The sequence below is a fragment of the Maritimimonas sp. 2210JD6-3 genome, assembly GCF_056591795.1.
The window spans coordinates 1-57,671 of record NZ_JBWQOJ010000012.1 but is presented as its reverse complement, the minus strand read 5'-3'; the positions used below and the strand labels follow the sequence as shown (position 1 = coordinate 57,671).

Below are 57,671 nucleotides of genomic sequence, written 5' to 3'. Positions count from 1 at the left end.
ATGATGGTGGTTATAAAGATTATACTAACAAAGTAGCTACCGTTTCAAGAGGGGGTACTCATACTTTAACCATTAGCGCTGGATTTAGAAGTTCTTCATATACTGAATATTGGGCAATTTGGATAGACTATAATCAAGATGGTGACTTTACAGATAGTGGAGAAAAAATTGCCTCAGGATCTTCGTCTAGTTCAGGAAATTTAACAGCAAGCGTTACCATTCCTTCGAATGTCGTTCTCGGAAATACCAGAATGCGAGTTTCTATGAAATACAATGCTGCTCAAACTTCATGTGAAACTTTTGCTGACGGTGAGGTAGAAGATTATACTGTAAACATTACTGCTAGTAGTTCTTCTTCGCTTTATACGACATTTAGCGAAGTTTCTGGAGATGTTTTAGGAAATGAAGATCCCTTTAATTTAGCTGTATATCCTAACCCAGCAACCAACAGTATTCGAATAAATTTAAATAAGGTTGAAGATATATCATATAGACTTATCGACTATACTGGAAAAGTTATAAAAAGAGGAAATGTTTCAAATAATGAAATAAATATTTCATCTTTAAAACCAGGATTATACTTATTAGAAACTAATGATGGTCAAAAACCATTTAGCATAAAGTTTATCAAACAATAAACTATTTGATAAATAGTAAAAACCCGAGCAATTAGCTCGGGTTTTTTAGTTTATTTGCACTATGAATTATCTGTCAATTGAAAACATATCAAAAGCGTATGGTGAACGTCTTTTATTCGAAAATATATCTTTTGGTATTAATAAAGACCAAAAGATAGCCTTTGTTGCCAAAAACGGAACAGGTAAAACTTCACTTTTAAATATCCTCGTTGGTAACGATAGTCCTGATTCGGGACAAATTGTATCTAGAAATGGGTTACGTATTGCTTTCTTAGCTCAAAACGATAACCTAAACGCCAATTTAACTATAGAGGAAGCTATTTTTCAATCAGACAATAAAACTCTAGAAGTAATACAGCAATATGAAAATGCTTTAAAAAATCCTGAAGATTCAGAGGGATATCAAAAAGCATTTGAACTCATGGAACAGTATAATGCTTGGGATTTTGAAACACAATATAAACAAATACTCTTTAAGCTTCAATTAGAGAACCTATCTTTAAAAATAAGCGCATTATCTGGCGGACAAAAAAAGCGGCTTTCATTAGCAATTATACTCATACATAAACCTGATTTACTCATACTTGATGAGCCTACCAATCATCTAGACTTAGAAATGATTGAGTGGTTAGAAAACTACTTTTTAAAAGAGAAAATGACACTTTTTATGGTTACGCATGATCGTTATTTTCTAGAACGTGTATGTAATGAAATTGTCGAATTAGATCAAGGTAAATTATACACTTACAAAGGTAATTACTCTTATTATTTAGCGAAAAAAGAAGAACGCTTAACGATAGAGAAATCAAATTTAGAAAAAGCTAAAAACCTTTACAACAAAGAGCTCGATTGGATGCGCCGTCAACCCAAAGCACGTACCACGAAATCTAAGTCTAGAATTGATGATTTTTATCAAATAAAAGAAAAAGCTCACCAACGACGAAAAGACCATAAAGTAACCCTAGAGATAAATATGGAGCGCTTAGGAAGTAAAATTCTTGAGCTGCATAATGTTTCTAAAAGTTATTCAGAAAAAGTTGTTCTCAATAAGTTTAACTATGTATTTAAGCGTGGAGAGCGTATTGGTATTATTGGTAAAAACGGAACAGGTAAATCTACTTTTTTAAACATTATTACTTCACAAATTCAACCTGATTCAGGAAAAGTTATTGTAGGAGAAACTGTAAAATTCGGTTATTATACACAGCATGGTATATATATTAAAGAAGGACAAAAAGTAATAGAAGTAATTAAAGAATATGGTGAGTACATTCCGTTAACAAAAGGGAGGAAAATATCGGCAGGACAATTATTAGAGCGCTTTTTATTTGACAGGAAAAAACAATATGATTATGTAGAAAAGCTTTCTGGTGGTGAACAAAAGCGATTGTATTTATGTACTGTTTTAATTCAGAATCCAAATTTTTTAATACTTGATGAACCTACAAACGATCTAGATATTCTAACATTAAATGTTTTAGAAAGTTTTTTATTAGATTTTCCAGGTAATCTCATCGTAGTTTCTCATGATCGGTATTTTATGGATAAAATAGTTGATCATTTATTTGTATTAGAGGATAAAGGAACTATAACTGATTTCCCAGGAAATTATTCTGATTACAGAGCTTATGAAGACTCGCAGCCCAAAGAAACTTTCACTAAAGAAAAGAAAGAAGATACACGTGTAAAGTCAGCTTCAAAAGGAAAGCTATCCTATAGCGAAAACAAAGAATTTCAAAATTTAGAAAAGTCGATCGCAAAATTAGAAAAAGAGAAAATTGTCATTGAAAAACAATTTGAAAATGATGAAATCCCTTCGGATCAAATTGTTGAAATATCAAACAAACTTCAGGCAATTATTAATGAAATGGAAACAAAAGAAGAGCGCTGGCTCGAGCTCTCAATGAAACTAGAGGGCTAAACGGTAATAATTTCTTGTTCTGTTAACAATTCTAAATTATTAAATCGTAATAGTACTTGTGCCACAGCTATAGTATCCTTCTCACAATAATTAATAATTTTTTCAAGGTTATTTTCTTTATAATATACCCGTGCAACGTCACTACCATCAATTTCATCTTTGGGTGACGGAATATTTAGAATATTTGTAAGTAATCTTAACGATGTATAATGCTTATAATCACCAAATTTCCATAGCTCGAGCGTGTCAAGGTGCGCAACTTCCCATGGTTTTTTACCAAATAAATTCAGGTTTGCTGGTAATTCAATTTGATGTATAATCATGCGACGTGCGATGTACGGAAAATCAAATTCCTTACCATTATGGGCGCATAGTAGATGTTGCGGTTTATTAAAATGATTATCAAGCAGCGATTTAAAAGCTACTAAGAGCTCTTTTTCATTTCCCGCAAATGACTTCACTCTAAAACTTCTATTGTTTTCTAAACTCACAAAATAGCCGACAGAAATGCATATTATTTTACCAAACTCAGCCCAAATACCCGCCCGTTCGTAAAATTCTTCAGGAGAAATTTCATCTTTGCGTTGGTATTGGGTTTTTAGCGCATATAATTCTTGTTTTTCTGGCGTTAAATCAGAGAAATGCTCAATTTCTGGAACTGTTTCTATATCTAAAAACAAGATGTGCTCTATGTTAATTTTGGTAAGCATAATTTAAAGATACTAAAAACTTAGGCATAAAAAAAGCGAGTAAAAACTCGCTTTAAAATTAGGTTTGGTTTATATTATTTGATCACTAATTTTCTAACTGCAGATTTATTATTTTGAACTACTTTCAAAATATATACTCCCGACTTTAAACTCGAAACGTTAATATAATTCCTCGTTATTTTTTTGGTGAGAACTTTCTTTCCTAAAACATCAAAAATTTCTATCTCTTTTTCAAAATTACTTGTAGTGGTAACAAATAAATTTCCATCTGAAACAGGATTAGGATACATTTTAAAGCCTACAATTTCTTTATCTTTAGAGAGCTCATTTCTGTCTATTTGTTCTTCTTGAGAATTTTGAGCAAAGCCACTAGCCAAACCTATAAATAAGAAAACAAGAAAGTAAAGTTTCTTCATATTAGTCTTTGTTATGGCTAGTAATATTTAGTAAAAATACTAAATTTTCTTTTTAAAAAAACCGTTGGTAACGTTAATTTTCTAAAATTATTGTGTCTCAAATATAAAAACCTTGTTAATAGCTTGCATTATTGTTGTGATCAAATTATTACTTAGTAGTTACATACAGATTTAATGGTTATTTTTGAACATCAATAAATGTACCAATGAAGAAAAAGGATATTAAAATACTATTAGTAGATGATGAACCTGATATTTTAGAGATTGTTGGATACAATCTTAAAAATGAAGGCTATCAAATATATACCGCTTCTAATGGAGTTGAAGCAGTTAAAGCAGCCAAAAAAATAAACCCACATCTTATTCTTCTTGATGTGATGATGCCTGAAATGGATGGTATGGAAGCCTGTGAAAAAATTAGAAACTCTAAAGGTTTAGAGGATGTAATCATTGCATTCTTCACTGCTAGAGGAGAGGATTATTCTCAGGTAGCAGGTTTTGAAGCTGGTGCTGATGATTATATAACAAAACCTGTGAAGCCTAAAGTATTAGTGAGTAAAGTGAAATCATTATTAAGGCGCTTAAAAAAGGATGCAGATCAGCAAGAAAGTATTATCACTGTGGGTGACATTACCATAAATAAAGAAGAATACTTTGTAAAGAAAAAAAACACCACAATCTCACTACCTCGCAAAGAATTTGAATTGCTGGTTTTGCTAACTTCTAAACCAGGTAAAGTTTTTAAGCGTGAAGTTATTTTAGAAACTGTCTGGGGAAATGATGTTGTAGTAGGTGGCAGAACTATAGATGTTCATATACGTAAACTTCGGGAGAAAATTGGTGACGATTATTTTAAGACCGTTAAAGGTGTTGGGTATAAGTTCAACATCTAATGAAACTGCGCCGTACATATAAATTTGCACTAAAATCATCGCTATTATTAGTAGCAGTCGTTTTTTTACTTGTCACAGTTTTATCATTTGTTTTTTTTAAAGAGATTCATTTTCTCTTTATTTTTTTGGTTTCATTATGTTTTTACATTCTAGCATTTGTAATTATTCAGTTTAGAGTTGAACTTTTTATTTATAAACGGGTTCAAAATATCTATAAAGAAGTAAAACTTTTAGATGTAAGTGATTTAAAGAAAAAAACAATCACTTCTGATATGGAAACCCTATCAAAAGAGGTAAAAAAGTTTGCCGAAGATAAGCGCTTAGAAATTGAAATGCTTCAGATTCGTGAAGAATACCGCAGAGAATTTTTAGGAAACGTAGCGCATGAACTAAAAACTCCATTATTTACTGTACAAGGCTATATTCTTACGTTAATCGAAGGGGCTGTTAACGATAAAAAAATTAGAGATAAGTATTTAAAACGTGCCAATAAAGGTGTAGAAAGGCTTATTGATGTGGTGAAAGATCTTGATATGATCTCTAAGTTAGAATCAGGTAATTTAAACCCTATTCTAAAAAAAATAAATATTATTGATCTTATACAAAGTGTTTTTGATTTGTTAGAAATCAAAGCAAAAAAACGACAAATAGCCTTGTCTTTTGACAAGATCTATCATACACCCATTTTTGCTTATGCTGATGTTAACCGAATAGAACAAGTACTGATAAACCTTATTGAAAATTCTATTAAGTATGGTAATATTAACGGTAAAACAATAGTCTCAATAAGCAATTACGATGAAGAAAGCTTTATCATTAAAGTTATTGATGACGGAGAAGGAATAGAAGAAGCCTATTTACCACGACTTTTTGAACGTTTTTATCGTGTAGATAAAAGTCGTTCAAGAGATCAAGGTGGGTCTGGTCTTGGGCTATCTATTGTGAAACATATTATAGAGGCACATCATCAACAGGTATTTGTAGATAGTGAAGTTGGTGTAGGTTCAACCTTCTCGTTTACGCTTAAAAAGGTTCAATAGTTCTGTATTAAAACCCATACCCATTTTCTCAAATCCAGAAAAAAATGCTACGCTGTTTAATGCTTCTTTAGTGAATTTATGTTCAGAACAATAGGGTGCTATTTTTTTCTCTTCTAAGTATTTAGCTAGATATTCTTGTTCATCTTGACCTGTAGTTGGTATGAAGAAACATTTTTTACTTAATGTAGCTACATCCATAATAGAAGAATACCCTGATCGACAAATAATTAAGTTTGATTGATTTATCTCTTTCTCTAATTCATTTGAAAGTAAATAATTAATCGTTTTAATATTTCCATTGTGGAAGGTTCTTTGCTTTTTTTCAATAGTACCTTGAATTAAAGTAATTCTTCTCGTATCATCCTTAAAAATCTTCGTCAATTTCTTTTCTAAAAGTGATCGATTGGGTTCCACGCCCGATAAGATAATTAGTATATCATTACGTATCACCATTGGTTTTTTTTCTAGCCTACTTAAAATACCGCAATATTTTACCGGAATCTTTAAGGTGTGATCTAAGGATAGTTTTCCTGATAAATAAGAACCTTTATGATCTGGAACCCAACATTCATCAAATTTTTCAATAATGCTTTGATGTACTTTGCTTGTTAAAAAAGTACTCCATCCCGACAAGACGTTTACTTGGTGAGTTATGTATATAGACACAATTTTTTTGCTTCGAACCCCAAACCTGTTATCTGAAATAATTCCGACAAGATTGTCATTTGAGGCTATATATTGCTGTATAACTCTTTTTTCTCTTTTGATTGTCTTTACTATCGCCGGAGTTTGCTTTAGCAAACTAGCTTTTAAATGTTTCCCATAGCGAATGTTATAGGAAGGTAGTTCGACAACTTCTAACTGAGGAAATTCTTGACGTAGTAGTGTAAGCGCGTTACCATCTGAAGCGATAACAGGCGTATAACCATTTATCAGCAACGCTTTGATAATTGGAATACAACGTGTAGCATGCCCTAAACCCCAATTTAACGGCGCGATGATGACTTTCTTTTCTTGCATGAGGTTAATTCTGAATCGAAGATTCAGCGAAGTTAAACAGATTCTGAATGATGTTATTTCAAATCAAATCCGATATCCCTACGATAATATTGTTTATCAAACTCGATCTTTTGTATATTGCTGTAACAGCTTGTTAAAGCTTCATTCATGGTATCTCCGAATGAAGTAACCGCTAGTACCCTTCCTCCATTAGTAACAATTTTTCTATCTATTACTTTTGTTCCTGCGTGATAGACAATAGCATCTTCTATATTCTCTAAGCCTTTTATTTCTTTGTTTTTTTCATATGCTTCAGGATAACCTCCAGACACTAACATAACGGTCGTAGCTGTTTGCGGATTAATATCGAACGATTTCTCATGAAGTGTTTGTGTGGCTACACCTTCAAACAGTTCAACCAAATCAGACGTTATTCTAGGAATCACCACTTCTGTTTCTGGATCGCCCATGCGCACATTATACTCAATTACATACGGATTTCCTTTTACATTCATTAAACCAATAAAAATAAATCCGCGATAGTCTATAGCATCCTTTTGTAATCCTTCTATTGTGGGTTTAATAACACTTTCTTCCACTTTAGTTAAAAATACATCATTCGCAAAAGGAACTGGTGAGATGGCACCCATACCTCCTGTATTTAATCCTGTATCTCCTTCACCTATGCGCTTATAATCTTTAGCAGAAGGTAATATTTTATAGTTCTTACCGTCGGTCAAAACAAAAACCGAAAGCTCAATACCGTCTAAAAATTCTTCGATAACTACCGTTGCAGAGGCTTCTCCAAACTTTTGATTGGTAAGCATTTCTTTTAGCTCTTGTTTAGCTTCAATAATATTATTGAGAATTAAAACTCCTTTTCCAGCAGCCAATCCATCTGCTTTTAAAACAAATGGAGGTCTTAACGTTTCTAAAAAGGTATAACCTTCATTTAGTGTATCTTTCGTAAAAGATTGATAGCGTGCTGTTGGGATGTTGTATTTTTCCATGAATTGTTTTGAAAAATCTTTACTTCCTTCAAGTAAGGCACCATCTTTTTTCGGGCCTATTACGGCGACATCTTTCAGTTCTTCATCCGACAAGAAAAAATCGTGAATACCGGCTACTAGAGGTGCTTCGGGACCCACAACAACGAAGTTAATTGAATGTGTTAGCACAACTTGTTTAACAGCATTAAAATCAGTTGGGTTTATATCGATGTTCGTCGCTATCGTTGAAGTTCCTGCATTACCTGGAGCGACATATAAATTATTTATCTTTTTACTTTCTGATAGTTTTAAGGTAAAGGCATGTTCTCTACCACCAGAACCAAGAATAAGGATGTTCATGTTGTGTTATTTGCATGCAAATATAATTAAGAGTATTGTATATCCGTTTTATGTCATAAATATATTTTAAAGCGTCATTCCGAATTTATTTCGAAATCTCATCATTCAATAAATCAAGTATTTACAATGAGAACCTGAAACAAGTTCAGATTGACGAACACCTTTTATGACTCTTTACGGATAATCAATTAAGAGTATTATAAAAATAATTATTAATATGCCTTAATAAATTTTGCCTCACCATTTTCTAAAACATTAAATTCCCAATACCGATGATGCAAACATCCTGAGGGGCAACTCCCGTAACCTATACTGAATGTAATTATAGCTGAGTTATTATTTCTAGATAGTGTTATGTTATTTCCATCCCCAAAACATCCTTTATTAAATTCAGCAACTTCTATAGATTCAATTTTTGTGAACTCCTTTTCTATAGGAATCATATTATATTCATTATCAGAATAAATAGTTAACCAAGGAAAGTTCGGGTAATCGTAAGAAGTTTTTACTGAATCTAGCTTATAATTATTTAAAATAGCATCTAAAGAAGTTTTTTCAGTTGGAATTATATTGTTTGATAAATTTTGTATTTCAGGTAGTTCCGTTTTTACTTTCAAACTAATAGCATTTAAGCTATAACAATAATAACCATGTATTTTATAAATTTCAAAAACAGTATCTCTCTGAGGAGATTTAGAATTAAATACTGCTTGAATAATTTTTAGAATTTTAGTTACTTCATTATTGTCAATAACAGGATTATTGTAATTCTCATGAGTTTCATTTTCAACTATTTCATGAAGATATAACTGTTTTGCATCATTAGAATAATTTTCAATTATAAATTCTTCTAGCTCTATTTTGTTAAACTTGTTTACTTCGTCATCTGAACAACTTAGAAAAGATAGTACTAAAACTACTAAAAGCCATATTTTTTTCATAAAGAATATTTTTAATTAAATGCTTTTATTTATAAATAGTTGCTTAAATCTAATTTTGTTTAATGATCTTACCTGTATAGATTTTGTCTTCATTTGTAATTTTTACAATGTAAATACCGTTAGGAAAATTAGTTAAATCTGCTTGAAAATTAGCAACATTCTTTTTATTGTAATCTGATGAATGAACCAATCCTCTACTTAAGCTATAAATTTCAACCTTAAAATTAGAAATATTTTCGGGTAAATTAATATTAAAAATACCATCAGTTGGGTTAGGAAATACCTTAAAACTTACATCTGTCTTTCCTTCTTTAAAATAAGTGTTTACTCTACTTTTAGGTGTTTTTATATATTGTGCACTTTTTTGTGAATTAGAATTTAATGAACAATCTTCAATAAATGCTTTAAAGGTTGAGCCTGTTTTAGCAATGAAACCATTTCTTAATATTACTTGTTGACCTGCATTATAATTAGCTAATGCACCATTATTTATAATATTTTGAGCAATAATAGTATTTTCAGCTTGTTTATTATCTGTTTGACCAGATGCGATGTCATTATTTATTGTTAAACTATCTTCACACCCTCCTAAAACAAAAGGAGAGGTATAAGATAAAGTTTGACCGCTTCTATTGTCCGTCCATACAGGATAAACTCTACCATCTCTTGAAGAAATTCCTAGATAATCTCCCATATAACCACCTGCTAAACCAGGAATTGGGCTAGGGGTAAATGAAACATCACTAACTCTAAATTCATCCCAGTTATTTCCACCATCAGTTGAGTTTGTAACCCAAGCCTCAACTTTAGCCCCACCTACATTCCTATCATCGTAAAAAATTACACTTAAATTACCAGTTGTAGGATCACAAGTAATCCATGGAAAATACTGTTTATTTCCTAAATTATCTTGATTTATTCTTTTAGGTGTTGACCATGACACACCTTTATTTGTAGATTTAATTAAGTAAACACTCACATCTGTACCAGTGTTAACACCGGGTGTACCCATGTTAGACCAAACCACATATATTGTTCCATTATTAGGACCACCACTTATATCGACTGCCATAGAAGGAAAAGAATTTGTACGCATGTTTTTACCATGAGGATTTTGAGAAGAACTAAAATTTCTTGGATCCCACCTTATACCTTTTATATTGTTTATAATTCTAGTAGCAGAAGAAAAGCTACTACCTCCATTTAAAGATTTAGAAAACCCTAAAGCTTTTTCTTTTGCTGGCCAACTATCATAAACAGCCCATACAGCATAGACTTCACCATTCGGTCCTGTTTGAATATTTACACCCTGATTATGGCTACCTGCATTTATATTGTTACTTATTGATATAGGTGATGACCAGCTACTACCGTTATTTGTAGATTTTGAAATTTCAATTTGTGTGTTATTACTGTTTCCATTTCCTAGAGGTGTCCAAGCACTATAAAGATTATTTTTGTATGTACTAGAGTTAGAATTATCAACCCACATATGGTTTTTATCTAAAAGTACTCCAGAAGGGTTAGAAATTGTAGTTGTACTCCAACTAGTACCGTTATTAGAGGAGATTGCAATTCCTTGTCCTCCTGTACTTGTTATGTGACCCACAAAGTATTTCCCATTTAAGTTGATAGCTACAGCAGGATCACCTAAATTAGTGCCTCCTGCTCCATTTACACTTCCAACCCAAGTGGCTCCTCCATCAAAAGAAAAAAGGGCATTAGTTCCACTTAGGTTTCCTCCTAGTGTAGAATTATTAGAAACTAATGATATTTGATTATCAATAGGATTTACAAAAACAGAATTTTCACTTTGAGTGATTGAACTACCTGATATTAATAGTATGTCTGGTGAATCAAAATTATAGTTTTTAGCGTTAATTATTGTTCCTTTAAAGTTTGCAGGAGCAGGCGGTACATTTGGATTAAAAGGTATGATATTTTGTTCTGCTTTTTCTTTCCAATACCTCCAGTTATCTATTCGTCCATCAATTTGCCCCCAAATACCAACACAGAAAAACAGTAGCGTGATTAGAGACAATATATATTTTAAATTTTTCATTTTTATTCATTTAAATTTTGTTTTCGTATTACTTAGTTAAATTCAAGCAATATCTAGCTACCTTAAGCTAAGCTTAAGTTTAAAAAGTCTTTAAAAAGTTCAAAATTAATCCCTTACAAATTCAATTACTGTTCCATTTAAAGCAGGTTCGTCAGATAAAGTCAATTTATCTTTATCTACACTATATGTATAGCCCCTTAATAGCACAAGTACCCTACTCTCATTTATCTCAATTTCATAGGTGCCTGTTTCAGGAAGCGTGTGCAAATCTTCATTTATAGTGTTTTCTACCGTTACCTTATTCTCTGTGGTATTGAAGGTCCAAATGTGAGCTCCTTTAGCTAGGTCAATGGGTTCACAAAAACATCTAACAGATATTAAATTCCATTTACCGTCTAAAGGGTGGTTATCTTCATTATCATCATCACTACAACTTAATTGTAGTACCAATACTGTTAAAAGAAAGAAATATGTTTTGAACTTTAACATCTAATTTATACTTTGTATTAGTTCTTTTCAGAAAGCTGTTTTTCCAAAGCTTTTATACGCTTTTCCTGCTCAATAGTATATAGCGTTAGCTCTTCTATTTTTTGTAATAGCATAGAGGTCATTTCTTTTAAATGTAAACCTTCTTTTTGTATTTGCTTTGCTGAAGGCACATTGGGTAAATGGTGGTTTGCTTTTGTATAAGCTTCTACTTCTTCTAAAGTAGGCAATTCATAATCTTCTTTTAGTTTAGAAGCACCTGTATAGTATTTTTCAAATACATAATCTGGTGGTACATTTAAATCTACACGTACTTCTTCGGCATGTATTTTACCTTTTACGGTGAGTTTTTCGTCTGTATTTGTTGTACCAATTCCTACGTCCCCATTATTTCTAATAGTTAATATTTTATTATCTCCAGGGTTATTCCCATGAGAAAAATATAAGCTATTATTTAATCCGTGACTTATATGAAACCATGAATTAGCAATATTGGGTACGAATGTTATTGAAGATTGGTTATTTCTGTTTAAAATAATCCTCATCTCATTAGAACTTTTTGCATCAAAGACTCCTTCGGGAATGTTATTACCTATTCCTATCCCCATATTCCCACTAAAATTTACAACTCCTGTAGGTCTAAATGTTACCTGTTTCGACCAATCCCAATTCCCATTTATTTTTGGAGCAAAATGTAAATTACCACTTGTTCCTGAAACATCTGGTGTATGTAATATCCAAGAATTAGAACCTCCACTTATTAAATCTTGTCCATGCGTTTTAACCACAAAAGTTAAAACAAAAACTAGTAAAATAATTTTTTTCATGATAATATGTTTTTAAGTTAATATGTTAGTTTTTAATAATTTTTTTTAAAGAAACAATCCGCCCTCGCTTTTTTACTTTTAAAAGATATAATCCAGCGGGTATTTTTTTTATTGAAAATATTACTTCTGTATCAGGTTTAATTTTTTCTTCTAAAACTGAGTTTCCATAAAGATCTACTATTTGATAACCTGTTAAATTAGGTTCAGTTGTTTTAATGGTGATGAAATCTTCTGCCGGGTTAGGAAAAATCTTAAACACTTCTTTTAAAACAGACTGTTTTGTAAATAAGTCTTTACCTCCGTCATTATCGTCATTTCCCACCTTAGTACTATGTTTTAATCCTAAAGATTTGTCATCTTCGGTACTAGGCACTATCCTCACTCTAGAATGCCCAGGGATAATCCTTGTTGTTTTAGAATTGGTAATAATACCACTAATGATGCTACCTGTTTGCCCATCTTCAGCTAATGAAGTAATTAAAATATCTTGATGGCAATCCATATGTACATCTTGATTACCATGTAAGGGTTGATCACATGGCCAATTATTTTGAGAATAACTTACTAGTATTGTAAAAAATAGTACAACTATTAATGGTATTTGATTGCTTTTTAACTGTTTTATTGTTTTCATACCTATACAAATTTGAAAATTAAATACTTATTAAAAAATACCACGATTATGGTATATTTAAGCATTGATAAAAATAATTCGCTCTTGAATTTACTAAAGATAATTTTTTTGTGGTTTGCTATTATCAGTTCTTTATGTTCATATAGTCAACAAAAAGATGATGTTATTCAGCTACATGCTGAGTTTGAGGATCTACTCTATAACGACTTTAATGCAGCATTAAAAAATGCACAAAACGCTTTTATAAAAAGCAAAAAATTAGATACGGTTCTACTCGTACAATCATATTGTAACTTAAGTAAAATTCAGTACCTGTTAAAGAAAAATGACGGCTGTGAAGTAAGTTTAAAAAAAGCCAAAATTCTAGCTGAAGCGATTAATGATTCTTTACAATTAGGTGTAATACATACTTATTTAGGTGCCATTGAACAGCGAAAAAACAATTATACAGCTTCTCTTACTTATCATGAAAGAGCGCTCACCTATTTAAAAGCTAAAACCAAAGCGTATTATCAAGTTCAAAACAATTTAGCAAGACTCTACCGACGAATTAACAATACTCAATTGGCACAAAACATTGTTAAAACTACTATTAAAGAAATCAAAAATCATGGGTATTATAATGAGTTAGCCAATGCCTATAATTTAAATGCTATTTTAAACGGTAATAATAATGAGTTAGCCGTAAGTTACTATAAAAAAGGGCTTGAAGCAGCCCAAAAAGGAAACAATGTTTACTTACAATGTTTAATTAATTCAAACCTTGGTGATCGATATAGAAAAAATGAAAAATATAACTTGGCTCTAAAGTATTTAATAAAAGCTAAAGAAAAAGCTAAGCTAATTAATGATAATTCTAGTTTACATTATATTAATTTATCATTAGGAATTTATTATGAGCATTTGGACGATCTTAATCGTGCAAAACAATATTATAAAAAAGCGATTGATACTTATGGAGGCTTTGTAGATGCTTATCAAAAAGCTAAAGCCTATTGGATAGCCTCTGGTGTTTTTTACCATACAAACGATTTTAAACAGGCCTATATCTATCAAGAAAAGCACGTATTATTAAAGGACAGTCTTTTTAACATTGATAAAACTAAAGAATTTGAAAAAATTAGAACAGAATATGAAGTTGAGAAGAAGAACAATAAAATAAAGCTACTAGAAAAAGAACAACAATTGGCTGATAACAAAAGGAGAACAATAGTATTAGGTTCACTTTCTGTTATAGGATTACTTGGTTTATTACTTTTCTTACTCATTCATAGAAATAAAACCCAAAAAATTATACGGAGTAAAGAACAGAAATTACACCAACAAGAAAAAGAACGATTAATCAACCTTCAAACTATTAAACATATAGAAGGTAAAATAGAAGGACAAGAAAAAGAAAAAAACAGGATAGCTCGTGAATTACATGATGGTATTGCAGGGCAATTGGCTGGTATACAACATTTTTTAAGCTCATTCGACAACAGTAAAAAAACGCAAAAAGTAGCAAAGACCATCACTGCAGTAACTGAAGAAGTGCGTATGCTGTCGCATAACTTAAGTTCGAATTTTATCTCTAATAGAACCCTTGATGTATTATTAAATGAATTAGCTAGTTATTACATCACTAATTTTAATTTAAAAATTAACCTTTCTGTTTATCCTAAAGGTTTCTTAATAACAATTTCAAACGAATTAAAACATACTTTATATCGTATTATTCAAGAGCTTTTAAATAATACATCAAAACATGCTAAAGCTTCATTAGTTTCTTTATCTTTTACGAAACATAAAGATCATTTAGTATTTATATTTGAAGATAATGGAGTTGGTTTTGATCTTACCAAAATTAAAAAAGGGATTGGATTAAAAAATATTGAAGAACGTGTTGTGCAATGCAATGGCGTTTTAAAAATAGAAGGGGGTAAAGGAGCACACATTATTATACAAATACCTATAAATCAATTATGATACGAATTCTTTTAGTAGATGATCATCAGTTGTTTTTAGATGGATTTAAGCAAGTATTAAACCTAGAATCAGACATAAAAATTGTTTCGATATTCAACAACGCTAAAGACGCTCTTAATTATATTGAACATAACCACCATACCTTAGATCTCCTAATCACAGATATATCAATGCCTAGCATGAATGGTATTGAGTTTATTAAAATTATCAAAAGTCACTATGTAGAGTTAAAAATACTCGTCATTAGTATGTACAAACAAATTGAATTTATAAATGGTATTCATGGCTATTTGCTAAAAAATAATAAAAGTTCTGATATTATTACAGCTATAAGAGAAATTGTTTATCACAATAAAGTTTACTTTACTACAATTATTAAAAAACAAAGAAATAATTATACAAATACACTTGCTACTGTACGAGAAAAGGAAATTATCAATCTAATTGGAAAAAATTTGACTGTAGAGGAAATTGCAAATAAATTACATATAAGTAAGCATACCGTAGAAACGCATAAGAAAAATATTTATCTAAAGTTAAATGTACATTCGGCTACCGAATTACTAAAAAAAGCCATTTCTTTAGGATATATAGAATAATTAGTAAAATATGAATACAACGACTTTATACTACTCCCCACTTTTTAAAATATTCAATACTTGATTTTACATGTGTAAAAAACAAGCGGATATTTTTTGAAGATTCTTTTTTAAGTTTCTATTTTCAAGGACAACTTAAAAAACACCCACATAAATAACCAAAAAAGTACTAAAAAAACAAAGGCTAAAATCCAAAATTCATTAATTATAGTTGTTAAATAAATCAAACTAATAGAAACTAATAGGCTAATTGCACTTATTAATATACTAGATTTAATATGTGAATTACCTAAATCTAATAAAACATGGTGGGTGTGATTCTTGTCTGCTAATAACGGATGCTGCTTTTTGCTTATTCTTACCAAAACTATTCTTATCATATCAAAAATTGGAAAAATAAGTATTGCTAATACGACAAAAACTGAGTTTTCTGGTATAAAATTTATTTTTTCAATAGTAAAATTGTCCAATGATAGAAATTTTATTATCATTATCACTATAATAAAACCCAAACATAAAGAGCCTGTGTCACCCATAAATATTTTATTTTTAGAAGACAAATTAAATCTTAAAAAAGCAATTAGTGAGCCTACTAAGGTTACACAGATTGCTGTAAAATAATAACTTTTTACGGTATAAAAAACAATTGCAAAAATTGACAATATCGAAATTGCTGTAGATGATGCTAAACCATCTATACCATCTATTAAATTTATAGCATTTATTATTGAAATAGAAATTAAGATCGATAATATCGCTCCAATCCAAAAGTTAAGTTCATAGAAGCCTAAAAAACCATGTAGGTTTAGATTATAGAGACCTGTACTTAATAAAAAAGCTAGGGTGGCTACAAATTGACCTAATAGTTTTGTTTGGTATGAAACAACAACTAAATCGTCTTTTAAGCCTATAAATAATAGAATTGTTAATCCAGTAATAATATTTAAACTTATTTCACTCTCTTCAAAATTGTCGATGAGAAATAATGTTAAAACAATTACAATGTAAAATGCTATTCCGCCAAAAGTTGGAGTAAGTTTTTTATGTGAACTTCTATGGTTAGGAGTGTCCATTAAGTTTTTATGATTTACCAATTTAATAATCTTTGGAATTAAGAAATAAGTAAACAAAAAACTAAATAAAGATAAAAGGATAAGTGACTCGTTTATGTTAGATTTTAACAACTCTCTCACTTAAAGTTTTTGTTAGTGATTTTCCATTTGTAAAAGTATTGAAAAATAGATTTTAAATGATAGAAGAATAGTTTAATTTTTTTTGAAGATCCTTTTTCAAATTTATGTGTAATTTTTACCATTGGATAGTACAAATTCTTTTTACCAATTACAATACTTTTTCTACAAATATCTACATCTTCCATATACATAAAATATCGTGAGTCGAATCCATTTAATTTAACAAAGTCTTTTGTTTTGTATAGTTGAAAACACCCTGAAAGATATTCTGCAAAGAATGGTTGAGAAAGGTCTTTATCTTTATATTGCCCTTTATTAATTAACCTTTTAAATAGTGGTTTTAAAAAAGAAATTCTTCTAACTATCAGCTCAAAAAAAGAGGGAAATCTGCGACAAGAATATTGATGTGAACCATCTCTATATTCTACTCTTGGGGCAATCATAGCTGTATGTTTTTTAGGTTTCAAAACTTCCATCAGCTTAATTAATACTTGTGGTTCAAAACTAATATCTGGGTTTAGTATTAAATGAAATTCTGAATAGTTTCTAATTTTCTCGATTACATAATTGTGGCCTGAACCAAAACCCATATTTTTATTCAAAAAAATATAGTCTATATCTGTACGTTTAAATGCTTCTTTTAGGTTATTTGAAGGAGAGTTGTCTATTAAAAAAAGTTTTTTGTCTATTGGTGTATTAAGAAAACTATCTACGGCCTCTTGTAGTACTTTTATATCATTATTGTATAAAACAATAGTCGCTGTTAATGTTATTCTGTTTGACTCGTTAAAATACATCTCTTTATAAAAAGGGAATTAAAAAATGAATAGAAAACTACACCGTTGATTCTAACCAATAGGTTTTCTGTTAAAAAACATATTAATATTAAAGACATGAAAGCTATATACAAATAATCGCTTTTTATAATTGCTAACTCAACTTGTTTGTACATCGCCAAAACAAATAGAAAAAAACCAAAAAAACCACTTGATATCAAATAATGCAAATATTGATTGTGTGTGTTATAATTCGTAATGCCATAAGCATTGGTATTAAATTGGTTATAACATTTATTTAATTCGTTTTGAACATTCCCTAAACCTATTCCAAATAACCAGTTCTCTTTAACTATTTGTAAACTACATTGATAAATACCTACTCTTATATTTGTGGAGTTATGTTTAAGTCCTACAGGAGGAACTAACTTCGTTTCTTTTATTTCATCAATCAACCTAGATTTTAAAAAAGGATTTGTGAGCACCGAAATTACAAATACCCCTAAAGTAACAAATACAATTAAAAATTTAGATCGTTTATTTTTTATTTTAAAAAGTAAATACATAACTAATGCAAAAACAAATGCGATAAACACAATTCTTGCAGATAGCAATATTGTTGTTATAAGTAAAAAAATTGTGACGATTATACCAATAAAAACGATCCGTTTGCTCAGCTTTGTTAGATTATTTATGATATAATCTATTAAGAATAAAAAACTGTACATAAACCATATACCAACATACGTTGGATGTAGTTCTTTAAAAGTGTTTTTTTCTAATTGTTCACGTATGGGTAAGTTCCAAAAAGTGACCTCATTTAAATCGGTATAAACATTTTTAGAAATAAGATAGTAATGAATATATAATGCAAGGGTAGTTGATGCTAGTACAAATATAAAATTGATGATATTAAATACTTTTTTAGGAATTCTTGGAAGTGCTATAAGTATTACAACTGGTATAATAATTAAGCTTAAACTACTTTGTAATTTTTTTAATCCAAACAGCATATTATCTGAATATAGTATTGCAATTACGTTCCAAAAATAAAATGCTGTTACAAGTAAAAACCATTTTTTTCCTTTATTAAGATCTTTTTCATTTCTTTTAGAGGTATAAAAAAAATAAACTCCAAGAATTATTATTAAAAAAATGGATATCGAAATCATTCCCATTGTTAAAATAGGAAGCAAGGCAAGTGGTATTAAAAACCAAAATTTGAGATTAATCTTTTTTAGCATCTAAGTTATTTAGAATTTTATTAAAAAGATCTTCCCAGTTTTGCGAAAAAGGTTCTTTTATAAAAAGCTCTATTTTTTTAGAATAGTTAACTTTGCCGTTCACAAAATCAGTCATTATACATGCTAATTCTTCATAAGAATATGGGTTGAAAAACTTGGCTTTATGATAGTTTCCTAAAGTTTCGTGAGCATATGGTAAATCTGCTAAAAAAATTGGTTTGTCAAAACTTTTAAACTCTGTTATAGGCAAACCCCATGTTTCTAATCTGGAAGGGAAAAGCAATCCATCTACTTTAGCGTAATATTCAAAAACCTCTTCTCTAGATAATAAACCAATGAACCTAAGACCTACAAGATTTTTGTATTTTCTTACTATTTTTTTAGCATAAGCATTCAAATCATTATTAATTGTAAGGTAAATTATTAAATTTTTCTGGATAGACTTAGGCAAAGTACTATATGCTTTACAAATTATTTCAAAATTTTTAAATGATCTTGGGTAACTTGGAAAAAATAGAGTCTTGTAACCTAAATCAACCGTTAATTTTTGAGACTTATTAATACTATTTTTTTGGGTGTCGGGATGTGCTACAATTACATTGTTAATGTTAAACGTTCTTTTGAATTCTTCACGAATCCAGTCTTGTTGCACGATCACATACTTATTTTTTTTGATATTTATTCTATATAAATGCTTGTAACAAAATGAAAACAGTACTGGCACAAAACCATAAATAACATCACTAATTTTAGGAGTAAAAAAAGGCGAAGGATTATGACAATAAACAAATTGGTGCCTGCTCTTAACGTTTGGTGTAATATCATGCATAGATAACCAGTATTCGGCCTGTAACGAAATAGAGAGTTTTTTAAAATAGTAGTATTCATAATATAATCTTAATAACCAATACTTTCTAGACTTTGGAAACTCTAAAAACTCTATATTATCGAAATTCTTGTAAAGACTTTTTTGATGTACAAGTGCAATAATTTCAAAATAATCAGAAAACTGTTTGGAAAGAATAGATAATGCTTCTTGCATAATAGTTAACGGACCTCCTTCAAAAAGGTTTATGCCGCTTACAACTAATATCTTCTTTTGGTCTAAAATCATTTATTGATCAAAATTATTTGCATAAAGCTTTAACTCTTTATATGTATAGTAATACAGCAATAAAAACAACGAAAAACCCATCATTGTGTAATGTCCTTGCCTTAACAATCTAATTAAAATTAGCACAAAAATTCCATTGCTTATCAACCATAGTTGCGTTTTACTGATGGTTTCTGTATTATCAAAATGATTTTGTTTGCATCTCTTTGAGAAAATTAAAAACATAAAAAAGAATGTGCCAATAAAGCCTATTTCAGCTAGCATTCTAAACAACATACTATTAGCATCACTTCTATTAATCTTGTAATACTTTCTGAAATTATTACTCGGCACTACTTTGTATAAATACCTATCGTAATTATATTCATAAGTACCTAGTCCTGTGCCAAATAAAGGATTGTTTAAAAATGCTTCTTTTGTGACTTTGTAATTGCTATACAAAGCATACGTGCTTAAATTGGTTTTTTCTATATCATCACTAGATATCTCTTCATCAAAAAATAGTTTTAATGTATCATCTACTCTAAACTTTATATCTGGTACTGTATATAAATAGAATGAAGAAATAAAAAACAAAAGCATTGAAATAACTACAACTCTTGGTGATTTTAAAACTGAATACTTATAATTGACAATGAAAATTATAGAAATGAGTAAGCCGAGATATCCTATAGCAGATCTTGATAATAAAAATATAACTAGGATTAATATACCTCTTCTAATTGAAACTAAATCAGTCAACTTAAAAAACCTAGCAATTATAATAAAAATTACTGGCATAAAAGCGTAAACGAGAAAGGAGGGTTCGTAAAACCAAGATTGGATTCTTGCAAAAGTATCTACTTTATATACACCCATATCAAAGCCTAAATAACTATAATCTGAACCTAGTTTAAAGCCCAAAGATTGAGATAGAAGTTGTATTAATCCAACCACTGCAGCTAAATAAATAAATTCTATATAGTCTTTAATAATTTTTATAATATCGTATTTGTAATCATTTAATAATACATAGGAAACAAAAAAGCTGAAATATATGAGAATTGCTTGCTTAAAAACAAGCATCGTTGGTGATCCTTTTATTATAGAAATTAGTAAAGACGTTGCTATAAGTAAGAATGAACCTGTTAAAAAATTTTTATTGAAGTAAATTTTTTTATTTACATATAGAGAGTTTATTATGTAAAGTATATAAACGATATAATTTACCCTAAAATCAAAACCTAGATTTATCGGGATAAATAGATTATCTAATAGGAAGAAAAAAAGGATTAATTTTTTAACTTGAAACTTCACTGAATAAATTTCTGATTCTGTTTATTAATAATGCCTGATAGTAAAAATAAATGCTTAAAAAACTATTATATTTATTTTCTACTCTTACTAAGTGGGCTTCTAACAAAGCTTTATTTATCTGAGTTGTACTAACACCTCCATGAGAAAAATTTGTAATTGTTTTATCTAAGTATTTGATAGTGTAATTTCCTTTTAATATTCTTAGAAGAAAATCATAGTCTGAACAAATATCATACTTAAGTGAATAGCCTTGTAGTTCATTATATACTGATTTTTTAATAAATGATGTAGGGTGAAAAAAAGTCATTTTTTTAATCATAAAAATTTTAGCAGAAGGTTTTATTGTTTTTAAAAAACGATTGGTCTTAGAGTAAACATTCATATTGCCATGTATATAGTCATATCTTCCGCTGTCATAAGCGTTTTCAATACTACTTATGGCTTCTTTTTCATACCAATCATCACTTCCGATAATACCAATTAATTCACCCGTGGCTAGATTAATTCCTTTATTTAAAGCATCGTAAATACCATTATCTGGCTCGCTTATATATATATATTGCAAATTGGCTTTCTTAAACTTCTGATTGTAAGACTTTATGATTTCAAATGTCTTATCTTTAGAATTTCCATCTATTACTATGTATTCTATATTATTCGAATTTTGATCTAATACAGAATTTATAGTTCTTTCAATGGTCTTTTCAGAATTAAGACATGCTGTTATAATTGAAATTTTTATAGGCATTTAAAATCTTATGTGATTGAATTGGTAAAAATATAGTATTGATTAGTATACTACATATTGTACCTATTATTATTCCTGAGCTTCCTAATCCAAAATTCTTTACTAAAAAAAATGATACTGGTATATTTATAATGGCTCCAAAAACATAAAGCCACATTTGTAAATTTATTTTGCCAATACCATTTAAAAAATACATATAAATTAAACCATAAACTCGTACCATAACAAAAATACCCATAGAAATAATCAAAAGATTTTCAATGTAAAACATCTCACCTATCCAAAATCTTAAAATTAATTTTGCGAATAGCATTAATAAACCAGTAACAAATAAAAGTAATATAAAAAGTTTGTTTAATTTTTTTAATGTTTTCCGAATCCAGTTAAAGTCTTTCTTTTGAAAAGCATCAGAAAACAATGCCCAAAAAGGTTCTAAAACTATCAATGAGAGCGTTATTAATGCCTGAAAAAGTTTTAAAACTGTATCATATTTAGTAACTTCTTGAGGATTAATTAAGTAAGAAATCAAAATATTATCTGTTGCAAATATTACGATAAGACATAATTGAATTATAAAAAAACCAAAACTTAACTCCATTAGATCAGTTAGCCTATTTTTGTTAAAGAAATTTATATTTGGAGATAGTTTTTTATTACTTCTAAAAAAAATAATTGTAAAACATAATCCAACTAGCATATTTAAAAGACCATAAATAAATGCTATGTACTTCAACGATCCGTTTAAATTATGTAAAGCATACAGCAAAAAAACAAAAACTAGTACTCTGTATAAAAGAACTGAAAACTCAACGAACGCTGCTTTCTGAATAGAATAGTATAATACTTTATATAAAGAAACAGTAAAATTCATAACAACGAATACTAAAGTTACTAGAAAAGTATCTTTTACAACAGATGCCTCAATTGCACTAGAGATGTTTAATAGAGCTGGTAAGTCAACAATAATTAATAAGATAAATCCAATTATAAAAAAGATTAATGCTATTATAAAAATTGAAAAGTAAGCAGTAGAAATATATTCTCTAGCAAGTTTAAAATTATTCGCGCTAATCGCTTTAGATAACTTAGTTTTTAAACCATTTGATATCCCTCCATCAATAAAGAATAAAATATTTATTATTGAAAAAATAGTAACCCAAACACCATAGCTTTCTCTACCTAAAAATTTTAACAGAAATGGTATTGTAAGATAGACAATAACTATATTAAACACTTTAAAAATTACACTTAAAGAAACATGTTTATACAAAATTGCATTCCGATTCATTTAGGCTATTTTGTAAGTGCTTTTTCTAATAACTTTTTAAGTAAGTATTAACTTTCTTCAAGAAAATAAATATAAAACTAAGACCCAGAGCAAGTAAACCTATTATAAACGTATATTTTTTTGTAACACCTCGTTCTTTGGCTCCTACCTCATTAAACACAGAAACCACATTCAATATATCAGTAGTATTTGCTTTCTCTTTATTATTATCTATTAATTCTTCTCCGAGTTCAAGACGTTTGTTAAAAAGTTCTATTTCTCCTATTTTATCAGAGCGCTCTGCCAACGAAATAGTTGTGCCTTGACTTAACTTTTTAGCCTTTGATAGTAAAACCTCATTATATACTTCACGCAACGTATCAACTTCTATTAAAGATTTTTTAAGTAGTCTTTCATTTTGAAGCAAATTATCATCATTAATAAGTTTTTGATTTTTAAAATAAGCATTATTCTCAATAGAACTTATAATAGGTTTACTTATTTTAGAAAAAATATCATTCTGTTCAGATTTTACCTTTATAGTGTGGTAGGTATAATCATAATCTGTAAAATTTCGTTTAAATTCTTTAACATCAATATTTCTAACGGTAATCGTATCAATTTCTTCAATAAATTCATCGAATAGCGCTAGCTTTTCATTTTCATTTCGTATTGGAGTAATATAAAAACCTTTTAATTTTGAAGCCTCAAGTGTAGAAATACCTAATGCCTTTGCCAGCATATCATTATCTTTTTGTTTTACTAATTCGTGGTAAAAATTAATATTATTATACAGCTGCTGTGTACTTTTAAAATTGGGTTCAATCACCATCTCAGAAGCATATATTGGCTTTTTAGTGAGATCTAAAAACAAGCCTATTCCTCCTCCAATAAGTGCTGCTAGCCCTAACTTTATGGCATTACTTTTAATAAAGATTAAAAATAATATTAAGTAATGAAAAATTGCCTTAAAGAAGTTGCCAATGGCCTTAAAGAAATTAGAAAATCCTTTGCCAATAATTTTAAATAAGTTTCCTAAATCTACTTCTTCGTTTGTATTTGGTTGTGACATCAGTTTTAAAATATTTGTTCTAATATTTTTTGAGTAATTGCATAGGTAGGTCGCACGCCAGAGGTACCTAATCCTCCTGAGGCTAAAGTGCTTCCTGTCTCTAAAGGATTATCAGAAGCATAATAGGCATATCGTACTTTTACATTTTCTGAAATATTCCCTCTAATTTTTGACGCCGATTGAATTGCTTTTTGGTAATGTGCCCCTTCCATTTCAAGACCAATGGCTCTCCAAGTAGAATCATGAAAAAAAGCTAGTAAGTCTTTGTTCTGTAGTGAGGTTCCCAGTACAGTGACCATCGTGCCTTCATACACATCTACACCAAAACCTTCTAAATCTGCTTTTTGCAATTCGTTTTTAAAAGGATAATTATCTGCCGTTCCTTCAAAAATATGTGCATCAGGTATCATGATATCACTCTTTCCTCCTTTCAAAATACCCGCCTTACCCATAATCGAAATTGATTCAACATTCATATGATGTATCTCATTTGTAACGCATACGTAGGGCTTCAACAATTCATCCATCGTTTCATAAGCTTGTTCACCAAAGGCATAATCCATTACAATAATCACAGGCATATTATCTTTAGAGGTCTTTGAAATTTTATACGCTGTTTTCTCAAAATCTATCTTAGATGTGTCGATTATTTGTACATTTATATTGGTACCCGAAGTGTCTTTTACATAAAACAAGCCCATTTTAGAAGCGTTTTCTTTCACTTTTACCCGCAAAGCTTCGTTAGCATTATCACTTAATAGTTCAAATAATTCAATTCCTTTATGTTTTTTCGACTCTTTAGGTAATATTGCTGAAGCATAAATAGAGTTCATTACACTATGCATGTTTGCACTAATTATGTGTAATGGTCTTTCAATTAATCCTTCTTTATCAAGTACACTCTTAATATTATCTGCCCAAATTTCACCGTAAATATGATGTCCTATACGCTCACGTAACGTTGAGCTAAATGTAATTGTTCGTTTTTTACCTTCAAGTACTTCATTTAGGGCTAATTGTCCTAACCAAAAAATAGTATGAAAAAATCTATATGGCTTAGCTTCGGTTGCAAAATCACTATCAATGTCTTGTACTTCTTCAAAAGTGCGCCCAAGAATGGTGGCAACATGGGTTAATAATACTTCATGCTCTTTTTGAGTGAGTTTTTTATTAGCAATAACTACCTCTTTTAATTGATCCCATTCTCTTATGGTGCTTTCATCTTCATCAATGAGTATTTTATCTTTAATCTTATGCGATTCAATAAAAAGAAATGTTAAATGTGTTAATACATCATAAATATCTGATCGTCCTCGTGTAATTTCAATATTCATCTGGTCACGATCTATCCTGTAACAATTACGCCTTCTCTTCGGAGGAATTATTGCTTTAAAATGTGAGTCTTTATAGCCTTCATCTGACGTTAAATTAATGAATTGACACTCTTCTATTCCTTCTGGTAAACGATCTAAAACATAGGTAAGACCATTCAGTTCAGCTTTTTCGTCAGCAATAGAACCATAAATTTCTGGACGCAGCAATAGAAGTGATTCTCTTAATGTTTTACCAGAAACACCCATCGGTTTGTAAAAACCTCTATTAAATAGGTGGCGCATGGTTATATACATACGCTCAATAGCATTAGAAGATTCTCTAGATTTGGTTCGAATATTAATAGTCATTCATATATTTTGAACCAAATATATCAATTCTTTACTTAAAAAGACACTATAAAAAATAAGGATTCGGTAGAATTTTAATTTAAAATTCTATTATACTTATCGCTATTTTTCAAAATAACTACAGCTTCATTTATAGCTTTATCTTTGTGTACTTTATTGATATATTCTCCTTTTTTGTAGTAATACCTCTTAACGATTTCGTTTTGTAGTCGTTGTTGAATTTCTTCCTTATTCGATATTAACTCTTTAAGTTTTGCTGCTTTTAGTTTTTCTTTTAACATTTTAAATTCGGCTTGAATTGCCGTATTGTATTTTTCTTCGGATGCTTTTGAAATCGCAGTATCAAAATAAGTGTCTGTAACCGTATTAAAGGATATATTTTCCGAATTTAAATATTGGGTGAAAGCATTAAAATCTTCATTTGATATCGAGTAATCTTTAGCAGCGTTTATAGAGGGGTTATCTGTATAGTATTTCGTTGCAAAATCAAAAATAGCATGCGATTTTAATAAAGCTTCAGTGGCTTTTGTTCTTTCTATTCTATTAAATTTTATATCGGGTTCGATACCCCCACCATCATACACAGTTCTTCCGTTTCTTGTTTTAAACGGGTTTCTCTTTTTATCTGAAAACTTCGGAATATCGCCATTATCGTTTCTATTGGTATAATCTAATTCTTGGATACTTCTTCCACTTGGTGTATAATATTTAGAAATAGTAAGCTTTAACTGAGTACCATACGTAAGTTTTCTATAACGTTGTACCAAACCTTTTCCAAAAGAACGCTCTCCCATAATAACGGCTCGATCGAGATCTTGTAAAGAGCCTGCTAAAATCTCAGAAGCAGAAGCAGAATTCTGATCTATGAGAACAGTAATCGGTATATCAAGATCTATGGGTTGTCTTCTGGTTTTATAGGTGTCACTCCATTTTTTAACTTTTGCCTTGGTGGTTACTACAATCTCATCTTTAGGTATAAAAAAGTTTACAATTTCAATAGCCTCATTCACTAAACCTCCACCGTTTCCCCGAATATCAAGAATGAGTTTTTGCATGCCTTGTGCTTTAAGGTCTTCAAATGCATTTTTTACTTCAGAAGATGCTTTTTGATTAAATTTTATAAACGAAATATATCCAACCTCATCATCTATCATTGTGTAGTAAGGCACTGGGTTAATTTCTATTTTTTCTCTTACCAAATCAACATCAAACGTTCGGTTTTCTCTTTGAATCTGAAGCTTAATTGCTGTATTGGGTGCACCTTTTAGTAAAGATGCTGCTGCATCATTCTTACTATCGGTAACAACAATGTCATCTACTTTTATAATTCGATCTCCTGCTTTCAATCCTGCTTTATCGGCAGGAGCACCTTCATGAGGTTCAACAATCGTTAATTTTCCATCGATATATCCTGAAATAGCTCCAATACCTCCATATTCTCCTGCCGCGTTAATTTTAGCTTGTTCTACACCCTGTTCGTCATAATAGACGGTATAAGGGTCTAAATCTTTGAGCATGTTTTCAATAGCTATATCGGTTAGTTCAGCTGGGTTTGTCTCATCGATATAATACATATTTAACTCTTTGAACAGTGTCGTATATATTTCTATTTGCTTCGCTACTTCAAAGAAATCTGATTTGTAAGAGAGTGTTAGGGTTGTTACCAATAACAACAACACAATTATGCTTATTTTTTTGAGCTTTTTCATAAATGCAGTGTGGTTTTAACCAGAATATTCAAGATATTATCGAACCTTATTCAGAAATTTTTTGAATAAGATTGCCATTTTATCCTCTAACAGAACGTATTTCTGCTCATTTTCGTCTAAATAAATGAACATAAATATATATTTTTCATCTAATTCGTCGTATAATACGTGTTTTTGCTTACGATAACACTCTCTTAACAGCCGTTTTATTCTATTTCTTTTTACTGCTAATTTTACTTTTCTCTTAGGTACTGAAAATCCTGTTTGAAGTATAAATTCACCTGTATGTTCAATTTTATGATACACAAGTTTTACAGGGTAAGTAGAAACCGCTTTACCCTCTGTAAATAACAATTCTATGAGCTTTTTGCTCTTTAGTTTTTCACTTTTATCAAATGTAAATCGCATTACAACAAAAGTAACTAATAAAATAGTTTCAAAAACAACTTTCGTAAAAGGCTATTATTGCTATTTTTGAACATTAAATTTTTACTTTATTATGGGTCAAGATCTATTTCAAGCACCAGATTATTATCAGTTAGATGAATTATTGAGCGATGAGCATAAGCTTGTGCGAGACGCCGCTAGAGAGTGGGTAAAACGAGAAGTTTCTCCCATCATTGAAGAATATGCACAAAAAGCTGAGTTTCCTGAGCAAATTATTAACGGCTTGGCAGAAATTGGTGCCTTCGGTCCTTATATCCCCGAAGAATATGGAGGAGCGGGATTAGATCAAATTTCGTATGGATTAATCATGCAGGAAATTGAGCGAGGCGATTCTGGAGTGCGTTCTACCGCATCGGTACAATCTTCTTTAGTGATGTACCCTATATGGAAATATGGCAATGAGGTACAGCGCAACAAGTATTTACCGAAATTAGCTTCGGGCGAATGGATGGGTTGTTTTGGTCTTACTGAGCCCGATCATGGTAGTAATCCGGGGGGTATGGTCACCAATTACAAAGATATGGGAGATCATTATTTGTTAAATGGTGCGAAAATGTGGATTTCTAATGCGCCTTTTGCACAAGTGGCTGTTGTTTGGGCAAAAAATGAAGAAGGTCGTATTCATGGGCTTGTTGTAGAACGTGGCATGGAAGGATTTACAACACCCGAAACACATAATAAATGGTCACTTAGAGCATCTGCTACTGGAGAACTTATTTTTGACAATGTAAAAGTGCCTAAAGAAAATTTACTACCTAACAAATCTGGCTTAGGAGCGCCATTAGGGTGTTTAGATTCTGCGCGTTATGGTATTGCCTGGGGTGCAATTGGCGCCGCTATGGACTGTTACGATACCGCTTTACGCTATAGTAAAGAGCGCACACAATTTGGTAAACCTATAGGGCAGTTTCAGCTCCAACAGAAAAAGCTGGCCGAAATGATTACCGAAATTACTAAGGCACAATTATTGACTTGGCGCTTAGGTGTGCTTCGTAATGAAGGTAAAGCAACTTCTGCACAAATATCGATGGCAAAACGCAATAATGTCGATATGGCCATAACTATTGCCCGTGAAGCACGGCAAATTTTAGGAGGTATGGGTATTACTGGCGAATACAGTATCATGCGCCATTCTATGAATTTGGAAAGCGTAATTACTTATGAGGGTACGCATGATATTCACCTATTAATAACAGGTTTAGATATCACTGGATTAAGTGCATTTAAGTAATTTTCATTATATTTAATGTATGAAAAAGGTACTATTATTAGTAATCTTTATTACTGTAAATTATACTGGTTTTTCACAACCCGTGATATCTGATGATGGGCATCCAGAGCATCTTGTTGCAGGTGCAATTATAGGTGGAGGTGTTTCGTATTTAGTCTATAGAAAAACAGGAAATAAATTGAAGTCATTTTTAATCGGTGCCGCTACCGCTACTGCTTTAGGCTATGCTAAAGAAGCATTAGATCCTTCATTCGGACGCGTAAGAAGTGACAAAGATTTCGGATATTCTGCTTTAGGTGGTCTTTTAGGAGCAGGAATCGTTTTTCCATTACGAAAACGCCAACCTAAAAAAACACCTAATATTGCTGCTTCTTTTGAGAATACAATTATGTTAGATGAGTTCTATGTGCCTATTACAGACTAGTGTGTATTCATCTTATCTAAGATTTCTCATCGCTATCAATAGGCTCTTTCGAAATGACTATAAAGGCTATAGTGTCATCTCGAAATGGGTGAAGCGATTGAGAGATCTAAATATTTAAGAAGCTTTTTGTAGTATGTCAAAACAAGGACAACGCTTACATCTACTGTCTTTCTTGTATTTTTTGCAGCATTTGGTTTTTAACCTCTTTTCTGAAGCTATTTTTTTTATTGATCTTTTTAAGGTATGTTTCTCTTTATGAGGAGCAATAATCAACATGTATTCTGTAAAATATTGTTGCAAATATACGCTTATTTAGATTTAATAAAAATAAAGTTTTTTAAAAATTCGTCACTATAGAAAAAGAAAAGTTTCGCCCAGGGGCACTAACACCTGAGGCAAATTCTCTATAATGTTCATCTAAAATATTATCGAAATTAATGCGTATATCGATTGCTTTCGTAATACTATATTTAGCATTTGCATTCAGGGTCATCCATGAAGGTGTGCCATAATATTGATCGGCTAAAGAAACTGCTGTTGAGTTTATCAAAGGTGTTTGTTCAATATTATCTATGCCCTCGGTTATATTATAATATTTGGTTCTTTTTCTTCCGTTAAAGCGAATAGTAAAACCTGTTTCAAATCTATTTTTGACATAATTTACTTCTACTCGGCCAAATAGCGGTGGAATTGAAGATAAGGGCTCATTTGTATCATAAGCTTTTCCTTTGGTGTACGTAATCGATCCTTTAGTAGAGAAATTAGTGCCTAGGGCTATTTTAGTATTAAATGTACCTCCTATTACATATGCATTTCCTTTGTTCACATTAGCAAATACATTAGCCGCTTCTCCATCAAAAAGTATTGTAGCATTTCCATTTAGTGAAAACTCCTCTCTAAAAATATAATTGTTTAGCAATGTATAATATCCTGTAAAACCAACAAATGATCTCTTATTATTGAAATAACTTAATACTCCCAACTCGGCATTATAGGCATATTCTGGTCTTAATTGTATGTTTGGAACCGTTACATTTCCTGCTTTTTCTCTTACTTTTCCTACATCATCTATATTAGGGGAGCGAAATCCCGACGATAGCACTGTATTAACTCTCAGATTTCTTGTTGGCTTATATACATACCCTAATGTAGCCGTAAAAGCTGAATTTGCTAAATAAATATCGTTATCTGGCAATGAAATAAACGTTTCATCAATCCACTTTGCATTTAAATAGGTATCTGTAAAACGCACACCAGTATTCAAGGTAGATTTATCACTAATATCTTGTCTGTAATTTATATAAGCTGCTGCACTTGTGTACGAGCTTCCTCCATCAGCATATCTGGCTTGTACAGGAAAAGTGCCCAAAATTCCCGTAATTTGATTCCCGTTTACTTCTAAGGTTTCTCCTTGGGGAGTCGAACTAACTTCATTATGAGTAACTTCTACTCCGTAAGATAATATACGGTCATTGTCTTTAGTAAGCGGTACATAAAAATCTCCGTTAATACTAAACACATCGACTTCTTCATTTCTACTCGTTCTATCTAAACTACCAAACCTTCGATTGATACGCGATTCTTTAATATTTTGATATGCTGCTGTAATCGTTCCGTTTTTAAGCCAAGAAAAACTAGGATTAATCTCTAACTGAGAGGATAAGAGTAACCTTTGTTGTGGTCCATAATACCATTCTGCAAATCGCAATGCTCCATTTCGACGTTCAGTTAATCGATCAAAACGCGGTATGTTTGATGAAGTACCGTATTGAAAATTTAGGGTTAGATCTGTTTTATCGGTTATTGGAATAAAAAACTTCTGTAAAAAATCTGTTTGATTATATCCTGTATTTCGCTGAATAGTAGCATTTGAATTTGACACTGGTAATTCATTAAAAAAAGTAGCTGTATTATTAGAATATTCAGTTACCAAGCCCCAATTTTCAAAACCATGATTTCGATTGCTTCCCATTCTTAGATCTCCAAAATTGCTATAAGAAAAGTTAGTATATGACGCGAATTTTTTTAATTGTAATTCTATTCCTGCTTGTATTGTTTTTTCATCATTTACAGTACTATATCTAGAAAATAATGAAGTATTTAGCGTTGTAATATTATTCGTTCTTGGCTTTTTAGTGTAATAATGAATTACACCTCCTAAAGCGTCAGATCCGTAAATAACTGACGACGGGCCGAAAATGATTTCTGTTCTTTCTAATTGATTTGGAGATACCGTAATAGCGTTTTGCAAATGTCCTTTTCTATAAATAGCATTATTCATTCGTACTCCATCGACCACGAGCAAAACACGATTCGCTTCCATACCTCTTAACACAGGGCTACCTCCACCAAATTGAGACTTTTGAACTTTAATTCCAGGTACCTCAGCTAATAAATCTGCAGATGTTTGAGGAGACATTTTTACAATCTCTTTTTTAGAAATAATAGCTACTTCTTCAGCAATTCTTTTAATAGATTCCCTCCCCTTTGATGCCGATAAAAACACTTCTTCTAACTGCTCTGTTTTGCTCTGTAAATACACTATTCGCTCTCTTACAAGCTTACTTTTAAGTGCCCTGTATTCTTTGTAAGCAATGTGCGAGAATGTTAGTATTTCATTCGCATTAAAATCTGCAAGGTCTATGATGCCATTTTTATCAGAAACTGCTTGTTTTGTTTTATCTAGATTATAAACAGCAACATTGTAAATAGAAAATGAGGAAGTGCCATCAAGAACCGTAATTTTTTGAGCAAAAGACATGCTTCCAACTAGCAGAATGATACAAAGTAGCGCCTTCTTCATGTTCAATCAAACACAGATTTTAATACAGTTAGTGACTTAGGTTTACTAAATATCGGCAAATGTAATTCAAAATAGCTTAGCATAATCTCTAAAAGTTCTTGCCGTTCGTTTCCACTGATTTTTAACGAATTAATAGTATCAAAATTTATGCCGAGTAGTTGTTTGAATAGTGTTAATTTTTTTCCTGTTATAAATGATCTTCTAGGCTCTAGTAATGAAAAATAACCTTCTTCTAAATCGAAATAATGATACGCTGTATGTTCTTTATCAGGAAAAAAACCTAAATGTTTAGACAATTGTATTAGAAATAGTAAATGAAAATTTGACGCTCTCTCATGTGTGTCTAACCAAATTAATGAAGTTTCTAAAAACGTAAATAGTTGTTGATTTTCTTCTTCTTCTTTTAGTGATTTTGATAAAACTTCAGCTAAAAAAATAGCTATTGTTTGTTTTACAATATTTGTTGAAAGGCTGTAATACGGATAAGATATCTTTGCTTCTTTAATATAATTTAGATTTCCCTTATTATTGTGATTCGCTACCAATTCTAACTGCGTTAATGGTTGAAAATAAGCAACTTTTAATTTTCCTTTTTTTGATTTTAAAATCCGTTTAAGTAAATATGATTTTAATCCTTTCTCTGTATAGCATTTTACGATGAGATCACTTTCTCCATATTTTACAGCACTAATAACAATAGCTTTAGTTGTTACCAACATGATTAATTGATAATTGCAATTTTAGTAGTTGCTGTTTCGGAAGCATCAGGTAATGAAAGTAATACGATATAAACTCCTGAAGCTACTTTTCTCCCTGCCAAATTGGTTTTGTTCCAAACGACTTTACCTCCTTTAAGTTCTTGACCCTCAATCACGTTTGTTTCATAAACCAGTCTCCCTGCAGCATCTAATATTTTTACGTTGGTTCCTCTTGGTAAATTAGTGCCATTTCTACCATCGATAGTCACTGTATTGTGCTCTCTTCTTACTGGATTAGGATACGCATATACTTCACCTAATGTGTTCCCAAAAGGTGCTACATTATTATTAAAAGCAACAATACCCTTATTAGTGGCAAAAAATACCTTGCCTGTAGTATCATCTACCTTAATTTTTACCACTTTATTAGAGGGTAGCGGTGAATTGTCTTTATTAAAATTAAATAATGTTTCTTGTCCCGAAGGATTTGTTCCTAAAACACCCCCGGTGTCTGTACCAAACCATTTATTATCTGCCCCATCTATAGCAATACTATTCACACTTTGTTCTCCTAGCAAGCGTTTTGCTATACCATCGTCGTCAATAATAACGGGTGCTGCATCTATAATATCGCTATCAAAAATTCCGTTAGCATTAGAAAATACCACGAGTCCCTTTTGAGTACCTATCCAAATTCTATTGTTTCGATCAACTGCTACAGTACGCACATTAGGATCGGGTAATGATCCTTTCGTAGCTTCTGCCTTTAAAGCTCTTTTACGATCTCCTGTTTCATTATATGCTAACAGACCATTTCTTCTAGTACCGATCCAAACTGTATTTGTTTTATCTATTACTAACTCTGTTAACCCTAAAGCATTATTGTCAATTAGACTATTTAAATCGTAACCCGTCCACGTTCCATTAGAGCTTAGTTTTTTTAGTCGTTCGGCCAATAACCCATTCGTTACCCAAAGATTTCCTTGGTTATCAAATGCGGTTCCGTTTACTCTAATACTTCTATAGTCTGGAAGGCTAGAGATAAGAATTGATTCTAGTCCGCTATTGGTTTGATTCAGGAATACTTGTGGCTCATCATTTTCAATAACAAGGATTCCGCCAGTATCTGCTAAATTATCTGGATCATTCTGAGACCAAGAACTTATATAAGCTTTATCTTCATTATTTGGATCTACCGTTACATGTACCAAATCTCTTGCAGGAAAATTAGCATTAAAAGGAATATTTATCCAGTTTTCTCCATTGAAATGATCAACAGATGCTGCTGTTCCTCGAGGTGTAAATGCGGCATCATAGCCCCCGTAAACAACCCAGAGGTTTTTGTTTTGAGCTGTAATTGAAAACACATCGTTAGAGACTGGACCTTCAGGATGAATTTCATTAAAATTTGCCTCATTAATTTCTCTTTCTAAAATACCAAAAGTCGTTGTAGCTAAATAAATAGATTGGCCTTCCGCGAACACATTATTAAGGGTAAAATTATAGGGCTCTGTTGCATCAATAACAATTGATTGATTTAGGTTTGTATCTAAGAAAATAGCCTGATCTTGAGAACTTATACCTAAAAAATCATTAGAGGCTTTTAAATTATTTATATTTTCTGTTGTTGTAATTATAAGCTGAAGCGTATTTGTGGGTGATATTTCATATAAACTTGATGCAGTACTTGTAAAAAGCTTGTTGTTAAACACTTCAAGCGTTCTAAAATCTCCCAGTAAATTTCCTTGAGGTTGTATCCAGTTATTAAAATCTATTAGGTTTGGGCTATTAATATCGGCATAGAATATTCCTGTTGAACTTGCGGCATAAATAGTATCATCAAGAACTTCTATTTGCTGAACGTTAACTTCAGAAGAGCCATTTCCAATAAAATACGTATCGCCAAACTGTAAGTTTTCAATGTCATAAACAACAATAGCGAAAGGAGTCGCTATGTATAATTTTCTTTCATATTCAGTAATGTCGTTAATTCTTTTGTTACCAATAATACTGAGTCGTTGAATGTCATTAGCAATTGTGATATTACCATTCTTGTCTATAACCTCAATAAGACCCGTTTCGTAACCAATTACTAATCGCTCAGATGCTTCATCAAAATAGATGCTCGAACTAGTCTCACCAGATAATCCTTGAATTGAAGATCGTTTTTCTAATTCTTGGGTAGCTACATCATAAATAAAAACGGCATTGTCTACAATTGCATAAATTTTGGTATCAATCTTTGTAAAATTCTTTACATTGTTGTAAGAGTAAAAATCTTCCCAACTATCAGAAAAATCTACTTGTGCCCAAGTAGGTGCAGAAATCAATAAAATACCCAAAAGGAATCGCTTCATACGTAAGGAAATGTTTTTCAAAGATATTTAATATTCATCTAACCTTAAAAATGTATTTTTAGTGAAAATTATACTTGCTAATGAATCTAGAGATAGAGCGAAAATTTTTGGTGAAATCTAGTGATTTTAAAAATGATAGCTACGAATCTTATCCTATTAAACAAGGTTTTTTAAATTCTGATAAAGATAGAACTGTACGGATAAGAATCACTGATAAAAAAGGATTTATCACAATAAAAGGAAAATCGAATACAACTGGTACCAGTCGTTTCGAGTGGGAGAAAGAGATTTCTATCATCGAAGCTGAAAAATTATTGCTATTGTGTGAGCCTAGTATCATATCAAAGACTCGCTATTTGGTTAAAAAAAATGAACACCTTTTTGAGATAGATGAGTTTTACGACGATAATGAGGGTTTAACTATTGCAGAAATAGAGTTGGATCATGAAAACGAATCATTTGAAAAACCCGCTTGGCTTGGTAAGGAAGTAACAGGAGTCATCTCATATTACAACTCTCAGCTAAGTAAAAATCCTTATACAAATTGGAAAAAATAAACCCCAAATGTTTCCATTTTGGGGTTTGCATCTAAGTTTACTTAACTATTCTCTTTTTCATAGTAATTTTCCACTAAGTCGGTGATAGCTAGCGACATTTATTTTAAGCAGATGATGTACTTTCTATTGATTTAAATAACCAAGAAATTCCTTTTTTAACATAAATAACGTTTTTGAGAACTTCTTGTTTTTTTAACTTTATCTTTACGGTACGAACATAAAGTGTTTCGTTTACTTTTTGACGGATGCTTCCGCTACCCACGAAACTTACCTCTTGTTGATTTTTTTCATCAACATGTTGTAATATTTCTGAGTCCGAAGGCTTAGAAAATGTTATGATAGACATTAGAAAAGGGGTTCTGTTATAGTTTCAAATCAAAGATACATCAAAAATTGACTTTTCGAATCTATAAAAAATAATTGAAGTGAATTTTTTAATAAATGGTTCACTTTTATGAATAAATGGAAATTTAGATTGTTTTAGGAAATTTTATAGTGACCTTAGTTCCTGATCCTTCATTATCAGAAATATCTTCTAAAACTACATACACTTTTTTATTTTGATAGAGAAGTTTAATACGGTCTTCAGAGGTTTTAATGCCAAATGATTTTCTGGCAATTCCAGAAGATTTTTTGTTCTGTTTCGATTGCTCAATGCCAATACCGTTGTCTATAATCTCACATCGAATATTATCATCATCATTGTAAATTGATAAAGAAATCTTTTTATCATCTTTTTTATTTACAAAACCATGCCAAATGGCATTTTCAACATACGGTTGAATAAATAAAGGTGGTACTTGTATCGAATCTAAATCGATATTATCATCTACTGTAACTATGTAATCAAAGCTACCTATCATACGCATTTGTTCGAGTTTTACATACAATCCCAGAATACCTAATTCTTCACTTAACGGAATAGAGAGACTTGATGATTTCTGCAATATTTCCCGAATAAGTCTTGAAAATTTTGTGATATAATCTGAAGCTTTTTCAGGGTTATTTTGAAGAATAAAATTATTGATAGAGTTTAAAGAGTTATATAAAAAATGAGGATCCATCTGACTTTGCAAAACGGTCATCTTTAAACCAGACATTTCTTTCTTTTTAATCTCGAGATCGTCTTCGTTATGTTTCTTTTTCTCTTCTAAGTAGCTAACCCTAGCCCCTACTATTAATGCAAACATGGTTACCTCTATAATGGCTCCTATATAAGCAAAAAACATTGGGTCAACTTTATATTTCGAAAAGATCTCTTCTCCTAAAGCTATCGGTAGTAATAAGCTAAAATTCGCTAATACTACGTATGCTAAAGAGCCTATAATGAAAAAAGTAACATGCTTTCCTTTTATTTTGGTAAGTACTATATATGTTAGTAATGTAAAAACCGTAAAAATTGGTACGATCGTAATAAACAGTTTTTCCTGATATTGATAGGTAAAAAATATTTGAATCAGAATAAATACAATTGAAAGTGCAAAAAATAGCTTGTATTCAATTCTTAGTAATATGTCCCAATCGGGAATTTTTGTACGACTTTGCAAAAGACTTCTGGCAAAAAGCACATAGCAACCAAATGCTAAAAATTGCATAGAAAAATTAATGTAACTATATATCCAAAGATATTCTTCAGGGCAAATAGGTTTGCAGAAATATAGAAATAAAAGTAAAAGATATAGACTATAAAAAAGGTAGGTTTTAGACTTGTTTTGCAGATAAATCATTAAATGATAAATAGCAAGAATCAAAAAAGCTCCTCGAATCCAGGAGTAAAATTCTGAAGTAAGATCTAATAGCATTAATCAATAGCTAGCTTTTCTATTAATTCACTCTTCTTGTTTCTACTTATACTCGCGCTCATACCATTACTCATAATCAATTCACCTCCAAGACTTTTTAAATACTCTTTGATATGGTTCATATTGATCAAATATGAATTGTGCACTCTGAAAAATTGAGGAAAGTTAAATTTTCGCTCTACGTCTTTTAGTGTTTTAGAAACTAAGATCGATCGATCATCTGTTAAAAAGATGGTGGTGTAGCTTTTGTCAGATTTTAACATGACTACCTCTTCCTTATCTAATAAGTAAATTTTACCATCTGCAGCAATGTTTATTTTATCTGTAGTTGCGGGACTTAAGTTAGAAAATAGTGACTTTAATTTATCTTCAAGTTTACTTTCTGTTTTCGTAGCTGTCGCTTTTTCTAAAGCAGTTATCAATTCATCTTTATCTACTGGTTTCAGTAAATAATCAATTGCTGAAACTTTGATTGCTTTTAACGCAAACTCATCATGTGCCGTAGTAAAAATGAGTTTAAAATCTTTGTATGATAGTTGCTTTAATAATGAAAAACCATCCATTTCAGGCATTTCAATATCTAAGAAAACCAAATCTGGTTTTTCTCTATTAATCACTTCAATACCTTGTGCAGGTGAATTACATTTAATAATCTGTAAATCTTCTGCATAGCGGTTCAGTTTCCATTCTAATGCTTCTAGCGCATTAACCTCGTCATCTATAAGAACGGTTTTCAACATTATTCTAGGGTTTTCGGTTAATTGTTTCTAATATTATACCGTTTATAAGTAAATATTAACTGGTTGTTTTAAACATATAACGTTATAAAACCAAAGTTATTCTGTGATCGCAATTGTTCTTTTATTTTTAAGCTTGATTAGATAATTATCAAAACAAGAATATTATATGTAGGTAATCACTAACTATATTATGTTGAAGCTTGCGCAGAAAAGTATTGTAAAATTGAGTAGTTTTTAGCTCAATTCGAACATTTCTAGTCCTACTGGATATCCTTCTATATAAATAATCACCGTGTAAGGTCCACTTGTTATTTTTTGTAGAAATCTATCTGTAATTAACGAAAGATTTAAGAAGTCGTTATTATAGTAAGCATTTGTTTTTTCAGTATATGTAAGCTGTTTTCCATCATTCATTTCAAATGTTCCTTTTCTATTAAGAATTTGACCTTCTGGATTTTGAATTAAAATAAATACTTCTTTATATCCTGGTGTGATCTGATTGTTGTTTTTAATTTGAAAATTAATACGCATCACATCAACATTCTTAGCTGAGCTGGTAATAATGTATTTACCATTTCTCTTAACTGACATGGGTGATACATCTATTGCATTTACAGAAAGAATCTCCTTTTTATCGATATCTTTAGTACTTGCTTCGAACTGTTTTCTTACTTCAGCTGCCTTTTGAGAAAACGAGGTTTTTGGAGGTTTTTTAGTAGAAACTTTGTCAACCAATCGTTTGCTATTGGTTTCATTTCCGCTATACGAATCGAAATCGTCAGATTCGTCAAATAGGTTTCTTGAAACGTTACTTATACTGTTTTCGTCTTTGGTAAAATCTCTATTAAAATTATTGTAAGAAATCGCTTCATTTTCTAAGACAATATTCTTTTCTTTAACAGGTTCTAGGGTTTGGTTAGAAACAACAAAATTAGACACAGGGGTTAGTCTATTTTCTAACTTTTCTGGTTTTTTTGTTGTCATCGCCAAAGGTTCAATCTTTTCTAATTTTTGAACTTGTGTGACCTCTTTCGTCGATTCGAGTACAGAAGCAGTTGTTAATTTATCTTTACCAACGTCGTCATTAATACTATTTTCAGCTACTTTTGTGTCTAGACCTACTATCTTTTCTGTTTTTTTAGCAACCTCATTATTTAGTGAGGCTTTTTTAATATTGACTTTTGATACATTGTTATATATGGCCGCTTTTTGCTCCTCGTTATCAGCAGTAGCTACTTTTGTTATTGGTTTTGTAATTTCCTTTTCTTTTTGGTCAATACTTTTATCAATGACATTGGTTTGTGTTACTAGATTTTCAGGTTGAACTTGAGTGACTTCTTTCGCATTATTTTTAATCACATTTTTAGAAATTAATTTCTCTTTTGGTTCTTCAACTTCTGGCTGCTGAGGTTCTTCTTCTTTAGCTGGGGCTTCTTCAGCTTCAATGACGCTTCCTTCATCACCACTAACATCTAATGTTTCCTGTTTTTCATCTTCTTGAGCGAATGTAATTCCAGCAGTGGATGTTTCTTCAACAGTCTTGGTACTAGCTTCTTTTTTCTTTTCAGCTACTGTAGTGGTTTTCGAACTTTTTAATAACGGAGCATTATTATCTACGGGTATATCATTTAACACCTGCTTATTCATAATTACGAACTCTGTTCTCCTATTCAATCTGTGCTTTTCTATACTGCAACGAACACCATCTTGACAGTTGTTTATTAACTGACTTTCGCCATATCCTTTCGCTGTAATTCTACTTCTATCTATTCCTTTTGAAACAATATAATCAACCGTCGCTTTTGCTCTTTTTTCAGATAATCGCTGATTGTATGATTTCGATCCTCTAGCATCTGTATGTGAAGCAGATTCTACAATTAATGCCGGATTCTCCTTCATAATTTCTACAATCTTATCTAACTCAGTAGCAGCTTGCGAAGAAATAGTATACTTATCAAATCTAAAATAGATTGGGTTTACATTAATTACCACTTTTTCTGGTGTAACTTGCTTAATTTCCTTAGTAAGTAACTGATTAATTTCTAATGGAGGAGCGCTATAATAGTTTGCTGTATTTACAATATGCTCTTCTTTAGTGTAATTTGTCTTATCTGCAGTTACCGTATAGGTATTTCTACAGCTTAGCGTAAACTTATAGTTACCACTTGCATCAGATGTTAGTGTTTCTACAACATTACCTTCTTCGTCAAGTATATTAATTGATGCATCAGCAATTAGATTTTCTGTTTCTTGGTCTCTTACCGTACCTACAATCTCTTGCATACATTCTTTGGGCTCTTCTGGCTCAATATAGAATGAGTAAATATCGTCGTTGGCTCTACCTTGTAGTCTGTTTGATGAGAAAAACCCTTTGTTGTCTGCATTTACAATATACGCGTAATCATCATTCAAACTATTAATAGGTGATGAAAGATGTAATGGTTCAGAAATTGCGTTTTCAAATACTTCACTAGCATATACATCCATATTTCCCAAACTATCATCTCTTCCGTTAGAAGAAAAATACAGGAAGTTATTATCTGCTATAAAAGGTGTTGTTTCGTTTCCTGAAGTATTGATCTTATCTCCTAAATTTACAGGCTCTCCAAAAGATCCGTCTTCTTTAATGTCAACATAAAAAAGATCACTACCACCAAATGATGGAGCAGCATCAGAAACAAAATACAAGCGCGTATGATCTTTGTTAATTGAAGGATATCTATATGAATATTGCCGTTTATTAAAAGCTACTTTTTCGATGTTTGTCCAATCACCATTCTCATTAACAGAGGCTTTGAACAATTCATATTTTACTTTTTTTGATTTTCTTCTGGCATATTTATTCTCAGAAAAATAAACCGTTTTTCCATCCTTTGAGAACGTTGCTCCAGATTTGCTCGTTTTAGATTTACTAGCACCTTCAGCTTTAATTGCTTTTTTGCTGATGATTGCCCCGTTTTCATCAATTTCGCCTTTATAAAATTCTAATAACGGATTATACTTATCTGTATTAATTATTTTACTTGTTGGAGTGGTGGCAAAAACAACTTGATTGTCGCTTAAAAAAGTAACACCTATATCAGGATTACCAGAATTAATGTCTAGATACTTAATATGATGTTTACCCGTTGAAGTTTGAGCTTTAGTTAGTACACTAAAACACATTAAAATTGCTAATAATGTGTATTTTTTCATGATATTTCGGTTCATTTAGTTCTATCAATAACGAAGAAATATTCGTTTAAGTATCTAAAAATGTTAATTAGTTGTTGAAAAATGCAAAAACGGTGCTAAAATAACTCTTCTTTCTCTTCGTTAAAACAAAAAAAGCACTGCATAAAACAGTGCTTAATACCTTGATAATTAATGATTTGTTAATTTATCGTGTCTTTTTCTTCAGATTTGGTTGTTGTATTTCCTTTTTTATACGAGTCATTTAAGGCTTCGAGTATCTCATCTGTTAAATCAGATTGTGAATCACCATAGATAACTGATTTTGTTTGATCATTAGTTCCTAAAATATAAGTAAAACCGTTCTTTTTAGCGTAATCAGCTACAAAGTCTTCAAAATCTTCATTGATCTCTTCCATCTTCTCTTGACCAAATTTCTGAAGTTCTTGTTGAGCGGCCTGCTGACTTTGACTTAACACTTGCTGTTGTTGTAATAAATTATTTTCTGTGGCTTGTCTTTCTTTAGCAGACATTCTTCGTCCTTTTTCTTGATATGCTTTAAGACCTGTTTGATAGTTAATAGCTAATTGATCTAGAGATTTTTTCATCTCTTCTTCCTTTTTATCCATTTCCTTTTGTGCGTCTTTCATTCCTTTATACTCTTTCATTACTTCTTCTACATCTACATACGCTATTTTTGTTTGGCTGCATGACATTGCTAATAATGCAACTGCAACTATCCATATTTTTTTCATTGTCTTGTTTTTAAAATTTGCGCAAATATATAAAAATAGGTAAGGCTTATCGTTTAAAAATTAACTATAAGTAAAAATTATTAATAAATAACTACTCATAATTTTTCGTTATATAAAAAGACACTATAATTGTGTTCTTACAACCCTAATCTTTAGCTTTAGTAGTAAATAATACTTCGGAAGTTATAAAAACCCCTTAAATCGTCTTAAAATGTCTTTTAGGCGTTTTTTATAATATAAATAAGCGAAGAATACTCTTTAGACTTAAAGGCCTTACTATTTGACTTTAATCCGATGTAAAAAGCTTTGATCGGATTCATGGTTCCGGTTTTATATTTCTCGGAAAGTAAGCTTACATAAAAGGCATCGAATTTCATAGGTACTACTTTTTCAGTTTTCATCGCTTCTTTAGCAAATAATTTTTTTATTGCTGTTCTTGAAAAATGCCATAGGTGCCTCGGCACATCGTATGCTGCCCAAAATTCCTTATAATATTTAGCATCATAGCTCTTATGATTCGGAACCGCTATGATGAGTGTTCCATTAGGCTTTAGTATTTTTTTTAATTCTACGATTGTTTCTTGAAGATTGGGCACGTGTTCTAATACATGCCACATCGTAATAACATCAAATGTTATATTATTAACCTCTTTACTACTGCCAAATAATTTTGCCTTTAATTTTTCTTGAGCGATTTCTCTTGCCTTAGTATTAGGTTCAATTCCGTTTACTTTCCAACCTGCTTTTTGACATGCTACTAAAAAATCACCCGTGCCAGCCCCAAAATCAAGTATACTTTTCTCTGTGCTTGAGAAAGCATCTATGAGTTTAATTTTCTTTTTTATTGTGTAATTTCTAACAAGTTGATACGCTTTATCAAACAGTGACTTTTTAGCGTCTGAATGTGAAATATAATCTTCACTTTCATAAAAGCGTCCTAAATTTTCATTCTGTGGTCTAGGGGAAGTAATTAAAAAATCATTTACTTCATCTTTTAGAATCGTAAATTTTTCTTTTGAAACCGTATAGTCTATACAGGAAAGAAATGGTTTTAATTGAGAATTATCTATTGGAGAATTATCTATATGTTTCACGTGGAACACTTATTAAATTAAACCGAATTATCTCCCCATATACACTAAAAGCACAGAAACATCGCTTGGCGAAACACCAGATATTCTACTTGCCTGACTAATACTTGTCGGTTGTATGTTGCTTAATTTTTCTCTTGCTTCATAAGAAAGAGACTTTACTTTGTAGTAATCAAAATTAGATGGGATGGTTATATCTTCTAACCTGTTTAACTTATCAGCATTATTCTTTTCCTTCTCGATATAACCAGCATATTTTACATGTATTTCTGTTTGCTCTATAATTTCATTATCAATATCATTATCAATAATGAAATCATTAACTCCTTCAAACTGGCGCACATCATTAAAATCTAATTGAGGCCTAGCGGCTAGTTTAAACATTTTCATTGACTGAGAAACTTCTGCAGAGTTTTTTTCTAAAAGTATTGTATTCACCTTTTCTGGTTTAATGCTGGTTTCTTTTAAATAATTTACAAACAAATCTGTTTTCTCTTGCTTTTCTAATACACGATTCATACGCTCTTGCGATGCTAAACCTATTTTATAAGAACGCGGTGTTAATCGTAAATCTGCATTATCTTGACGTAATAATGTTCTATATTCTGCTCGTGAGGTAAACATTCTATACGGCTCTTCAGTACCTTTCGTGATTAAATCATCTACTAGAACTCCTATATAAGCCTCATTTCTTTTTAATATAAAAGGATCCTTTCCCTTCACTTTAAGCGCCGCGTTAATACCAGCCATCATTCCTTGAGCAGCCGCTTCTTCATAGCCTGTAGTGCCATTGATCTGACCCGCAAAATATAAATTTTGCACAAGCTTCGTTTCTAAAGTATGGGTTAGTTGTGTAGGAGGAAAGTAGTCATACTCGATAGCATATCCGAACCTAAAAAATTTCACATTTTCAAATCCCGCAACTTTACGTAAGGCTTTATCTTGAACCTCTTCTGGTAATGATGTCGAAAATCCATTCACGTAAATCTCAACGGTATTCCAACCTTCGGGTTCTATGAATAGTTGGTGCCTATCTTTTGACGCAAAACGATCAATTTTATCTTCAATTGATGGACAATATCTTGGCCCTGTACTTTGTATTCTTCCGTTGAACATGGGTGATCTATCAAATCCTTCACGTAACAAATCATGCACATCATTACTGGTATAAGTCATATAACATGAGCGTTGTTTGGTTAAGGGTTTTGTGTTAGCGCTGTACGAAAATTTCTCTGGTTTTTCGTCGCCTGGTTGTTCAACCATTTTAGAGAAATCTAAAGAACGTCCATCTACTCTTGGTGGTGTTCCTGTTTTCATTCTTCCAGATGTAAATCCTAGTTTTATAAGATCTTCTGTGATACCAACAGATGCTCGTTCACCAGCTCTACCTCCGCCGAAATTTTTATCTCCAATATGTATCAATCCATTCAAAAAAGTGCCAGCAGTAAGAATAACCGACCTAGATTTAATCGTAATGCCTAGTGATGTCTTAACACCAACAATCTTATGGTTTTCAACAAGAAGGCTGTTAACCATATCCTGATAGAAATCAAGGTTTGGTGTTTGCTCAAGTCGTGTTCTCCATTCTTCTGCAAAGCGCATACGATCGCTTTGAGCCCTAGGACTCCACATCGCAGGCCCTTTGGACTTGTTCAACATCTTGAACTGTATAGCCGTATTATCAGTTACGATACCACTGTAACCTCCTAAGGCATCAATCTCACGAACTATTTGACCTTTTGCAATACCTCCCATCGCAGGATTACAACTCATCTGCGCAATGTTTTGCAAACTCATTGTAATTAGCAATGTTTTTGCACCTAAATTTGCGCTGGCTGCTGCTGCTTCACTTCCTGCATGTCCTCCGCCAACTACAATGACATCATACGTATTGCTAAACATACTATTTGATTATTAAAATGTTCCACGTGGAACATACATTATTTAAAAGTGCGCAAAGATAAGTAATAATCTTCTTTTGAGCGCATTAGCTTTTTATCTTCGTTGGTTTTGTCTTTGTATCCACAAAAATGCAAAACACCATGCGCCATCACCCTATGTAATTCATCCATAAATGAAGATTTAAAAATTAATGCATTCTCTTGAACTCTATCAATTGAAATAAATATATCGCCAGATATCAATTTTCCCATCGTATAGTCAAAACTAATAATATCTGTTAAAGTATTGTGATTCAGGTATTTAATGTTTTTTTCTAGCAAATAATCATCATCGCAAAAAATATATACTATTTCGCCTTCTTTATAAGATTCTTCATCAACAATTTGTGAAATCCATTCGGCTAAGAAGTTATCATTCTTAAGTTTAAAAGTTGTCTCTGAATAAAAACTAATCATTCGTTTGCTTAAAATAGTCTTGTACCTTCTTTTTATAATTATTTCGCAAAGGTAAGGGTTGCCTATTTAAGATTTCTTCTAGGTTAAAAAATTGTTTTTGCTGAAGCAGCTTTTCTATTTTTCGTTGTTGAAATGTTTTTTTATTTGATATGCCTTCTCGCTTATTGTCTTTGCCTTGCTTTAGTTCAGCATCATTTAATTTAAGCAATTCATATTCTAACTGTAGCATATTCTGAAGTACCTCATTCGTAAACCCTTTATCTAACAATTGTTCTTCGAGCTCTTTCATTTTCTCTAATGCCTTTTCTCCTTGTTTTCCATTCTTACCAGATTTATTCATTAGCTCTTCGAGCTGTTGTCTTAATTGCTGCTGCTCTTGATACATCTGATATTGTTGCCCGCTTAGCTGCTCTCTACCTTTACCCTGTTTGCTTTGTCCCTCATTACCATTTTTTTGTTCTTGACCCTCCTTACCTTCTTTTTCACCATCTTTCATACCTTCCTGCATTTGTTGCATCATTTGCTGTTGTTTTTGAATAATATCAGGTAGTTGAAAGTCATTTTGATTCTTTCCTTTACCTTGTCCAAAACTAGGGTTCTGCATACTGTTAAGCATATCGCTTAGCATATCGGCTAAGTTATTCGCTGCGGTCATTGTATATTGCTGATTCGAAGCACCTCTTTGCATTCTATTCTCTGCAATATTTTCTAGTGATTTATCAATATTGTAATGCGCATCCGCTACATCTTTTTGAATTTTAGCAGATAGTTTTTGTTGACGCATTGATAATACATACAAACTATCATCAATGTGTTCAAAATACTCTTTTAGCAATTGCTGTTTTTTTAACTTTTTAGGAAATGAAGGGTGCGCTGCATCAATACCGTTTAGTGAAAGCATCAGTGCTTCTTGATCTAATGAAAAAGTAACCAGATTTTCAAGTATAGCACGTAACGTTTCGATGTTCTCTTGCATCATTTCGCCTTGCATCGCAGCCATTGATTGCTGCATTTGCTGACTCATTTGTTGCATTTTTTTTCCTGCAGATCGTTGATTCTTTTTTGCTTCTTTTTTACGATCTTCCTTTGTATCAGAATTGTCCTTTCTTCTTTCAAACTCTTCAATCATTTCCTTTCGATCACCCTCATCTAACCCCATCTGAAATAAATCTTTCTTTGTTAGATTTTTAGGGTCTTCAAGCGTTTCTTCCAGTTTATTCTTAGCTCTATTCATTTCATCATCAACCTGTTCTTCTTCTTTCTTTAAGTCTGGTAAAGCCATCGGTTCACGTAACTGCTTATTCTGTTCGCGTAATTCTTCTAAATCTTTTTGCAGATCATCAAACTCTTTATTCAACTCTTTTTGCTTATCTGCATCGTTTTGTTCTTCTTCAGAAAGTTGCTCCTGTTTCTTAGATAATGAGTCTAGTTTATTCGCGATATCTGTTGCTTTTTTCTCTACATAGAATCGTTTTGTTAACTCTAACAACCGTTCAAGAGATCTCTTTTCTTGCTTCTGTTGCTCTGCTAATCTGTCTAATTTTTCTATTAAACCTTCTTTATCTAACTTCTCAGCTAGTTTTTTAAGTTCATCTAATAATTTCTGTTTTTTCTGAAGCTCTTTTGTTTCTTCTATTCTTTTTTGGAGTTCTTCTTTACGGTCTTGAATGGTTTCATCGTTTTCGTTTAACTCTTCTAAATTTTCCTTAAGCGCATCTGTTTGCTTTTCAAACATTTCTTGGTATTGTTCTTGGCGCTTTAAGAACTGATCAAATTCTTTTTTATCATTCCATTCAAGATTTGATTTCTTTTTTAACTTATCAGTAAATTCCTTAAAATCTTTGTTCAACTTTTCAGTGTTCTTAGCTGTTTTATCAAGCTTATCAAGACTCTCTTTCTGTTCTTTTAAAATATCATCTGATTGTTCTTGTTTTGTTTTATTGTGAAATTTAAAAACGGTACTTTTTGTGGATTTATTCCCGTTAACAACATCATTATCAAATACTTGAAAATAAAGCTCGTAATCTTTACCTGGTAGCATCTCGAGTTCTCCTTCAGGAACAAAAACATAATAAAAATCTTCGAAGGAAGATTTATTAATAGGGATCTCTTGTTTCTTTTTTTCTACTTTATTCTCAACATCATAATACACTATCTCTAATTTCGATAGGCCATAATCATCACTTAGCTGTCCTGCAAATTGTACTGGGCCACGAGATACAGAATCAATATCTGTCTTAATTAGAATTTTTGGATGCTCATCTTTTATTACCTGAATAGCATATTTTAATTGTTCATAATCTTTCAGCTTACTATTAGAAGTGTTGATCTGATAATTTAAATTACCCCTAACTTGTTTTGTAAGAGAAAAATTATCTTGTTCGAACTTTTCAAAAGGTTGATTATTCTTCGCTACAAAGTTTATCGAATCTGTTTGCTGAGCAGTAATGTTCCATGTGACACGAGTACCCTCAGGGATTACCGCGTTACCCGTATTATTTATTGTTTCATTCTTTTTTTGTGTATAGTTAGGATAATCTAGAAACATAGAAAAACCCGTAACGGTCGGTGTCTTTACTACCTGTATTTTGTATTCTCGTGAACGGATGTTATTTGCAGTTATATAGAAATTAACATCTTTTTTAAGATTTTCGAACTGATACTCGAACTTTCCCGCACCTAAATCGTTTAAAAAGTAGTTCTCTCCGTTAAAATAAATTTGTGCATTCTCAGGGGTAATACTGCCTAACGTTTCTACTTCAAGGGTAAAAGGATCCCCTTCTATAGATGTGAGATTAGTATTTACTATTCTAAAAGAAAATGGTGCTGGTGGTTCATAGGCCGTTTGGTAATTTACCACTCGTGTAAGACTTTCTTTAAAAATACTGTTATTCCCAGAAAGTAGGGTAAACAACCAAATTAAAATCGGAATGGCCAAGTATTTTAAATATTTTTTATTTGCTGTAAAATTGATTGCCGACTTAAAAGGAATTGGTTGTAATTGAAGTGATTTTTGCTCGATACTGGCTATGAATAATTCTGTTTTATTTTCTGATTCGTTAAGTTGTAATACGTTTAATAGTTTGTCGTCAACCTCCGGAAAGTGATTTCCTATGATTTTTGAAGCATCTTTTAACGTAATTCCTTTTTGTAAGCCAACTAGTTTTACTAATGGTACTACGATAAATCGAATCAATAAACCCAGTTCAACCGCTATAAACAAGAAAAACAAAACACTGCGCCAGCTAGGTGATAACCAGAGAAAATACTCTATGAACAACGTAAAAATAAAATATAATAAACCAAAGGCCATAAATAAAATTGCGCCTTTTATAAGTTCATTTGTATAATATTTTTTTATAAACTCCTGAAGTTTGGATTGTATGTTAATGAAATTCGTCAATATTATGGTTTATATATAACTATTAGCTTTTTTCGATTTTATATACGTTTTTAAAAGCCTAATTATAAAAACAAAAGAAGAAACAAATAATGAAAAAAATGCAGAAGTAATAAAAGCAAACTGTACTCCTGTATCATTAGTTATTTTCTTCGTCGCTTTCACTTTTTCTTCAATTGTAACAAGATTTCCCATTTCATAATTTGACCAATGATAAATACTTGAAATAACTGAGCCTAACATTAATAAACAGTACAATCCGAAAAAAACTACTCCAGAGATACATAGATTTCTTAAAATAGGCTTCCCCGTAAGATTACTCCTTACCACTAATAAAGCTATAAACCCGAAAAAACCAATTAAAATTGGAACTATCTGATAACCGAGACTAATATGCTCCATTTTTTTAAGAATTCCTCTACAAAAGATTTAATTGTTCTTTTATTAAACTCAAAATTACGATTTTGATTGTCATATGCTATCTTTGTAGCCTAATTTTAACAGAATGATTAACAAGGTTAGAGTTCGTTTTGCTCCAAGTCCTACGGGTCCATTACATATTGGTGGTGTTCGTACTGCTTTATTTAATTACTTATTTGCAAAAAAACATAAGGGTGACTTTATACTTCGTATCGAAGATACTGACCAAACACGTTATGTAGAAGGGGCTGAAGAATACATCGTTGAAGCACTTAACTGGTTAAACATTCCGTTTGATGAGGGACCAGAAATTGGAGGTGATTTTGGTCCTTATCGGCAGTCTGAGCGAAAAGCTATTTACAAAGAATATATTCAGCAATTATTAGAGTCTGGTAATGCCTATTATGCATTTGACACTTCAGAACGATTAGATTTTCATAGAAAAGATCATGAAGCTAAAGGGAAAACTTTTATTTATAATTGGCACAATCGTCTGAAATTAGACAATTCATTATCGCTTAGTTCAGAAGAAACTCAAAAACGTATTGATTCGGGTGAAAAGTATGTTATAAGATTTAAATCACCTCAGGATGAGACTTTACTGTTGAATGATATTATTAGGAGAGAGATAAAAATCGATACTAATATTTTAGATGATAAAATCCTTTTTAAGTCTGATGGTATGCCGACCTATCACCTAGCTAATATTGTAGATGATCATCTCATGCAAATTTCTCATGTAATTCGCGGTGAAGAATGGTTGCCTTCTTTAGCACTTCACGTGTTATTATACAGAGCTTTTGGTTGGGAAGCTCCTCAATTTGCACATTTACCTTTGATCTTAAAACCTGTTGGAAAAGGAAAGTTAAGTAAGCGTGATGGTGATAAATTAGGGTTTCCTGTATTTCCATTGGCGTGGGAAACCGATCATGGTATTTTACGAGGCTATCGTGAAGATGATTATTTTCCCGAAGCTGTTGTAAATATGTTAGCGTTATTAGGCTGGAACGAAGGAGATGGATCAGAAAAAGAAATCTACTCACTACAAGAGCTTATCGACTCTTTTAGTTTAGAAAATGTAAGTAAATCGGGAGCAAAATTTAATCCTGATAAAACAAAATGGTTTAACCAACAATACTTACAAACAAAGTCTGATAAAGAATTAACTAAATTATACTTACCTATCCTTGAAAAAGAATTAATAGCATATCAGGAGGCGAGTGATGAAGCTAAAGAGCAAATTGCTCAATTTTTAGAAAACAATAATGAGTATGTTACTAAGGTAATTGGTCTTATTAAAGAGCGTGCAACTTTTGTTAGTGATTTTTGGAAATTAGGGAATTTCTTTTTTGTGACACCAACTTCTTATGACGAAAAAGCTGCTAAAAAAGCGTTTAAAGAGGACACCGCTTCTTTAATGAATGCGCTAATTGAGGTATTGAACGAAATAGATGATTTCTCTACTGAACCTATACAAACTACTGTAAAATCATGGATTACTTCTAAGGAGATAGGATTTGGTAAAGTAATGATGCCTTTGCGATTAAGCTTGGTTGGATCTCTACAAGGCCCTGATGTTTTTGAAATAATAAACCTAATAGGTAAAGAAGAAACGATTAGTAGTATAGAGAGAGCTATAAAAAAACTTTCTGTGTAAGGTTTTATCATAAAGGGACGACTACTACACAATAGCTTTACTCACTATGATTCGTCTCTTCCTTTCAGGGTTTTTATTCCTATTATCGTTGTTTACCTTCGCTCAGTCTGCAACTTATACAATTGAATTTATAACTAATTGGAGCAGTACCACGCACCCCACAGATTACCCTGCTGGTGCTGCACACTGGTCTCCATTAGTTGGGGCATCTCACAAAAACGGTGCTCTAGTTTTTCAAGATGGTGCAACTGCAACCGATGGTATTGAACAAGTAGCAGAGACAGGAGGAACATCAACAATCACTCAAGAAATAAACGCTTTAATTGATGCAAATCTGGCTGATCAACGCATTGCTGGTTCAGGTTTGAGTAGCGGGCCAGGCACTATTACAATTGATAATATTACAATTAGTGCTGAATTTCCATACGTGAGTTTAATTACAATGATCGCCCCTAGCCCTGATTGGGTTGCAATGATTGGCAATCAAAAACTTACAGATGATAGTGGTAATTGGCAAACCTCTATCTCTGTAGATGTATATGCTTCTGACGCTGGAACTGATGCCGGTGTTACCTACACTTCTTCAAATAATGATATTACTCCACATGAACCTATAAAAACTTTAGAGGGTGTAACTCCTTTTTCTAATGCAATTATTGGCACATTCGTTTTTACGCTTCAAGAGGTTTTATCTACAAATGAAGAAACCTTACGTAAAACAATATCGGTATATCCTAATCCCGTTAGCGATGTGATACATATTAAAAATTCTAGTGATTTTAATCTTGAAAAAGCTGAGATTTATGCAGTCAGCGGAAAGAAAATACATGAGACCAATACTTTGCAAAACGGTAACACCATTTCGGTTAAGAGATTATCAAATGGTGTTTATTTTTTACGTCTTTACACAACTCAAGGCCGTTTTAATAAAAAATTAATTATTCAAGACTAGTAGTTTCAACCTTGGTAACAAAATATTTTGTATCACCTAACCACGGGAATGTGCCAAAACGTTCTTTATAAGTAAGTTTTACGGTTTGACCCTGCATGTTTTTTAATTTATCTATGACTTCTTTTTCTGAGCTTTCTACCGAAAAATTAAAGCGCTGTGATTCTGAAACACCTTGACTAATTTCTCCTTCCCAAGTTTTAAATAGTACTCCTTTGTGGCTAATTTTTATTAGCTCACCCGAACGGTATCCGTCGCTAAACGTGGCATAGTAAATAAACAAAAAATAGATGAGGGTAATAGCTACTATTATCGATATTAATATACCTACTATTTTCTTCATAAAAAGTATTTTATCCAAAAATAAAGAATCTCTTTATTAATTCTTAAATTTATAACATAAAATACAATTCATTAGTCAAATTAAAACTTAAAATCATGGAAGCACTTTTTGGTTATATCCCATTTATTTTTCTGGCTGTTTTTTTACTGCCTTTAATTTTCTTTATAGTTAAGCAACAAACCGCAGTTATCATTGAACGCTTTGGTAAATTTCAAAGTATTCGTCATTCAGGATTGCATCTTAAAATTCCATTAGTCGATAGAATCGCGGGTAGAATGAGTTTAAAAATTCAACAATTAGATGTAATTATTGAAACGAAAACACTAGATGATGTATTCGTAAAATTAAAAGTGTCTGTTCAATATAAGGTTATTAAAGACAAAGTGTATGATGCGTTTTATAAGTTAGATTATCCACATGATCAAATTACAAGTTATGTGTTTGATGTAGTTCGTGCTGAAGTACCAAAGATGAAACTTGATGATGTATTTGTTAAGAAAGATGATATTGCTATTGCTGTAAAATCAGAATTAAATGATGCAATGCTTGATTATGGTTTTGACATTATAAAAACGTTAGTCACAGATATTGATCCTGATCCACAAGTAAAAACTTCAATGAACAGAATTAATGCCTCTGAACGTGAGAAAATCGCTGCTCAGTTTGAAGGAGATGCTGCGCGTATTTTAATTGTAGAAAAAGCGAAAGCTGAAGCTGAAAGTAAACGTTTACAGGGGCAAGGTATTGCAGATCAACGAAGAGAAATTGCTCGAGGTTTAGAAGAGTCTGTAGAAGTATTAAATAAAGTGGGAATTAACTCTCAAGAAGCCTCAGCGTTAATCGTAGTAACACAACATTATGATACACTGCAGTCTATAGGACAAGAAACCAATAGTAATTTAATTTTATTACCTAATTCTCCACAGGCTGGTAGTCAAATGCTAAATGATATGGTTGCAAGTTTTACAGCAAGTAATCAGATAGGTGAAGCAATGAAAAAATCACAAAATAAAAAGCCTAGCGGTAAGAATGAATAATAAGTTCATCACAATACTTTTTTTTATATCGATTTCACTTTCTGCTCAGCATTAAAAGTTAAAAAAGTTTGCTTTTCGAGACGCAGAAATTGCAGCTTCTGCTACACTTAATGAAAATTATGAGTTGCTATTAAAGCATACATTTCCTGAAGTGGTGAAGGCGATGGGCGGTAAAGAAAATGCTATAAAAACTATCAAAGCTTCGATGCAAAGTATGAAACAACAAGGTTTTGTTTTTGAAAAAGCTGAAGTTATCGACATCTCTGATATCGTCAAAGAAGAAGGTCAATATCGTTGTTATGTACAAAACAACAATGTTATGAAGATGAATGATATGCGTATTCGATCTAAAAGTTTTTTATTTGGTGTATATGATTCTGACAATGAAATCTGGTATTTTATTGAAGCAGAAAAACTTAAAAACAAAGCCATGGTAGATAAAATATTACCTGGTTTTAAAACTTCATTAGAAATACCAAATGATGATATGAAAATGGAAAAGATAGAATAACAAAAAACCCGAAGTAGCTACTTCGGGTTTTCTATATATTTTATTTACGAATTTATTCCTTGACTTTTTCGTCTTCATCAGATTTGGAAGCGTCTTTAAATTCTTTAATTCCAGATCCTAATCCTCTCATAAGTTCTGGAATTTTTCTTCCACCAAACAATAATAAAACAACCACAACTATCAAAACTATTTGTGGAGTTCCAATCATTCCTAAAAATATTGCTGAAATCATCATAATCTTATCTATTTACCAAACAAAGGTACTAATTAATTCAAAACTAGTATTATTGTTCTTTGTTAATTATTTTACCACCAATTAATTTGTTTCTAGTAATTCTTTCAGGGTTTCCTTTATAATGAATTTCACCTCCAAAGCGAACATTGGCTTCTAAACGATCACTTACCATTACTTCTGCTCTTGCCCCAGATGCTGAAGTAACCTCTGCCATTTCACTTTGTAGTTCATACGATTCATAAATACCTCCTGTAGTAGCTTCAACTTCTTGGTTGATTACTTTTCCGCGTAAGCGAATTACTGCTCCTGAAACCGTCTTAACAGTAAGATATTTTATAGCTACATTTAAATGTATATAAGCTCCCTCTTGTGATCTTAATGTAACATTATCTTGCACAAATTGCTGATTTGAAGAAATGCCCGCTCCTTCATTTGCATCAATAATCTCTAAATCTCTATTATAATAGAGCTTAATAATTACATCTTTGTCATTATAGATCTCTGGAAATTTAAGATACACTTTTAATCTACCATTGGTATTTTTCACCGATAAATTTTCCTTCTTTTCTCCAAGTACTACAATCTTCTGTTCATCTGATCTAATCAGTTCTAAAGCAACTCCGCTAAATACTTTTACCATGTGAAAATCGCCTAAGTTGACTACTCTCTCATTTTTTTCTTGTGAAAAGCTTAGTGTAAAAGTGAAAAGAAAAATAATAAATAATCCTTTATTAAAAAGAGAATTAAAATTCATAAATAAAGTGTGTTTATATTCAAAGATAGCAACTAAATTTTAAAGCAATTAGTATTCTTATGTTGTTAAATTTTTTGTTAAATCTTAATATGCTATTAAGTCAAAATCTAAATGTTTACGCTCGAGGTCTGTATTTTTAACCTTTACAGTTACCTCATCTCCTAATTGAATTAGGTTTTGTGTAGATTGACCTACTAAGGCATACTGCTTTTCATCATAGATATAATAATCTTCTTTAATATCTCGAATGCGTACCATACCCTCACATTTATTTTCAATAATTTCTACATAAATACCCCATTCTGTAACGCCTGAAATTACTCCTTTAAATTCTTGATCTTGATGATCTTGCATATATTTTACTTGCATATACTTTATAGAATCTCTTTCTGCTTTTGCAGCAAGCATTTCTCGCTCAGAAGAATGTTCACATCGCTCTTCATAAATAGGTTGTTTTGGTGATTTACCACCGTCTAAATAGTGTTGTAATAATCGGTGTGTCATTACATCTGGGTAACGACGAATAGGGGAAGTGAAGTGAGAATAATAATCAAAAGCTAATCCGTAGTGCCCTATATTATCTGTAGTATAAACAGCTTTACTCATTGAGCGGATCGCTAAGGTTTCTATCATATTAGATTCTCCTTTTCCATGTACATCACTTAGTAACTTGTTTAGAGAATCTGATGTAGATTCTTTGGTTCTTGTATCGATACTATAACCAAATTTTGATATAATTGATTGCAATCCTGCTAATTTTTCTGGATCGGGCTCGTCATGTACTCTGTAAATAAACGTTTTATTACTAGGTCTTCCTTTTTCCTTACCAATAAATTCTGCAACTTTTCTATTCGCTAAGAGCATAAACTCTTCTATTAGTTTATTAGCATCTTTAGATTCTTTAAAATAAACACCAATAGGTTCTGCCTCTTCATTTAAGTTAAACTTTACTTCAACTCTATCAAAAGTAATAGCGCCATGTTTTAATCGCTTACCGCGGAGTTTTTTAGCGAGCTCATCTAGCTTTATTATCGCTTCTACTATGGTTTCATCAACTGTATATTCTTTTTCTGTTAAAGAAACGTTTTCTGGAATTATATTGTTTTTATTTTCTATGATTGCTTGTGCTTCTTCATATGCAAATCGCTTATCAGAATACGTAACTGTTCTACCAAACCATTGTTTTAAAATTTCGGCTTTTTCATTCATCTCAAAAACAGCAGAAAACGTTAATTTTTCTTCTTCAGGACGCAGTGAACAGACTCCGTTTGATAGCATTTCTGGTAACATCGGTACTACTCTATCGACTAAATAAACCGAGGTTGCTCTATGATACGCTTCATCATCTAAAAGTGTACCTGGTTTTACATAATGAGAAACATCTGCAATATGAATTCCAATTTCATAATTTCCATTCTCTAATTGGGTAAATGATAGTGCATCATCAAAGTCTTTGGCATCTTTCGGATCAATTGTAAACGTTAGATCATCACGCATATCCCTACGTTTCAAAATCTCCTCTTTGGTAATCTCTACAGGTAAATTTGAAGCTTCATTTTCTACATCATTTGGAAACTCATAAGGTAAATCGTATTCTACAAGAATTGAATGAATCTCTGTATTATGATCTCCTGGTTTACCTAGAACTTTTGTAATTTTTCCGAATGGATTTTTAGAATTTTCGGGCCAGTCGGTAATTGTTGCTACAACTTTATCTCCATGCTGAGCTTCTCCTAATTTTTGTTTTGAAATAAAGATGTCTGCATACATTTTATCATTATCAGGTAATACAAATCCGAAATTCTTACTCAATTGTAAAACACCTACAAATTCCTTCTTTGCACGTTCAAGAACTTCAATAACCTCTCCTTCAAAACGATTGTTATTACGTCTTTTATAGACATACACTTTTACAAGATCATTATCTAATCCTTTATTTAAATTTATAGAGGGTATAAATACATCATGTTCTAAGTCATCGCAGATAAAATATGCGTTACCACTTGAAACTACATCTAAAATACCTGTACGATAATGTTCGTTTTGAATGATTTGGTACTTACCTCTCTCAACTTCTTTAATTCGTTCTTGTTGTTTTAGCTCTTCTAATTTTTTAATAACTTGTTGTTTATCTTTATGATCTTTAACATCAATACCTGCTGCAACCTGCTTGTAGTTGAATGATTTTGTTGAATTTTTATTTAAGAATTTTAAAATTTTTGAAGCTAAATCTTTAATTACACTTCCTTTTTTTTTATAAAATTCTTTTCTCTTTTTTGGCATGAATATTTGGTTGATTAATAAATTTAAATGTACAAATTATTAGTTTGCATGAATAGAAAGAAAAT

The 57,671-nt window shown here is 31.4% G+C and carries 50 protein-coding genes (1 of these 50 running past the window's edge); 13 read left to right on the top strand and 37 right to left on the bottom strand.

The features are described 5' to 3' along the window. Both AC1EUY_RS07370 and AC1EUY_RS07365 read left to right on the top strand, forming a co-directional pair. Positions 1 to 638, top strand: partial view of a S8 family serine peptidase gene (locus AC1EUY_RS07370; protein ID WP_480194871.1) — the final stretch only. It extends 2,836 nt beyond the left edge of the window; only the last 638 of its 3,474 coding nucleotides appear in the window; its start codon lies off the left edge, out of view; its stop codon occupies positions 636 to 638. A 61-nt stretch (positions 639 to 699) separates the two neighbouring features. Beyond that, entirely contained in the window at positions 700 to 2,559 is a 1,860-nt protein-coding gene (locus tag AC1EUY_RS07365; RefSeq protein WP_480194870.1) for an ABC-F family ATP-binding cassette domain-containing protein, read from the top strand. Here the strand turns inward: AC1EUY_RS07365 and AC1EUY_RS07360 are convergent. Then, complete coding sequence (locus AC1EUY_RS07360) at positions 2,556 to 3,269, bottom strand: 3'-5' exonuclease (protein WP_480194869.1); 714 nt, start codon at positions 3,267 to 3,269, stop codon at positions 2,556 to 2,558. The two genes, AC1EUY_RS07365 and AC1EUY_RS07360, sit on opposite strands and share 4 nt — an antisense overlap. Before the next feature lie 74 nt (positions 3,270 to 3,343). Next, entirely contained in the window at positions 3,344 to 3,685 is a 342-nt protein-coding gene (locus AC1EUY_RS07355) for a T9SS type A sorting domain-containing protein (protein WP_480194868.1), read from the bottom strand. A gap of 206 nt (positions 3,686 to 3,891) precedes the next feature. Here AC1EUY_RS07355 and AC1EUY_RS07350 point away from each other — a divergent pair, with 206 nt between their 5' ends. Beyond that, the gene (locus AC1EUY_RS07350; protein ID WP_480194867.1) at positions 3,892 to 4,578 is read left to right on the top strand and encodes a response regulator transcription factor; all 687 of its coding nucleotides are present in this window, start codon (positions 3,892 to 3,894) and stop codon (positions 4,576 to 4,578) included. Between the two features lie 125 nt (positions 4,579 to 4,703). Next, the gene (locus AC1EUY_RS07345) at positions 4,704 to 5,618 is read left to right on the top strand and encodes a sensor histidine kinase (RefSeq protein WP_480194866.1); all 915 of its coding nucleotides are present in this window, start codon (positions 4,704 to 4,706) and stop codon (positions 5,616 to 5,618) included. Here AC1EUY_RS07345 and AC1EUY_RS07340 read toward each other — a convergent pair. From AC1EUY_RS07340 to AC1EUY_RS07310, 7 genes are all read right to left on the bottom strand, one after another. Then, positions 5,583 to 6,638 carry a glycosyltransferase gene (locus tag AC1EUY_RS07340; protein WP_480194865.1) on the bottom strand — a complete coding sequence of 352 codons (1,056 nt, stop codon included), beginning with the start codon at positions 6,636 to 6,638 and terminating at the stop codon, positions 5,583 to 5,585. The genes AC1EUY_RS07345 and AC1EUY_RS07340 overlap by 36 nt on opposite strands. Positions 6,639 to 6,691: 53 nt before the next feature. Further along, positions 6,692 to 7,966 (bottom strand): phosphoribosylamine--glycine ligase, encoded by a 1,275-nt coding sequence (gene purD, locus AC1EUY_RS07335; RefSeq protein ID WP_480194864.1) that lies wholly within the window; start codon positions 7,964 to 7,966, stop codon positions 6,692 to 6,694. A gap of 212 nt (positions 7,967 to 8,178) precedes the next feature. Beyond that, a complete protein-coding gene (locus tag AC1EUY_RS07330; protein ID WP_480194863.1) occupies positions 8,179 to 8,907 on the bottom strand; it encodes a hypothetical protein in 729 nt (242 codons plus the stop codon). Positions 8,908 to 8,956: 49 nt separating this feature from the next. After that, on the bottom strand, positions 8,957 to 10,969 hold the full coding sequence (locus tag AC1EUY_RS07325; RefSeq protein WP_480194862.1) for a 3-coathanger stack domain-containing protein: 2,013 nt from the start codon (positions 10,967 to 10,969) through the stop codon (positions 8,957 to 8,959). Between the two features lie 105 nt (positions 10,970 to 11,074). After that, on the bottom strand, positions 11,075 to 11,458 hold the full coding sequence (locus tag AC1EUY_RS07320) for a hypothetical protein (RefSeq protein ID WP_480194861.1): 384 nt from the start codon (positions 11,456 to 11,458) through the stop codon (positions 11,075 to 11,077). Positions 11,459 to 11,475: 17 nt separating this feature from the next. After that, positions 11,476 to 12,282 carry a hypothetical protein gene (locus AC1EUY_RS07315; protein ID WP_480194860.1) on the bottom strand — a complete coding sequence of 269 codons (807 nt, stop codon included), beginning with the start codon at positions 12,280 to 12,282 and terminating at the stop codon, positions 11,476 to 11,478. Between the two features lie 25 nt (positions 12,283 to 12,307). After that, the gene (locus AC1EUY_RS07310; protein ID WP_480194859.1) at positions 12,308 to 12,916 is read right to left on the bottom strand and encodes a T9SS type A sorting domain-containing protein; all 609 of its coding nucleotides are present in this window, start codon (positions 12,914 to 12,916) and stop codon (positions 12,308 to 12,310) included. An 84-nt stretch (positions 12,917 to 13,000) separates the two neighbouring features. On the opposite strand from AC1EUY_RS07310, the gene AC1EUY_RS07305 reads away from it, so the two are divergent. Both AC1EUY_RS07305 and AC1EUY_RS07300 read left to right on the top strand, forming a co-directional pair. Continuing rightward, positions 13,001 to 14,884 (top strand): tetratricopeptide repeat-containing sensor histidine kinase, encoded by a 1,884-nt coding sequence (locus AC1EUY_RS07305; RefSeq protein ID WP_480194858.1) that lies wholly within the window; start codon positions 13,001 to 13,003, stop codon positions 14,882 to 14,884. After that, positions 14,881 to 15,483: a response regulator transcription factor gene (locus AC1EUY_RS07300; RefSeq protein WP_480194857.1), complete on the top strand. Its 603-nt coding sequence runs from the start codon at positions 14,881 to 14,883 to the stop codon at positions 15,481 to 15,483. Before AC1EUY_RS07305 ends, AC1EUY_RS07300 begins: the two co-directional genes overlap by 4 nt. Positions 15,484 to 15,593: 110 nt before the next feature. On the opposite strand, the gene AC1EUY_RS07295 is transcribed toward AC1EUY_RS07300, so the two are convergent. The 11 genes from AC1EUY_RS07295 to rnpA all read right to left on the bottom strand — a co-directional run bounded on the left by AC1EUY_RS07295 (position 15,594) and on the right by rnpA (position 27,992). Next, entirely contained in the window at positions 15,594 to 16,556 is a 963-nt protein-coding gene (locus AC1EUY_RS07295; RefSeq protein ID WP_480194856.1) for an MraY family glycosyltransferase, read from the bottom strand. A gap of 116 nt (positions 16,557 to 16,672) precedes the next feature. Continuing rightward, on the bottom strand, positions 16,673 to 17,473 hold the full coding sequence (locus AC1EUY_RS07290) for a glycosyltransferase (RefSeq protein ID WP_480194855.1): 801 nt from the start codon (positions 17,471 to 17,473) through the stop codon (positions 16,673 to 16,675). After that, positions 17,446 to 18,696, bottom strand: a complete 1,251-nt coding sequence (locus AC1EUY_RS07285; protein ID WP_480194854.1) for an O-antigen ligase family protein — start codon at positions 18,694 to 18,696, stop codon at positions 17,446 to 17,448. Before AC1EUY_RS07285 ends, AC1EUY_RS07290 begins: the two co-directional genes overlap by 28 nt. Continuing rightward, positions 18,680 to 19,810 carry a glycosyltransferase gene (locus AC1EUY_RS07280; protein ID WP_480194853.1) on the bottom strand — a complete coding sequence of 377 codons (1,131 nt, stop codon included), beginning with the start codon at positions 19,808 to 19,810 and terminating at the stop codon, positions 18,680 to 18,682. Before AC1EUY_RS07280 ends, AC1EUY_RS07285 begins: the two co-directional genes overlap by 17 nt. Continuing rightward, entirely contained in the window at positions 19,811 to 20,875 is a 1,065-nt protein-coding gene (locus tag AC1EUY_RS07275; RefSeq protein ID WP_480194852.1) for an O-antigen ligase family protein, read from the bottom strand. 214 nt (positions 20,876 to 21,089) lie between these two features. Continuing rightward, the gene (locus AC1EUY_RS07270) at positions 21,090 to 21,854 is read right to left on the bottom strand and encodes a glycosyltransferase family 2 protein (protein ID WP_480194851.1); all 765 of its coding nucleotides are present in this window, start codon (positions 21,852 to 21,854) and stop codon (positions 21,090 to 21,092) included. Beyond that, positions 21,817 to 23,142, bottom strand: coding sequence for a lipopolysaccharide biosynthesis protein (locus AC1EUY_RS07265; protein ID WP_480194850.1), 1,326 nt, complete (start codon positions 23,140 to 23,142; stop codon positions 21,817 to 21,819). Before AC1EUY_RS07265 ends, AC1EUY_RS07270 begins: the two co-directional genes overlap by 38 nt. Positions 23,143 to 23,167: 25 nt before the next feature. After that, positions 23,168 to 24,193 carry a hypothetical protein gene (locus tag AC1EUY_RS07260; RefSeq protein WP_480194849.1) on the bottom strand — a complete coding sequence of 342 codons (1,026 nt, stop codon included), beginning with the start codon at positions 24,191 to 24,193 and terminating at the stop codon, positions 23,168 to 23,170. 5 nt (positions 24,194 to 24,198) lie between these two features. Continuing rightward, a complete protein-coding gene (locus tag AC1EUY_RS07255; protein ID WP_480194848.1) occupies positions 24,199 to 25,875 on the bottom strand; it encodes a DUF6909 family protein in 1,677 nt (558 codons plus the stop codon). Between the two features lie 74 nt (positions 25,876 to 25,949). Next, complete coding sequence (locus tag AC1EUY_RS07250) at positions 25,950 to 27,584, bottom strand: S41 family peptidase (RefSeq protein WP_480194847.1); 1,635 nt, start codon at positions 27,582 to 27,584, stop codon at positions 25,950 to 25,952. A 36-nt stretch (positions 27,585 to 27,620) separates the two neighbouring features. Further along, positions 27,621 to 27,992: a ribonuclease P protein component gene (rnpA, locus tag AC1EUY_RS07245; protein ID WP_480194846.1), complete on the bottom strand. Its 372-nt coding sequence runs from the start codon at positions 27,990 to 27,992 to the stop codon at positions 27,621 to 27,623. A gap of 91 nt (positions 27,993 to 28,083) precedes the next feature. Between rnpA and AC1EUY_RS07240 the strand changes: the two genes are divergently transcribed. Both AC1EUY_RS07240 and AC1EUY_RS07235 read left to right on the top strand, forming a co-directional pair. Next, on the top strand, positions 28,084 to 29,262 hold the full coding sequence (locus tag AC1EUY_RS07240) for an acyl-CoA dehydrogenase family protein (protein ID WP_480194845.1): 1,179 nt from the start codon (positions 28,084 to 28,086) through the stop codon (positions 29,260 to 29,262). A 19-nt stretch (positions 29,263 to 29,281) separates the two neighbouring features. After that, the gene (locus AC1EUY_RS07235; RefSeq protein ID WP_480194844.1) at positions 29,282 to 29,686 is read left to right on the top strand and encodes a hypothetical protein; all 405 of its coding nucleotides are present in this window, start codon (positions 29,282 to 29,284) and stop codon (positions 29,684 to 29,686) included. A gap of 337 nt (positions 29,687 to 30,023) precedes the next feature. Here AC1EUY_RS07235 and AC1EUY_RS07230 read toward each other — a convergent pair whose 3' ends face one another. The 3 genes from AC1EUY_RS07230 to porZ are packed head-to-tail and all read right to left on the bottom strand — an operon-like array spanning position 30,024 to position 35,544. Continuing rightward, a complete protein-coding gene (locus AC1EUY_RS07230) occupies positions 30,024 to 32,489 on the bottom strand; it encodes a TonB-dependent receptor plug domain-containing protein (RefSeq protein WP_480194843.1) in 2,466 nt (821 codons plus the stop codon). Positions 32,490 to 32,491: 2 nt separating this feature from the next. Next, a complete protein-coding gene (gene recO, locus AC1EUY_RS07225; protein WP_480194842.1) occupies positions 32,492 to 33,208 on the bottom strand; it encodes a DNA repair protein RecO in 717 nt (238 codons plus the stop codon). Positions 33,209 to 33,210: 2 nt separating this feature from the next. Continuing rightward, positions 33,211 to 35,544 carry a type IX secretion system anionic LPS delivery protein PorZ gene (gene porZ / locus AC1EUY_RS07220; RefSeq protein ID WP_480194841.1) on the bottom strand — a complete coding sequence of 778 codons (2,334 nt, stop codon included), beginning with the start codon at positions 35,542 to 35,544 and terminating at the stop codon, positions 33,211 to 33,213. Positions 35,545 to 35,624: 80 nt separating this feature from the next. On the opposite strand from porZ, the gene AC1EUY_RS07215 reads away from it, so the two are divergent. Further along, positions 35,625 to 36,101 (top strand): CYTH domain-containing protein, encoded by a 477-nt coding sequence (locus AC1EUY_RS07215; protein WP_480194840.1) that lies wholly within the window; start codon positions 35,625 to 35,627, stop codon positions 36,099 to 36,101. Positions 36,102 to 36,204: 103 nt separating this feature from the next. On the opposite strand, the gene AC1EUY_RS07210 is transcribed toward AC1EUY_RS07215, so the two are convergent. The 10 genes from AC1EUY_RS07210 to AC1EUY_RS07165 all read right to left on the bottom strand — a co-directional run bounded on the left by AC1EUY_RS07210 (position 36,205) and on the right by AC1EUY_RS07165 (position 49,819). Continuing rightward, the gene (locus tag AC1EUY_RS07210; protein WP_480194839.1) at positions 36,205 to 36,447 is read right to left on the bottom strand and encodes a hypothetical protein; all 243 of its coding nucleotides are present in this window, start codon (positions 36,445 to 36,447) and stop codon (positions 36,205 to 36,207) included. A 124-nt stretch (positions 36,448 to 36,571) separates the two neighbouring features. After that, positions 36,572 to 37,903: a sensor histidine kinase gene (locus AC1EUY_RS07205; RefSeq protein WP_480194838.1), complete on the bottom strand. Its 1,332-nt coding sequence runs from the start codon at positions 37,901 to 37,903 to the stop codon at positions 36,572 to 36,574. Then, the gene (locus AC1EUY_RS07200; protein WP_480194837.1) at positions 37,903 to 38,643 is read right to left on the bottom strand and encodes a LytR/AlgR family response regulator transcription factor; all 741 of its coding nucleotides are present in this window, start codon (positions 38,641 to 38,643) and stop codon (positions 37,903 to 37,905) included. The genes AC1EUY_RS07205 and AC1EUY_RS07200 overlap by 1 nt, the downstream gene beginning before the upstream one ends. A gap of 234 nt (positions 38,644 to 38,877) precedes the next feature. Continuing rightward, positions 38,878 to 41,838, bottom strand: coding sequence for an OmpA family protein (locus tag AC1EUY_RS07195; RefSeq protein ID WP_480194836.1), 2,961 nt, complete (start codon positions 41,836 to 41,838; stop codon positions 38,878 to 38,880). A 179-nt stretch (positions 41,839 to 42,017) separates the two neighbouring features. Continuing rightward, a complete protein-coding gene (locus AC1EUY_RS07190; RefSeq protein ID WP_480194835.1) occupies positions 42,018 to 42,569 on the bottom strand; it encodes an OmpH/Skp family outer membrane protein in 552 nt (183 codons plus the stop codon). 218 nt (positions 42,570 to 42,787) lie between these two features. Further along, positions 42,788 to 43,654, bottom strand: coding sequence for a class I SAM-dependent methyltransferase (locus AC1EUY_RS07185; RefSeq protein WP_480194887.1), 867 nt, complete (start codon positions 43,652 to 43,654; stop codon positions 42,788 to 42,790). Between the two features lie 36 nt (positions 43,655 to 43,690). Then, positions 43,691 to 45,562 (bottom strand): tRNA uridine-5-carboxymethylaminomethyl(34) synthesis enzyme MnmG, encoded by a 1,872-nt coding sequence (gene mnmG / locus AC1EUY_RS07180; RefSeq protein WP_480194834.1) that lies wholly within the window; start codon positions 45,560 to 45,562, stop codon positions 43,691 to 43,693. 38 nt (positions 45,563 to 45,600) lie between these two features. Continuing rightward, positions 45,601 to 46,017 (bottom strand): rRNA maturation RNase YbeY, encoded by a 417-nt coding sequence (ybeY, locus tag AC1EUY_RS07175; RefSeq protein ID WP_480194833.1) that lies wholly within the window; start codon positions 46,015 to 46,017, stop codon positions 45,601 to 45,603. Next, a complete protein-coding gene (locus tag AC1EUY_RS07170) occupies positions 46,010 to 49,213 on the bottom strand; it encodes a DUF4175 family protein (protein WP_480194832.1) in 3,204 nt (1,067 codons plus the stop codon). Before AC1EUY_RS07170 ends, ybeY begins: the two co-directional genes overlap by 8 nt. 216 nt (positions 49,214 to 49,429) lie before the next feature. Continuing rightward, a complete protein-coding gene (locus tag AC1EUY_RS07165) occupies positions 49,430 to 49,819 on the bottom strand; it encodes a hypothetical protein (RefSeq protein ID WP_480194831.1) in 390 nt (129 codons plus the stop codon). A gap of 103 nt (positions 49,820 to 49,922) precedes the next feature. Here AC1EUY_RS07165 and gltX point away from each other — a divergent pair, with 103 nt between their 5' ends. Both gltX and AC1EUY_RS07155 read left to right on the top strand, forming a co-directional pair. Next, entirely contained in the window at positions 49,923 to 51,494 is a 1,572-nt protein-coding gene (gene gltX / locus AC1EUY_RS07160; RefSeq protein ID WP_480194830.1) for a glutamate--tRNA ligase, read from the top strand. Between the two features lie 46 nt (positions 51,495 to 51,540). Then, on the top strand, positions 51,541 to 52,446 hold the full coding sequence (locus AC1EUY_RS07155) for a spondin domain-containing protein (protein WP_480194829.1): 906 nt from the start codon (positions 51,541 to 51,543) through the stop codon (positions 52,444 to 52,446). Here the strand turns inward: AC1EUY_RS07155 and AC1EUY_RS07150 are convergent. Then, a complete protein-coding gene (locus AC1EUY_RS07150) occupies positions 52,433 to 52,786 on the bottom strand; it encodes a 6-phosphogluconate dehydrogenase (RefSeq protein ID WP_480194828.1) in 354 nt (117 codons plus the stop codon). The genes AC1EUY_RS07155 and AC1EUY_RS07150 overlap by 14 nt on opposite strands. Positions 52,787 to 52,881: 95 nt before the next feature. On the opposite strand from AC1EUY_RS07150, the gene AC1EUY_RS07145 reads away from it, so the two are divergent. After that, positions 52,882 to 53,823, top strand: a complete 942-nt coding sequence (locus AC1EUY_RS07145; RefSeq protein WP_480194827.1) for an SPFH domain-containing protein — start codon at positions 52,882 to 52,884, stop codon at positions 53,821 to 53,823. Positions 53,824 to 53,947: 124 nt separating this feature from the next. Then, a complete protein-coding gene (locus AC1EUY_RS07140; RefSeq protein ID WP_480194826.1) occupies positions 53,948 to 54,334 on the top strand; it encodes a hypothetical protein in 387 nt (128 codons plus the stop codon). Between the two features lie 52 nt (positions 54,335 to 54,386). Here AC1EUY_RS07140 and tatA read toward each other — a convergent pair whose 3' ends face one another. The 3 genes from tatA to rnr all read right to left on the bottom strand — a co-directional run bounded on the left by tatA (position 54,387) and on the right by rnr (position 57,606). Then, a complete protein-coding gene (gene tatA, locus AC1EUY_RS07135; RefSeq protein WP_480194825.1) occupies positions 54,387 to 54,569 on the bottom strand; it encodes a twin-arginine translocase TatA/TatE family subunit in 183 nt (60 codons plus the stop codon). Positions 54,570 to 54,618: 49 nt separating this feature from the next. Beyond that, positions 54,619 to 55,323: a head GIN domain-containing protein gene (locus AC1EUY_RS07130; RefSeq protein ID WP_480194824.1), complete on the bottom strand. Its 705-nt coding sequence runs from the start codon at positions 55,321 to 55,323 to the stop codon at positions 54,619 to 54,621. A gap of 84 nt (positions 55,324 to 55,407) precedes the next feature. Further along, a complete protein-coding gene (gene rnr, locus AC1EUY_RS07125; protein WP_480194823.1) occupies positions 55,408 to 57,606 on the bottom strand; it encodes a ribonuclease R in 2,199 nt (732 codons plus the stop codon). Between the last annotated feature and the right edge of the window lie 65 nt (positions 57,607 to 57,671).

Coding starts and splice junctions, on each gene's coding strand:
- AC1EUY_RS07365 (WP_480194870.1), top strand. CDS start 700: ATGAATTATCTGTCAATTGAAAACATATCAAAAGCGTATGGTGAACGT.
- AC1EUY_RS07360 (WP_480194869.1), bottom strand. CDS start 3,269: ATGCTTACCAAAATTAACATAGAGCACATCTTGTTTTTAGATATAGAA.
- AC1EUY_RS07355 (WP_480194868.1), bottom strand. CDS start 3,685: ATGAAGAAACTTTACTTTCTTGTTTTCTTATTTATAGGTTTGGCTAGT.
- AC1EUY_RS07350 (WP_480194867.1), top strand. CDS start 3,892: ATGAAGAAAAAGGATATTAAAATACTATTAGTAGATGATGAACCTGAT.
- AC1EUY_RS07340 (WP_480194865.1), bottom strand. CDS start 6,638: ATGCAAGAAAAGAAAGTCATCATCGCGCCGTTAAATTGGGGTTTAGGG.
- purD (WP_480194864.1), bottom strand. CDS start 7,966: ATGAACATCCTTATTCTTGGTTCTGGTGGTAGAGAACATGCCTTTACC.
- AC1EUY_RS07330 (WP_480194863.1), bottom strand. CDS start 8,907: ATGAAAAAAATATGGCTTTTAGTAGTTTTAGTACTATCTTTTCTAAGT.
- AC1EUY_RS07325 (WP_480194862.1), bottom strand. CDS start 10,969: ATGAAAAATTTAAAATATATATTGTCTCTAATCACGCTACTGTTTTTC.
- AC1EUY_RS07320 (WP_480194861.1), bottom strand. CDS start 11,458: ATGTTAAAGTTCAAAACATATTTCTTTCTTTTAACAGTATTGGTACTA.
- AC1EUY_RS07315 (WP_480194860.1), bottom strand. CDS start 12,282: ATGAAAAAAATTATTTTACTAGTTTTTGTTTTAACTTTTGTGGTTAAA.
- AC1EUY_RS07310 (WP_480194859.1), bottom strand. CDS start 12,916: ATGAAAACAATAAAACAGTTAAAAAGCAATCAAATACCATTAATAGTT.
- AC1EUY_RS07300 (WP_480194857.1), top strand. CDS start 14,881: ATGATACGAATTCTTTTAGTAGATGATCATCAGTTGTTTTTAGATGGA.
- AC1EUY_RS07295 (WP_480194856.1), bottom strand. CDS start 16,556: ATGGACACTCCTAACCATAGAAGTTCACATAAAAAACTTACTCCAACT.
- AC1EUY_RS07290 (WP_480194855.1), bottom strand. CDS start 17,473: ATGTATTTTAACGAGTCAAACAGAATAACATTAACAGCGACTATTGTT.
- AC1EUY_RS07285 (WP_480194854.1), bottom strand. CDS start 18,696: ATGCTAAAAAAGATTAATCTCAAATTTTGGTTTTTAATACCACTTGCC.
- AC1EUY_RS07280 (WP_480194853.1), bottom strand. CDS start 19,810: ATGATTTTAGACCAAAAGAAGATATTAGTTGTAAGCGGCATAAACCTT.
- AC1EUY_RS07275 (WP_480194852.1), bottom strand. CDS start 20,875: ATGCTTGTTTTTAAGCAAGCAATTCTCATATATTTCAGCTTTTTTGTT.
- AC1EUY_RS07270 (WP_480194851.1), bottom strand. CDS start 21,854: ATGCCTATAAAAATTTCAATTATAACAGCATGTCTTAATTCTGAAAAG.
- AC1EUY_RS07265 (WP_480194850.1), bottom strand. CDS start 23,142: ATGAATCGGAATGCAATTTTGTATAAACATGTTTCTTTAAGTGTAATT.
- AC1EUY_RS07260 (WP_480194849.1), bottom strand. CDS start 24,193: ATGTCACAACCAAATACAAACGAAGAAGTAGATTTAGGAAACTTATTT.
- AC1EUY_RS07255 (WP_480194848.1), bottom strand. CDS start 25,875: ATGACTATTAATATTCGAACCAAATCTAGAGAATCTTCTAATGCTATT.
- AC1EUY_RS07250 (WP_480194847.1), bottom strand. CDS start 27,584: ATGAAAAAGCTCAAAAAAATAAGCATAATTGTGTTGTTGTTATTGGTA.
- rnpA (WP_480194846.1), bottom strand. CDS start 27,992: ATGCGATTTACATTTGATAAAAGTGAAAAACTAAAGAGCAAAAAGCTC.
- AC1EUY_RS07240 (WP_480194845.1), top strand. CDS start 28,084: ATGGGTCAAGATCTATTTCAAGCACCAGATTATTATCAGTTAGATGAA.
- AC1EUY_RS07235 (WP_480194844.1), top strand. CDS start 29,282: ATGAAAAAGGTACTATTATTAGTAATCTTTATTACTGTAAATTATACT.
- AC1EUY_RS07230 (WP_480194843.1), bottom strand. CDS start 32,489: ATGAAGAAGGCGCTACTTTGTATCATTCTGCTAGTTGGAAGCATGTCT.
- recO (WP_480194842.1), bottom strand. CDS start 33,208: ATGTTGGTAACAACTAAAGCTATTGTTATTAGTGCTGTAAAATATGGA.
- porZ (WP_480194841.1), bottom strand. CDS start 35,544: ATGAAGCGATTCCTTTTGGGTATTTTATTGATTTCTGCACCTACTTGG.
- AC1EUY_RS07215 (WP_480194840.1), top strand. CDS start 35,625: ATGAATCTAGAGATAGAGCGAAAATTTTTGGTGAAATCTAGTGATTTT.
- AC1EUY_RS07210 (WP_480194839.1), bottom strand. CDS start 36,447: ATGTCTATCATAACATTTTCTAAGCCTTCGGACTCAGAAATATTACAA.
- AC1EUY_RS07205 (WP_480194838.1), bottom strand. CDS start 37,903: ATGCTATTAGATCTTACTTCAGAATTTTACTCCTGGATTCGAGGAGCT.
- AC1EUY_RS07200 (WP_480194837.1), bottom strand. CDS start 38,643: ATGTTGAAAACCGTTCTTATAGATGACGAGGTTAATGCGCTAGAAGCA.
- AC1EUY_RS07195 (WP_480194836.1), bottom strand. CDS start 41,838: ATGAAAAAATACACATTATTAGCAATTTTAATGTGTTTTAGTGTACTA.
- AC1EUY_RS07190 (WP_480194835.1), bottom strand. CDS start 42,569: ATGAAAAAAATATGGATAGTTGCAGTTGCATTATTAGCAATGTCATGC.
- mnmG (WP_480194834.1), bottom strand. CDS start 45,562: ATGTTTAGCAATACGTATGATGTCATTGTAGTTGGCGGAGGACATGCA.
- ybeY (WP_480194833.1), bottom strand. CDS start 46,017: ATGATTAGTTTTTATTCAGAGACAACTTTTAAACTTAAGAATGATAAC.
- AC1EUY_RS07165 (WP_480194831.1), bottom strand. CDS start 49,819: ATGGAGCATATTAGTCTCGGTTATCAGATAGTTCCAATTTTAATTGGT.
- gltX (WP_480194830.1), top strand. CDS start 49,923: ATGATTAACAAGGTTAGAGTTCGTTTTGCTCCAAGTCCTACGGGTCCA.
- AC1EUY_RS07155 (WP_480194829.1), top strand. CDS start 51,541: ATGATTCGTCTCTTCCTTTCAGGGTTTTTATTCCTATTATCGTTGTTT.
- AC1EUY_RS07150 (WP_480194828.1), bottom strand. CDS start 52,786: ATGAAGAAAATAGTAGGTATATTAATATCGATAATAGTAGCTATTACC.
- AC1EUY_RS07145 (WP_480194827.1), top strand. CDS start 52,882: ATGGAAGCACTTTTTGGTTATATCCCATTTATTTTTCTGGCTGTTTTT.
- tatA (WP_480194825.1), bottom strand. CDS start 54,569: ATGATGATTTCAGCAATATTTTTAGGAATGATTGGAACTCCACAAATA.
- AC1EUY_RS07130 (WP_480194824.1), bottom strand. CDS start 55,323: ATGAATTTTAATTCTCTTTTTAATAAAGGATTATTTATTATTTTTCTT.
- rnr (WP_480194823.1), bottom strand. CDS start 57,606: ATGCCAAAAAAGAGAAAAGAATTTTATAAAAAAAAAGGAAGTGTAATT.